Here is a 55,658-nt window from a genome sequence, read left to right as displayed (position 1 = left end):
GTCGATGCGCCGCACCATGGTCCCAGGCACCCCCCTTTGTTCCGCTCGGGTTCTCAGCTCACGCTCCCCGGCACGCTATCGAACTCTCATTCGAGAGCGGCCGTATTGCCGCCAACACCCCTCGTTCGGGTGACCATGCTCAAGGATTGACCGCCGTCGCCGAGGGGAGATCTTCAGCGGGAGGCGGGCCGATCGGGGAGACCGGTCCGAGGGGGATGACCCTGAGAGCTCGGGGCTCTGGGTCAGCACAGGGGAGGACAGGCCCCGGCGCCGCGAGGTGCCGGGGCCCTCTGCCGTCCGGGGGCCGCGCGCCACGGGGGCGCCGCCCGCGCCGCCGCGGATCCTCCGGGGCTGCGGGTGGCACGCGCGGGACACCGGGGCCGCATGACGTGGCGGCCGCGCACCGCCCGCCCGCCGCCGCGCGCTGCGGACGTACGCGCCCCGGCACGGGTCTCCGGGGTGCCCGGGGCGCCGCCCCGCGTACCCCTGTTCACCAGCCGGGCACATCGTCCGTCCCCTCTCCGGCCGGGACCGGGGCGGCCACTCGGCCAAGTCCTGGTACCGGCGCGGTCAAGAGCCCTCAGGTCATATGCCTCTCGCGACAGCGTCGCACGCAAATCGTCCCGGCGCTGCGATTCGGCACACTGAATCTTGGACTCCGGCGCGTCCCGGCCCCGCCTCGACCGCCGCTGTGGTAACGGCCGTTGACACTGGTGCCGGGGCGGGCCGGAGCCCGGTGCGCCGGTCTCAGCGCTTGGCGACGAAGACGTGCGAGGCCACGTCCGCCGCCAGCTCCGCGGCTTCGCCGCTGCTGCCGACGAGCACGCCGCCCGCCGACTCCGTCACGCTCACCACGGAGCCGGGCTGCACGCCCGCGCGCCGCAGCGTGTACATCAGCTGCGCGTCCGTCTGGATCGGCTCGCCGATGCGGCGCACCACGACCGTCTTGCCGTCCGTGCCCGGGTCGAGGTCGATGAGGGAGACCATCCCCTCGTCCAGGAACGGGTCGGCGCCGTCCTTCTCGCCGAGCTCCTCAAGACCCGGGATCGGATTGCCGTACGGCGACTCGGTGGGGTGGCGCAGGAGCTCCAGGACGCGGCGCTCCACCGCCTCGCTCATCACGTGCTCCCAGCGGCAGGCCTCGGCGTGCACCTGCTCCCACTCCAGGCCGATCACGTCGACCAGGAGGCACTCGGCGAGACGGTGCTTGCGCATGACGCGGGTGGCCAGACGGCGGCCCTCCTCGGTCAGCTCCAGGTGCCGGTCGCTCGCGACGGCCACCAGGCCGTCGCGCTCCATCCGCGCCACGGTCTGGCTCACCGTCGGGCCGCTCTGGTCGAGCCGCTCGGCGATGCGGGCGCGCATGGGGACGACACCCTCCTCCTCCAGTTCGAGGATGGTGCGCAGGTACATCTCAGTGGTGTCAATAAGCCCCGACATGGGTTGCCCCTCAGAATTCGCTCGTGCGCTGGCCCTGCCCTCAATTCTGACCCATACCACCGACAAGCGGGCCGCGCCGGGTGAGAGAGGCGCTTGAGCCCGTATTGACAGGGCGCTGGTTCAGACCGCACCGTGATCCGCGACACGACGGGACGCGGCGGGACGAAGGGGTTTCGCGGATGACCAACGGTACGCGGGACGGCGGCGCGGGCGGACCCGGAGGTGCCGGGCTCGCCGGACGGTACCTGGACGCCGCGATCGGCCTCCTGGAACGGGTGCGCGACGAGGAGGCCGCCGCGATCACCGCCGCGGCCGACGTCATCGCCGACGCCGTCGCCGCCGACGGGCGGCTCTTCGCCTTCGGCGCCGGGCACTCCTCGCTGGCCGCGCAGGACGTCGTCTACCGCGCGGGCGGGCTCGCCCTGATGAACCTGCTGTCCGTACCGGGCGCCGTCGGCGTGGACGTCATGCCCGCGACCCTCGGCTCCGCCCTGGAGCGGGTCGACGGCCTCGCGGGGGCCGTCCTCGACTCCAGCCCGGTGCGGCCCGGGGACGTCCTCGTGATCATCTCCCTGTCCGGGCGGAACTCGCTGCCCGTCGAGATGGCCGTGAACGCCCGCGCGCTCGGCCTCAAGGTCATCGGCGTGACATCGGTGGCGTACGCGGAGAAGACGAAGTCGCGGCACTCCTCCGGCACCTTCCTGAAGGACCACTGCGACGTCGTGCTCGACACGAAGATCGCCGTCGGTGACGCGGAGCTGACCCTCGACTCCGTCGAGGCGCCCTTCGGCCCGGCCTCCACGATGGTCGCGAGCGCCCTGATGCAGGCCATGATGGCCACGGCGGCCGCGGGGCTCGCGGAGCGCGGGATCCAGCCGCCGCTGCTCCGCTCGGGGAACGTGGACGGCGGCCACGACTGGAACGGCCGCGTCTTCCAGGAGTACGGCGACCGGATCTTCTACCGCCACTGACCCCCCGGGCCGTCGCCGCCCCCGAGGGCGGCCCCTAGTCCCCGAGGGCCGCCGCGAGGTCGAGGGCGGCGGCGATGCGGACCGCCACGCTCTCCGCGTACGCCGCGTCCGCGCGCTCGAACTGGGTGCGCGCGCCGCCCCGCAGAAACGTCACGACGCCCAGCGTGCGGCCCCGGCTGCGCAGCACCGCGCACAGGGCGTGCACGGAGGAGTCGGGCCACTGGCGGGCCGCCGCCCACTCGCGGGCCCGCTCGGGCGCCGCGAGCCCCGCGCTGGCGCGCACGGACCCCATCCGCTCCACGGACTGCGTCGCCGGATGCCCCTCCGGATAGCGCACGGGCAGCCCGGCCTTGTCGGCGGGCAGACAGGGCCCGGGCGACCCGGCCGGTGTCGCCGCGGCCCGGACGAGGCGCACCGCGGGCTCGGCGGCGGTCAGGAGGTCGATCAGGGCGTGGTCGGCGAACCCGGCGAGGGCGAAGTCGAGCTGGACGGTGGCGGCCTCCATGGGGTCCTCGCACTCGGCGGCGGCCCGCGCGGAGCGGTGCAGCTGCTGCGAGCGGAAGCGCAGCTTCGCGGCCTCCTGCTCGGCCCGCTTGGCGTCCGTGACGTCCAGGAAGAGCCAGCCGACGCCCAGCGGCACCGGCTCCTCGGCCAGCGGCGAGCCGAGCCGCAGGAAGCCGCTGCGCCAGCACCGGCGCTCGGCCTCGCCGCCCTCGCCGCGGGCCGTCACCCACATCTCGGCGGGCGCGGGCGGCGCGCCCTCGGCCAGCACGTGTGTGAGAGCGCTCTCCAGCTCCTCGACGCCCTGGAGCAGCACCTCGCCGAGGGGCCGTCCGAGCAGCGCGGTGCGGCCGAGGCCGAGCAGCCGCGCGGCGTGTTCGTTGACGACGGCGGGCCTGAGGTCGGCGTCGACGAGGACGACGCCCCAGGAGGCGTGCTCGAACAGGGCCTCGCTGAGGGCGATGGACCGCTCCAGGTCGATCTGCGCGTGCACCTCGCTGAAGGCGCAGTACACCCCGGCGGGCTTGCCGTCGCCGCCGCGCACGGCCGCGGACTGGGTGCGTACGAGGACGCGGCCGCCGCCCTTGGTGAGCAGCGCGAACTCGTGCACCTGGCGGCCGGGGGCGTGCATGGCGGCGAGGAGCCGCTCCTCGACCTCCTCGGCGTCGGCGGGCCGCACGGCCCATCCGGCGAACCCGCGCCGCCCGACGGCCTCCGCGGTGGACCAGCCGAGGATCCGCTCCGCCTCGCGGTTCCAGTGCGTCACGACCCCGTCGGAGTCGAAGGCGCACAGGGCGGCGTCCATCCCGTCGAGGAGCGCCGCGAGCAGCTCGGCCCCGCCGGGCTCGGGCTCTTCCGGGCCCAGTTCGTCCGTCGTCCCGCTCTGTCGGGAAGCACTCACCTGGAACCCCCTGCAGGCCGCGTTCTCTTCCGCATGAGCTGAGTGTGCTGCACGTCAGATCATTCAACTCGAACGTGACGCGGACCACAGGAGGTTCCCGGAAGTTGAGGCAAATCGTTGTGAGTCCCGGCACGCGGAAAAACAGTTGAACGCGCCCGGCCCGGTTCCTAGGGTGAGTGTTACTTCGGAGAGGAGGTGGTTCGGCAGATGTATGGAAACCGGACGGAAGAGGTGGCTGCGGGCTAGCGGCCCGCCACCACGCTCAGTGCGGTGCCGGACCAGCGCGTGAGACAGGCGCGCAGCCGGCCAATCCACAGCAGTCACCCGACCCGCGAGCCGCCGGTACGTCCGGCCGGCTCCTCCCGTCCCCAGGGGCGAGGAGGACCAGGCTCGCGGGTTGCTGTGTTTCCGGGGGCCTTCGGCTCAGCCCTTGCTGACCGCCGTCAGGATCTCCGGAAGGCGCGCGGCCGTGCGGGGCGCCGCGAGCCGCGGGCCGAGGACGGTGACGGCGGCGCCGTAGCCCGCGCCGACGGGCAGCAGCAGCCAGGACCAGGAGCCCTGTCCCGAGGCGTGCAGCCAGATGGTGAGGGCGATGACGGGCGCGCACAGGGCGGCGGCGCAGAGCATGCCGCCGAGGATGGAGATCCAGGCGAGGCCCCCCTGGCCGGGCACCGCGTTCTTGTGGCCCTCCTGCGGGATGGAGTACGGGAAGCGGGCCGATGCCCAGGCGCCGGTGGCCAGCATGGCGCCGAGCAGCGCGAAGGAGAGCCCGAGAGCTTCGGGCAGGCTGTGCCAGGCGTCGAGCAGCGCCGCGGTCAGGACGGTCACGAGGGCCGCGTAGGGGAGCGTGACCACGAGGAGCGCGTAGGCGCGGGCCCGCAGTTCGTCGTAGGCGTCGCGCGTCGAGGAGATGGTCATCGCCACCATCCAGAAGGCGGACGTGTCCTGGCCGAACTGGTTGTACATCTGGATGCCGAGCATGCCCGCCGCGAAGCAGGCGATGTAGATGGATCCGGTGCCCTGGAGGGCGTTGAAGAGGGGCACGATCAGGCCGATGGCGAGCGAGGTGACCCAGGCGGCCTTGGTCTTCGGGTCGCGCCACACATAGCGCAGGGTGCGTTCCATGACGGTTCCGGTGCGGCCGGACGGGAACAGTCCCGCCAGGTTGCCGCCGCGCCGGGTGCGGGCCGGTTCGGCCGCGGCGAGCGTGGAGCCGTCGGGCGTGGTCATCAGACGGGTCAGGCTGCGCTGCCACAGCCGCAGCAGGAGCACCAGGGCCACCACGGACAGGGCCAGTTGGGCGGCCGCGACTCCGTAGCGGGCCTCGCCGATCGCCCGTACGGCGGACAGGGCGGAGGCGGGCGGGATCCAGCCGACGACGTCCGCCGCCGGGTCCAGCTCGCCGAGGCCCGCGTCGGAGGAGCCGATGCGCTGGACCCCGAAGTTGACGAACTGCGCGCCGACGGCGATGACGAGGCCGCTGAGGACGGCGAGGTCGCGGCCCTTGCGGCTGGTGAGCAGGCGGACGTTGGCGGCGGCGACGGCGCGGGCGAGCGCGACGCACAGCAGCAGCACGAGGGGGACGGCCGCCACGCCCACCGCGACGGCGGCGCCGCCCCGCGCCACCGCGATCACCGCGCCGAGCGCCAGGCACAGCGTGAACAGCGGGCCGATGCCCACGAGCGAGGAGACGAGCAGGGCCCGCACCAGCGGCCGCGGGCGCAGCGGCAGCATCACCAGGCGGGTGGGGTCGAGGGTTTCGTCGCCGCTGGGGAAGAACAGCGGGAGCACGGCCCAGCCGAGCGCGAGGACCGCGACGAGCAGGACCGAGACCGTGGCGGCGTGCGGGTCGCCGCGCAGCAGGACCAGGCCGAGCAGCTGGAGCGCGGCGACGAGCAGGGCGAGCACCGCGGAGGCGGCGTAGGCGGCGCGGCGGCCGGAGGACTGGCGCAGGCCGTTGCGCAGGAGCGACAGCTTCAGGCGTATGAAGACGGGGATCAGGCCGGTCTCGACGGGGGCGAGGGGCGCGGTGCCGGGCGCGGTGGCGGTCATCGGGCGCCGCCGCCGAGCCAGTCGAGGTCGGAGCCGGTGTCGCGGCCGCCTGCGCCGACGAGTTCGAGGAACGCCTGCTGGAGCGAGGGGGCCTCGCCGCGGACCTCGGCGAGCGGGCCCTGGGCGCGGATGCGGCCCGCCGCCATGACGGCGACCCAGTCGCACAGGGACTCCACCAGCTCCATGACGTGGCTGGAGAAGACGACGGTCGCGCCGGACGCGGTGTACCGCTCCAGGACGCCTCGGATGATCTGCGCCGACACCGGGTCGACGCCCTCGAACGGCTCGTCGAGGAAGAGCACTTCGGGGTTGTGCAGGAGCGCCGCGGCCAGGCCGATCTTCTTGCGCATGCCGGTGGAGTAGTCGACGACGAGCTTGTGCTGGGAGCCCGAGAGGTCGAGGACGTCCAGGAGCTGGGTCGCGCGCTTGTCGACCTCGGGGCCCGCGAGGCCGCGCAGCCGCCCGGTGTACGCGAGGAGTTCGCGTCCGGACAGCCGCTCGAACAGGCGCAGGCCTTCGGGCAGGACGCCGATGCGGGCCTTGACCTCGGCCGGGTCCCGCCACACGTCGTGGCCGACGACCTCGACGGTGCCCCGGTCGGGGCGGAGGAGGCCGGTGACCATGGAGAGGGTGGTGGTCTTGCCCGCGCCGTTCGGGCCGACGAGGCCGATGAACTTTCCTGCCGGGAGGGTGAGGTCGACCCCGGCCACGGCCACTTGCGGGCCGAAGGCCTTCCACAGATCGGTCACCTGTACCGCAGTTCCGGTCACGCTGGCCCCTCGTTGTCGTCGCCGTCGTCCGTGGTGTGCACGATACGTCGGCGGCGCGGGGCCCGGCCGTCACCTCCGGCGGGCCTCCCGGCCGCAGGCGTAGGCCAGGGGGGAGATGATTTCCTCGGCGTCCGGGAGCCAGCGGTTGGCCGCGGTGGGGCGGCAGGCCCACTGCACGGCTCCGGAGGCGCCGAAACGCGTGGGCGGCGCGGCCACGTACGCCCCTTCACCGAGGGTGACGAGGTCGAGGGTCGCGGGCGGCCAGCCGAGCTTGCGGACGAGGTCGGGAACCTTCGCCGCGGCGCCGGGCAGGACGAAGAACTGCATGCGCCGGTCGGGCGTGCACGTGACCGGGCCGAGCGTCAGCTCCATGCGCTCCATGCGGGCGAGGGCGAGGAACCCGGCGGTCTCGGGGACGTCGACGGCGTCGAACGTACGGCCGGTCGGCAGCAGGATCGAGGCGTTCGGCTGCTTCGCCCAGAGGCGGCGCGCGACGGTCGCACTGCCCGTGGCCTGCGTCGGCCAGTCGTCGCGCACGGCGTGTGCGCCGGGCGCGGGGCACGCCGCGTCGCCGCACGAGCAGCGCCACGTACCGTCGACGGACTCGAGCCAGGCGCCGGGGAAGACGTCCCAGTGCCGTTCCTCCGCGTACCGTACGGCTGAATCCTGCAGGGCCTCTCCGCGCTGCTTCGGGATCTGCGCGGCTGACGTGACTCCGATGGTCTCTTCCACGGAGTCCTCAACTTCCGCTCGTCAGCTCCGGTTACGGCCCGTCATGTGCGCGGGGGAGGAGCATCGTTCCCGCTACGGGGCGCATGGGTGCACGAGTGGGGGCGCGCATGGGCAAGGGGGGCCGAGCGCGGGTAGCCACGTCCAGGGGCAGTCGGAGTTCACCCGAGTTCACCCGGCTCGCTGACGTGTGACGCGTTGTGCCATGTTGCGATGTATTGCGATGCGTTGTAGCAGGGTGTGGTGTGTTTGTGGGTGTTTGTGGTGCATCTTCCGGTTGTTTCCCGGGCATTGATCATCTGGGCGGCTCGGACGGACCAGTCCGGGACCGTTCCTCATTCGTCATCCGACCCGAAGTACCAGATGGTCCACGGTGCACACAGGGGGTACGCCATGGCCGCCAGGCCACTCGTCGCGCGGCAGCCCAACGAAAGGCTGCAAGCACTCATTCAGGAAGCCGGCTGCTCGAACGCCGGTCTGGCCCGCCGCGTCAACATGTGCGGGGCGGAGCACGGTCTCGATCTTCGTTACGACAAGACGTCGGTGGCGCGCTGGCTGCGCGGGCAGCAGCCGCGCGGTCGCGCCCCGGGCATCATCGCGGAGGCGCTCGGCCGCAAGCTGGGGCGCACGGTCACGATCGACGAGATCGGCATGGCGAACGGCAAGAACCTCGCCTCCGGGGTGGGACTGCAGTTCTCGCCCACCGTTCTCGGCGCGATCGAGCAGGTCTGCGAGCTGTGGCGCAGCGACGTGGGGCGCAGGGACTTCCTGTCCGGCTCCTCCGTGGCCGCGTCCGCGCTCGTCGAGCCGAGCCGTGACTGGCTGATCTCCTCGCCGGACCCGCAGGTGGGCCGCACGGCGGGGCCGCGCGTCGGCCTCTCGGACGTGGCGGCGGTCAAGGCCATGACCGAGGCACTGACGCAACTGGACCACCAGTACGGCAGTGGACACGTGCGACCGGTCGTCGTGCACTATCTGAACTCCGTCGTCTCCGGGCTGCTCGCGGGCTCGTACCGGGAAGCGGTGGGGCGCGAACTGTTCGCGGCCGTCGCGCGGTTGACGGAGCTCGCCGGGTACATGGCGGTGGACACGGGCCAGCCCGGCCTCGCCCAGCGGTACTACATCCAGGCCCTGCGCCTGGCCCAGGCCGCGGGCGACCGCGGGTACGGCGGCTATGTCCTGGCGGCCTCGATGAGCCACCTCGCCGCCCAGCTCGGCAACCCCCGCGAGATCGCCCAGCTCGCACGGGCGGCGCAGGAGGGGGCGCGCGGGCGCGTCACCCCGCGCGCGGAGTCCATGTTCTACGCCGCCGAGGCCCGGGGACACGCGCTGCTCGGCGACGCCCGGTCGACCCAGGCCGTCGCGGGCCGCGCGGTCGAGGCGATGGAGCGGGCCGTCGGCGGCGAGCAGTCCGGCGACGACCCGGTCTGGATCCGCCACTTCGACCAGGCCTATCTGGCCGACGAACTGGCGCACTGCCACCGCGATCTGGGCCAGGCGGACGGCGCGGCCAGGCGCGCGGAGGAGGCCCTCGCCGGGCATCCGGAGACCCGGGCGCGGCGGCGTGCGATCGGCCTCGTGCTGCTCGCCACCGCCCAGGTGCAGCGGCGCGACGTGGAACAGGCCTGCCACACGGGCCTGAAGGCCGTGGAGCTCCTCGGCACCCTGCGCTCCAACCGCGGCGCGGAGTATCTGGAGGACTTCCAGCAGCGCCTGGAGCCGTACCGGGAGGAGCCGGTGGTGCGGGAGTTCGGCGCGCGCGTCGAGCTGCAGGCCGCGTGAGGCGGGCGGGAGGCGCGTCCGGGGCGGCCGGTCGCACGCGGTGCGGCCGCGGCGCCCCTTGAACAGCGTCTCCCGCGCAACTTCCGTTACTCCCGCGGCGTCTGTGACAAGGGCGTCATCAGAGTGCTCTGAGCTGCGTGGCAGACGGCCACGGGGACCCGGTAGCGTGAGCCGACGTTCCGAAGGTCCCCCATAAGTAGGAGTCCCGGTGACGCAGCAGAGCGGTCAGGGCGCCGCGTCCTCCGACCCGCGGCAGCCCGCGGAGCGGCACGCCCACGAGGGCATCGTGCTGCCCGCGGACGGTGGCGAACCCCTGATGCCCGGCGGCCACCAGGCGGCCCCGCCGGTCGGCAGCCCCTGGGGCGAGCCGTGGGGTCCGGAACCCACCCAGCCACCGGCGGGCCCCGGCCAGGCCTGGGGCGAGAGCGAGGCCTGGGCCGACCGGGGCGACGCCGGGGCCGCGCCGCGCCCCGCGGGCGGGATGCCGCTGCCCCCCGAGGGCACGCCCCTGCCGCCCAGCACGCCGCCGCAGCAGTCGTACGGCGGCCCGGCGGGCGCGGGCGCGCTGCCGCCGGAGCAGCACGGGGCCCCGGGGTACGGGCAGCCGCTGCCACCCCTGGGACAGGACAGGACCGGCTACGGCGAGACGTTTGCGCCCGCCGCGCAGAGCCAGCCGCTGCCGCCGGGCGCCGTGCCGGGCCGGCCGCTGCCGCCGCCCGGCCCCGCGCAGGGCCACCCCCACGTGCCGCCCCACGCCGGCCAGGACTACGGCCTGCCGCCCGCGGACCGGTCCCACGCGCTGCCGCCCGTGGACCAGGGCCCCACGCCGCCGCCCCTCGGCCAGACCCCTGCGCCGCCGTCCATGGGCCACGGTCAGCCGCTGCCGCCCGCGGGCCCCGTGCCGCCCGTCCCGGCCGCCGAGCACACCCAGGTCCTTCGGCCCACCGGCGCGGGGCAGCCGCTGCCGGGCGGGCCCGACGCGCAGGCGACGCAGTACATACCCCCGGTCGGGCCCGGCGCGCTGCCGCCCGAGATGCCCGCGGGGGGCGCGGGGCACGCGATGCCCGCGGGGGACTCCACGCAGTTCCTCGGCCGTGCCGACTCCACACAGTTCCTCGGTCAGGCCGCGGACGTCGTACCCGAAGAGCCCGCCTTCCACGGCGACAACGCGCCCACCCAGTTCATCGCCCCCGTCACCGACGAAGGGCCGCCCGCTCCGGCCGCGGCCGCCGGGGGGTACGGCGAGCGGCAGCCGCCCGCCGAGTTCGACAGCCTCTTCCGCCAGGAGTCGGAGGGCGCCTCCTCCACCCAGCAGATGCCCCTCGTCCCGGCCGCCGCGGCGGCGCCGGACCCGGTGCCGGAACCCGCCTCGCGCCGGAAGGGGCGTACGGGATCCAAGACCCCGCTGCTCGTCGCCGTCGGCGTGGCCATCGCCGTGGTCGGCGTCGGCGCGGGCGCGATGCTCGCCGGTGGCGGCGGGGACGCGAAGGCGGAGAACTCCGACAGCAAGGAGCCGCTGGCCGCGACCTCGTCGGAGGCCTCGGACGACAAGGAGAGCGCGAAGCCGTCCCCGTCGGCCGACCCCGTCAAGCGGCAGGCCGTCGCCCTGGACAAGCTCCTCGCGGACAGCAACGACAGCCGCGAGTCGGTGATCAGGGCCGTGCGCAACGTGGGCACGTGCAAGAACCTGCGGCAGTCCGCGGCCGACCTGCGCGACGCGGCCAAGCAGCGCAACGGCCTCGTCGGCCGCCTGTCGGGCCTGACCGTCGACAAGCTGCCCTCGAACGGTCGGCTGACCGCCGCGCTCAACCGCGCCTGGAAGGCCTCCGCGTCGGCCGACGACCACTACGCCGCCTGGGCCGACCAGGTCGGCGGCAAGAAGGGCTGCCACAAGGGCCGCGCCCGCACGACCCCGCAGACGGCGGCGGGCAACCGCGCGAGCGGCGAGGCCACCAAGGCCAAGCGGCAGGCGGCGGCGCTGTGGAACGCGATCGCGGACAAACACGGCCTGACCAAGCGGAACCCCACGCAGCTCTAGCCGGGGCGCGGCGCGTGGGTCAGCGGACGGACTCCAGGGTCTTCTGCACGTTCACGAACGACCTGCGCGTCACCACCAGGCGGCCGTCGCGCACCACCTGGAAGGTCACGTCCGCGTTCACCAGACGCGGGTACTCGCCCGCCGCGAGCATGTCGTCGAAGCGCCAGCTCAGCATCGGCGTGAGCCCGCCGGTGTCCACGCGCAGGCCCTGGTCGAGGGTCTTGCGCAGGGCCCCGGACGTCACCTCGCCGCCGTTCAGCGACTCGACGGCCTGCCGCAGCACGGTGTACGCGATCCAGGTGGTCTGCACGCCCGCGTCCGAGGGGTCCACGCGGGTGTCGTCGAAGGCGTGCTCGCGGATCACCTCGCGCATCGGCTCCCAGCGCTTGTCGCGCTCGGCCGGGTACCAGCCGGTGACGTACGCGCCCTCGTACGGGCCGTCGGCGCCGCCGGTGCGGTCCAGGAGGGTCTGGTCGACGCTGCCGAGTACCGAGGCGGTGCGCACCTTCGGATAGCCCTCCTCGACGCGCCGGAACGAGTCGAAGAACGTGTCCGTGCGCGCGCCGAGCGCCGCCGCCACGCAGCCCTTCTTGCCGCCGCGCGCGGAGCGTTCGAGGGCCTGCCGCGCCTGCCAGGTGTAGTCCGAGGCGTCCTCGGGCGCCCGGATGTCGGCGGAGGCGGCGCGGTCGCCCTCGGCGAGGCCGGAGTCGAGGAGCTTGGAGAGGTTGTCGCCCGTGGTGGTGTCGGGCCGCACCAGGGACACGCGGTCGCAGACCCCGGCGAGCTGGCGTCCGTTGCCCGCGAGCAGCGCGGGCTGGCCGCCGTTGACGGGGTAGGACAGCGGGCTGGAGAACTCGTCGTCGGTGAGGCCGTAGCCGCCGATGTACGGGATGCCCGCGACCTCCAGGGGGGACATGAAGGACCGGCCGTGCTGGCTGTACGAGCCGACGACCGCGACCGCCTTCTCCTCGGCGGCCCGGCGGGCGCAGCCCGCGGCCTCCACCGGGTCGTTGTGGTCGTTGCAGGTGATGACCTTGAGCTGGTGGCCGTCGAGGCCGCCGCTCGCGTTGACCCAGCGGGCGAACGCCTTGGCCATCGCGGGCATGCCGGGTTTGTTGGTGGCCCGGGTGCCGTCCGGCGCCCAGGTCATGACGGTGATGGGGGCATCCCCGGAACCCCCCGTGGTACCGGGGATGACCCCACAGCCGGCCGTCAGGGACGCGCACGCCGCCAGCGCCGCCGCGCTGAGCACGGCTGTGCGCGCTCGGTGCGCGGTCTCGGCGGGGCGGGGGAGGAAGACGCGTCGCAAGGCGGCCATGGACCCGCACGATTCCGCTAGGGGAACAACCAGGGAGTGACGCCCACCCAACGGTCGGTGACGAACACGTGAACGGGTGGGGCCCGGGAAGCGGGGAACGTGTGGGAACGTACGATCGATGACCGTGCAAGGTTCGGAGAAGTCTTCCCGTCGCGGCCGTCGGTCAAGGACCATAGGCGCCATGCCAACGAACGACATGCCGTGGTGGCGCTGGCGCTGCAATGTGCGCTCCGCGCTCCACATGCTCTCGGACCAGGAGTTCCAGCGGGAGTGCTGGCTCGCCGGTCGCGACGAGTACGGGGACGTGACGGACGCCGTGTACCGCCTTGTCGAGGATACGTGGCTGGACAACTGGTCCGCGGAGAAATACGTCGGGACGATCTTCCGCGACTCCCAGGAGGCGGCCCTCGTCGACTCGGCCGTGCTGCGGGTCCTGCGGATCATGCACGAGGTGGGCCCCGACGCCGCGGTCGCCGCGTATCTGGACCACCCCGGGTGGCCGGAGGCGGTGCGGGCGGCGCGGGACGCGCACGTACGGCTCGCGACCGGTGACGACGACGACCCGGACAGCGCGCCGCGCACCCTGGAGGTCCTGCGCATCCTCACGCGGTCGGCCTGAGCGGCCGCGGTACGGGGCCGGGGGGCCCGTCCGGATATGGGACCCTGGGCGGATGAACGAGCAGTCCGCCGCCGTGAGCGACCAGCGCACCGACCGCACGACCGACCGCGCCGAGCAGTACGTCCTCACGCTCTCCTGCCCGGACAAACAGGGCATCGTGCACGCCGTGTCGAGCTATCTGTTCATGACCGGCTGCAACATCGAGGACAGCCAGCAGTTCGGCGACCACGACACCGGACTGTTCTTCATGCGGGTCCACTTCTCGGCGGAGTCGCCCGTCACCGTGGACAAGCTGCGCGCGAGCTTCGCCGCGATCGGCGACTCGTTCCACATGGACTGGCAGATCCACCGGGCCGAGGACCGGATGCGGGTCGTCCTGATGGTCTCCAAGTTCGGCCACTGCCTGAACGACCTGCTCTTCCGCTCCCGCATCGGCGCCCTGCCGGTGGAGATCGCGGCCGTCGTCTCCAACCACACGGACTTCGCCGAGCTGTCCGCCTCGTACGGGATTCCGTTCCACCACATCCCGGTCACCAAGGACACCAAGGCCGACGCGGAGGCGCGCCTCCTTCAGCTCGTCCGGGACCTGGACGTCGAGCTCGTCGTGCTCGCCCGCTATATGCAGGTGATCTCTGACGACCTCTGCAAGCAGCTCAGCGGGCGGATCATCAACATCCACCACTCGTTCCTGCCGAGCTTCAAGGGCGCGCGGCCGTACCACCAGGCGCACGCGCGCGGCGTGAAGCTGATCGGTGCCACCGCGCACTACGTGACCGCGGACCTCGACGAGGGGCCGATCATCGAGCAGGAGGTCGAGCGGGTGGGGCACGAGGTGACTCCCGCGCAGCTCGTCGCCATCGGGCGGGACGTCGAGTGCCAGGCCCTCGCCCGGGCGGTCAAGTGGCACGCGGAGCACCGCATCCTCCTGAACGGCCACCGCACGGTCGTCTTCGCCTGACCTCCGCCGCTACATGCGGCTCAAGGACGCAGCGGCGAACAGGACGTCCCGGATGGCTTCGCGGTCGCCCACCTGGCCCGCTGCTGCCTCCTCGGGGGACACGTGGCCCGCGGCGAGCCGGCAGAACTCCACGCCGTCCAGGGCCACGTGCGCGACCTCCAGGTCGGCGGAGCCGCTGGCCCCGGGCGAGTCGAGCGGGATCAGCCACTCGCCGCCTCCGACGCCCTCGACCTCAAGACGCAGGCTGCGCCCCGGCGCCCCCGCGGCGACGAGCTCCCGCGCGGGCCCCGCACGCCCGGCCCGGCGCCGCTCGGCCAGCGTCGCGGGCAGCAGCCGCGCCGCCAGGTCGATCATGTGGTGCAGATGCCGGGGCGCGGGCGGCTCGTACGGGTAGTCGACGGCCTGCGCGATGTCCTCCGCGTGGATCCAGCACTCGAAGGCCCGCTCCAGCATGGAGTCGCGCAGCGGCAGCTCGATCCGCTGGGCCGGGCCGCCGGGCGCGTCCGGCGCGATCCCGTACGTCACCGCGAGCCGCCCGGATCCGCCGCCCGCGAACGACACCGTCCGGATCAGCTCGTGCGTCTGGTCCCGCCAGGGCCCGCGCACCGCCCGCGTGGGCGGGAACTGCGACGCGCGCCAGTACGCCTCCGTGCGCTCCCCCGGGTCGAGGCTCGGCGGCGCCCCGGCGCCCAGCGGGTCGTCGAGGCCGAGCGCGGTGCCGACCAGGCCGTCGACGGCGAGGAGGTGGGCGATCACTCCCGCGACGGTGGTCTTGCGGGTCACGGGGTGGTCGTCGTCGAACCAGCGCAGCCGCACCGGGGCGTGCCACTCGGAGTCCCCGATGTCCTGGAGCAGCGCGTCGAGCCGGGCGGTCTCCGCGTCGTACGGAGCGGCCCACTCCGGCAGCGGGATGCGGGGCGGGCGCCGTCCGAGGCAGCTCGCCAGGACGCGGGTGCGCAGGCCGGGGTCGAGGTCGAGGCTCTCCTCGGGGTGGAGCAGCCCGACGGCGTCCCGCAGCCGCAGTGCCTCCTCCGCGCACGGCCCGCAGTCGCCGAGGTGCTCCTCGACGGCCATCGACTCGGCGGCGGAACAGGCGGAGAGCGCCCACGCCCCGAGGAGGGACTTCAGTACGCGGTGGTCGAGCACGAGGGGCTCGGGCGCGAACCCGGCGGGCCCGGCGTCGGGCAGGGGAGCGCCGGTGTCCTCCACGGAGGCGCGCGGGGCCGGTATGCGCGGCTTGCCGACGCCGCCGCCGTCCCGCCCGGCGCCCGCGGCCCCGCCGCCCGCGGGGAACTCCTCGTCGGGCCCGCGGCCCGTGCCCTCGTCCCCGCTGCCGTACGGATCGGGGCGGCCCGGCCAGTTCACAGCGCTCTCCCGTACCCGTGCGCGCCGTGGTCCTGATCGGAGGGGCCGTCGCCGAAGGCGGTCGCGGTGGCGTCGTGGGCGGTGGAGAGCAGTTGTAGGCCGAGGCGGAGCCTGCGGCGGGCCTCGTCCTCGGTGACGCCGAGGTCGGCGGCGGTCTGGCGGTAGTCGCGCCGCTGGAAGTAGGCCAGTTCGAGCGCGGCGCGCAGCGGGGCGGGCATGGCCGTGACGATGTAGTCGGCGCGGGCGGCGGCGGAGGCGCGGCGCACCTTGCGCTCCAGGTCCTCCGTGGTGCCCGCGCCGCCCCGGGCGAGCGCGGCGGACTCGGTCTGGCGCAGCCTGCGCACGGCCTGCTGGTGGGCGAGCGTGGCGATCCAGGAGCGCAGCGGGCCCTGCTTGGGGTCGTACGCGTCGGGGTTCTCCCACACGTGCGTGAACACGTCGCGCGTGATGCGGTCGGCCGCCGCGACGTCGCCGAGCACGCGGTGCGCGAGGCCGTGCACGAGCGAGGCGAAGCGGTCGTACAGCTCTCCGAGTGCCGCCGCTTCCCCGTGGGAGAGCCGCTGTTGCATGCGGCGGTCCCAACGACGCGGCGCGTCCTTCGGCATGCGGCCCCCTCGTGCACTCGCCGTGCTCACCTTCACCGTTGAATCGAATGTAGTCGGCGTCCCCGAGGACGCACCTGTCTTTCCCCGTGCTTTCCCGCTCTTTGCGGCAACGCGGGGCTTCGGGGCGCCGCGGATGATATTGACCGGCTCGTCCGCAACGCCCGCTTCCCGTGCCCGCGCGGGCCTGGTGTTTCATGGAACGACGGTGGGGCAGCCGCGAAGCAGGGAAGCGGAGGGGTTCTGGTGGGTTCGGTGGACGAGAGGCGTGGCGCGTGACGCTGAAGGTTGCCGTCGGCGAGCAGCAGGGCTGGGCCGTGCTGCGGGTCTCGGGTGAGATGGACCTCCTGACGTCGCCGGTGCTGCGCCAGCGGGTGCACGAGGCGGTGGCCGAGGGCCGCCGCAGCCTGGTCCTCGACCTGTCCGACGTGCTGTTCTGCGACTCCAGTGGCGTGGGCGTACTGATCGCCACGCGCCGCCTCATGCGCTCGTGCCGGGGCCGTCTGCGGCTGATCCTGCCCGCCCGGGGGGCGGTGGAGGGCTCGCACGTCAACCGGGTCCTCGCGGCCCTCGGCGTACGGCGCCTGTTCGAGGTGTACCCGGACGCGGAGCGGGCCGTGGACGACGCGGCGGAACCCCTGTCGGCGTAGGGCCCGCGGCAGAAGCGGAACCCCGTCTCCCCGCCAAGATCGGCTTGCTGGTACAACCTTTCCGAGCGGATGCCGCCGTCGGCGCCACCGCCGGGCCCGGGGCGCGTCCGCGACACGCTCTTGTCGCGGAATTCCCGCGGTCTTGGCACAAGCGTCGCTTTTCCGCCTCCCGGCGGCCGACGGCGTCGTACGCTCGCTGGACAGATACCTGAAGGACGTCCGGGGCGGCCCACGGCCGCGCCGGAAGACTCCACCGCATGAGAAGTGAGGCGGCCCCAACACCATGGACAGTGCCGAGTACGAGCGTAGGATCGCGGCCCGTTTCGCCACCTTCGACCAGGACGGCAACGGCTACATCTCCCGTGAGGACTTCAGCACGGCGGCCGCGGCGCTGCTCGCCGAGTTCGGGGTGACCGCGCGGTCCGAGAAGGGCCAGGCCCTGTACATCGGCGCCGAGGCGTTCTGGCAGGGCATGGCGGGCATCGCCGACCGCGACGGGGACCAGCGGATCACCCGGGACGAGTTCGTGGGCGGAGCCGTGAAGCGGCTGCGGGACAACCCGGCGCGGTTCGCGGAGATCGCGCGGCCGTTCCTGCACGCGGCGTTGTCCTTGGCGGACGGCGACGGGGCCGTACAGGGGGCGGACGTGGAGCGGGCCCTGCGGGCCCTGGGCGTGCAGCGGGAGATCGCGGCCCTGGCCGCGCAGGGCCTCGGGCCGGTGACCGAGGAGCAGGTCCTGGCGGCCTTCGCGTCGTACTTCACCGTCCCTGAGTAGCGGGTTCCCGTGCCGCCGCTTCGCGGCGGATTTCTCCCACCCGCCCACCCGTGACTCCCGGCTCCGCAGGCCGGGCCCCGGCGCGGAGCGCTGTCCCGCCGTCTTCAGCCGGCGTACCGCTCCCGCAATCGGTACTTGAGCACTTTGCGCAGGGCGTCGTTGCGCGGCAGTTCGTCCACGAGTTCCAGCTGTTCGGGGAGCTTGTGGACGGACAGGCCCGCGGTGCGCAGGTGTGCGGTCGCCTCCGCGAGGGTCAGGGCGGGGGCGCCGGGGGCGCGTTCCACGACGGCGCAGACGCGTTCGCCGCGGGTGGGGTCGGGCAGGCCGATCACCGCCACGTCGGCCACGGCGGGGTGGCCGTGCAGCAGGTCCTCGATCTCCTTGGCGGAGATGTTCTCGCCCTTGCGGATGATGACGTCCTTGGCGCGGCCGGTGAGCACCAGGTGCCCGGAGGCCAGGACGTGGCCGAGGTCGCCGGTGCGCAGGAAGCCGTCGGCGTCGAAGGCCTCGCGGGTCGCCGCCGCGTCGAGGTAGCCGCGGCAGACGGCCTCGCCGCGCAGCCGCACCTCGCCGTCCTCGCCGGCGGGCAGCTGCCGGCCCGCGGGGTCGGTGACGCGGATCTCCATGCCCGCGGGCGGGCGGCCCTCCGTGGTGGCGAGGTGCTCGGGGCTGTCGTCGGGGGAGCCCATCGTGATCATGGGGACCTCGGTCATGCCGTAGCCGTGGGTGAGCTCACAGCCCAGCTCGCGGACCACGGCGTGGTACAGCTCGGGCGGCTTCGGGGCGCCGCCGCCCGCGAGCAGCCTGAGGGTGGGGACGAGGGGCCGGTCGGGGTCCTTGCGCTGCTCGGCGAGGAACATCGAGTAGAAGGCGGTGGAGCCGCCCGCGACGGTCACCCCGTGGCGCCGGTAGCCGTCCAGGGCCTCCGGCAGCGCGAAGCGCTCGAACATCACGGCGGGGAAGCCGTACAGGAGCAGCATCACCGTGTAGTCGGGCCCCGCGATGTGCGCGAAGGGGAAGGCCATGGAGCCGACGTCGCGCGGGGAGAGCTTCAGGGCGTGGGCGAGGCACGCGCCGCCCGCGATCAGCGAACGGTCCGTGTGCAGCACGCCCTTGGGGTCGGAGGTCGTGCCGGAGGTCCAGTAGATCCAGCGCACGGCCGTGCCGTCGCGCGGCGGCGCGGGCAGCGTGCCGGGGTCGCCGTCGGGCAGTTCGTCGTACGCGGTGAAGACGCCGCGCGCGCCGAGGCGGCGGGCCAGCCCCGTGTGGTCGTAGCCCCGCCACACCCCGGGCACCGCGAAGAACTCGGCCTTGGACTCGCGCAGCGCGAAGCCGACTTCGCGGTCGCGGTAGAACGGGATGACGGGGGACTGGACGGCGCCGAGCCGGGCCAGGGCGAAGGAGAGCACGGCGGTCTCGATGCGCGTGGGCAGCTGCCAGGCGACGACGGTGCCGGGCCCGACCCCCCGCTCGTACAGGCCCGCCGCGACCCGCTCGCAGCGCTCCCGCAGGCCGCCGAAGGTGAGGGTCCGGTCGTCGCCGGGGTCGTCGGCCGCCTGGACGAGCGCGGGGGCGCCGGGGGTGAGCGCGGCGCGCCGCTCGATCAGCTCCCACAGGGTGCGGCTGGCGGCGAGCGCGTGGGCGGTGTCGGTCACGGGGTGCCCCCTCGGACGGCCGGACGACGGAACGGCCCGACGGCGCCCGTTGCTGACGCTTCGTCAGATCGTGCGCAGAGCGTAGGGCGCCACGCCTTGTTGGTCCAGGGGCGCGGGGCTAGCCTGCCGCCTGACGGCCCATCAGAAACTGTCGAGGCGGGTGACCCCGGTGGACCTCTCGTACACCACGCAGGAGGAGGACTTCCGCGCCCGGCTGCGGGACTGGCTCGCCGACGTGCTGCCCAAGCTGCCCGAGCGGCCGGACCCGCTCGACTGGCCCGGGCGGCGCGCGTACGACACCGGCTGGCAGCGGACGCTGTACGACGCCGGGTACGCGGACGTCCACTGGGAGGCGTCGCCCACGTTGCGGATGATCTTCCTGGAGGAGAGCGAGCGCGCCGGGGCGCCGTACGTGGGCGCGAACTTCGTCGGGCTGCTGCACGCCGGGCCCACCATCGCCGCCGAGGGCACCCCCGAGCAGCGGGCCCGCTGGCTGGAGCCGATCCTGCGCGGCGACGAGGTCTGGTGTCAGGGCTTCAGCGAACCGGACGCGGGATCGGACCTGGCGTCGCTGCGCACCCGCGCGCGGCGCGACGGCGATCACTACGTGGTGAGCGGCTCCAAGGTCTGGACCTCGCACGCCGAGGTCGCCGACTGGTGCGAACTCCTCGTGCGGACCGACCCCGAAGCGCCGAAGCACCGGGGCATCAGCTGGCTCGCCCTGCCGATGGACGCGCCGGGGATCACGGTGCGGCCGCTGCGGACGCTCGCCGGGTCCACGGAGTTCGCGGAGGTCTTCCTCGACGAGGTGCGCGTGCCCGTCGCCAACCGGGTCGGCGCCGAGGACGACGGCTGGCGCGTCACCATGGTGACGCTGTCCTTCGAACGCGGCACCGCCTTCGTCGGCGAGGTGGTCGCCTGCCGCCGCGTGCTCGGCGAGCTCGCCCGCGAGGCCCGCGCGAACGGCCGCTGGGACGACCCGGTGCTGCGCCGCCGACTCGGGCGCCTGAGCGCCGAGTTCCAGGCCCTGTGGCGCCTCACGCAGTGGAACGTGAGCGAGGCCCAGCGCACCGGCGGCGTGCCCGGCGTGGGCGGTTCGGTGTTCAAGCTGCGCTATTCGCACGCACGTCAGGAGCTGTACGACGCCGCCGCCGAGGTCCTCGGGGACGGGGCCCTCGACCTGGGGCGACCCTGGACCCGGGAGCGGCTCTCCTCGCTGTCGTACACCATCGCCGCGGGCACCTCGCAGATCCAGCGGAACATCGTGGCCGAGCGGATCCTCGGACTGCCGAAGGGGCGGTGACGGCCCAAGTGGACTTCCAACCCGGCGACGACCAGGGGGCGTTGCGCGACGGCTTCCGCGCGCTGCTCGAACGCCGCTTCGGCCGGGAGGCGCTGCGGGCCGCCGTGGCCGCGCCCGGCCTCGACCGAGGGCTCTGGCGGGCCCTCGGCGAGGCCGGGTTCTTCGCCCTGTGCGTCCCGGAGGCGCGCGGCGGGCTCGGCCTCGGCGCCGCCGAGGCGGTGCTCCTCTTCGAGCAGGCCGGGCGGGCGCTGCTGCCCGGGCCCCTGGCGGCGACGTTCCTCGCGGCGGGCGACGTCGAGGGCGCGGCGGCCGGCGAGGTGGTCGTGACCGCCGTGGACGGCACGCTCGTTCCCTGGCTCGACGCGGCCGACGTCGTCCTGGGGGACGCCACCGGCGCCGAGGCCCTGCGCTCCGTGGACCCGCTGACGCCCCTGCACCGCGTCCCGGGCGGGCGCGCCGGAGCGCCGGGCGACGCCTCGCTGCTGCTCGCCGCCGAACAGCTCGGGTCGGCCTGCCGCACCCGCGACCTGGCCGTCCAATACGCCCGCGAGCGGGAGCAGTTCGGGCAGCCCGTCGGCGCCTTCCAGGCGGTCAAGCACCTGTGCGCCGAGCTGCTCGTGCGCACCGAGGTGACGCGTGCCGCCGTGTACGCCGCCGCCGTCACGGGCGATCCGGGCGAGGTGGCCGGGGCCAAACTCCTCGCCGACGACGCCGCCGCGCGCAACGCCCGCGACTGCCTCCAGGTGTACGGCGGCATGGGGTTCACCTGGGAGGCGGACGTGCACCTGCATCTGAAGCGGGCCTGGGTGCGGGCCGGACTCGGCACGACGGCGGCCCGCGCGGAGGAGGAGCTGGCCGCCGCGCTGTGACGCGGCGTGCGGCCGCCGTGCCCCGGCCTCCGCATCGCTCGTTGGGGTCGCTTCGTCACGCAGTGCTGGCGGGCGGCTTGATCGACTTGAGAAACTCGGAAACGGCGGGAAGGCTACTGAGCGTCGATATCGGGTTGTGTCCTACGCGTGACTCGTCGCGACGCGGAGTCGGCGCCCGGCTCCGGTACCTTGTGTCAGATGCGAGTGGTCCTGAGGCCGAGCCGTGCCGGTGTTGCCCCCGAGGCAGCTCCGCGCCTGGTGACGCGCTCCGCTCGCCGCACAGGACGCGGCCGAGCGCCCGCCTGTTCGACCCCCTGCGGCGCGCGTCGCACAGTATGCCGCACGCGTACTCCTTCGCGCTGGAATATGCCCGAAGCGCTTGTTGGGGTGACTGTACGTCAACCATGCTGTCTCCTCAGGGGCTCACGTTCCGTGACCCCGGGGCGTCACGAGGCGTTGTGTCCGCCGGTTCGGATGGTGTGAGCGGTGCAGGTGCTTCAAGTTCAGCTGGAAGTCGGGCCGGACCCCGCGGAAGTGGGGCGGGCCCGCAGATGGGCGCGGTCACGGCTCGCCGGGTCCGGCATAGCGGCGGACGAGCCGCTGGCCGAGACGCTCATCCTGCTGATCTCGGAGCTCGTCACCAACGCCGTGGTGCACACCGGCTGTCCGGCCGTCCTGCGCATGCGGCTCCCCGGTGTGCCCGCCAGTGAGCCCGGCACGGTGCGCGTCGAGGTCACGGACCGCAGCGCGCGGCCGCCGCGGCCGCGGCACGCGGAAGGTGACGAGACCAACGGGCGCGGGCTCGAACTCGTGGACGGGCTCGCGGATCGGTGGGGCTGGCAGCCGGAGGGGGGCGGCAAGCGGATCTGGTGCGAGGTCGATCGGTGCGACGCCGCCGCCGCTTCCGCTTCGCGGGGGCTCGCGTATGAAGAGGTTGCTCTCGGGGTGCGCTGACCTTCCCTCGCGGTGCGCCTCACTGTGTCCATCAGCGCGCTCCGCGCGCGGGCGCCCCTTCCCGAACCGGGGGCTGCCGCCCCCGTGCCCCCGCTTCTCTTGGCGCTTCGCGCCTCGCCCTCGAACGCCGGACGGGCTTGACGGTGCCGCTGACGGCTGGGTGGCGTCGCTTGTCGGATGCTCGTCGTGCCCCCGGTGTGCTGGCGCGTGCGCCGTCGCGTGCCACGGTGCGCGGCCGTGCGCGGGCGGTGCAAAAGCGGCATAATTCATAAATCCCCGGACGGGTGTTGACGTACCGTATTCGGTTGATCACGCTGGTGGGCAGCGATTCGCCGCGAGGGGACGTCGAGGGACGGTGGAGCCTGTGGCCCGGTCCTCGGCGAGGTGCGGTTCGCGATTCGGCGTCGCGCTCCTTTCAGGGCAGAAGGGGGGCGGGGCTCGTACGCCGGAGCCGGATGGCGGCGCGCGGTCACGCGCTCGGGGCGGAGCGCCGACGCGCCGCCACCCGAACTCCGCACGGGTCAGAAGACGGCCACCGGGGCCACCGGGGTGCCCGTCGCGCCCGTGAACGGCTCGGGCATCGCCGCGAGCAGGAAGCTGTGGCGCCGCTCTTCTCCACAGGCTGTGGACAACTCTTCGAGATTCCAGTTCTGGCCCTGGAGCATGCCCATCTCCACCAGGTGGAGGGCGTGCACCGGCAGCCACAGGTTCTCGATCTCCGGCGGGAAGATCTCGAAGGTGAGCGTGTCGTTGGCGACGGCCGCCACGTCCCGCGCGTGGAACCACTCCGGGGTGCGGCAGGAGAGCCCGGGCGACGGCAGCGCGTACGCGTGCTTGTCGCCCGCCAGATAGAGCTGGACCTGGCCCGTGCGGACGAGGACGACGTCCCCGGCGCGCACCGTGACGCCGCCGAACTCCTCGGCCAGGGACAGGTCTTCGGGAGTCACCGCGTGGTCGCCGGGCAGCCGGTCCAGGCCGTGGGCGCGCGCCACGTCGAGCAGGACGCCGCGCGAGAGGAGGTGCGGGACCTTCTCGATGCCGCTGAAGCGGGCGCCCTCGTGGGCCGTGACGCTGTCGGCGGGGCGGCCGTTGTAGAGCAGGCCCGAGTGCGAGACGTGCGGGAGGGCGTCCCAGTGGGTGGCCGCCTGGAGGCCCATGGTGACCGCGTCGTCGCTGGTCGCGACCGTGCCGGGGCCGAAGAGGCACTGGTTGATCTGCACCATCGTGTGCAGCGGGTTGACCCGGCCGGGGATCAGGCCCGCCTGGACGCCGTCGTGGCGCAGCGGCAGCGCGAGCGGGACGCGGCGGCCCGTGCGCACCTCGGCGGCGGCCTCGCGCACCACCGCGTCGGTGATCAGGTTCAGGGTGCCCAGTTCGTCGTCGGCGCCCCAACGGCCCCAGTTGTTGACCCGCTCGGCGAGTTTGTGGAACTCGGGCGGCATGGCCGGCAGGTCCGGTCCGCGCAGCGGAGCCGACATGGGTCCTCCCCGGGGCTTGTCTCACCGTGTCTGACGGGTCATAGAATCTAACGGTCCGTCAGAAACCGCGGGAAGGGGCCGGTGTGGGGAACTTCTTGGCAGGCAAGGTGGTCGCCGTGACGGGCGCCGGGCGCGGCATCGGCAGGGCCGTCGCCCTCGCCGCGGCGGCCGAGGGCGCCAAGGTCGTCGTCAATGACTACGGGGTGTCGGTCGAGGGCGGCGAGCCCACGAGCGAGATAGCCGACGCCGTGGTCAAGGAGATCGAGGCGGCCGGGGGCGAGGCGGTGGCCGTCGCCGACGACATCTCCACCATGGCGGGCGGGCAGCGCGTCGTCGACGTGGCCCGCGCCGCGTACGGGCGGCTCGACGGGGCCGTGTGCGTCGCCGGGATCCTGCGCGAGCGGATGCTGTTCAACATGACCGAGCGGGAGTGGGACCCGGTCCTCGCCACGCATCTCAAGGGCACCTTCACCGTCTTCCGGGCCGCGTCCGCCGTGATGCGCGCCCAGCGCTCCGGCACCCTCGTCGGCTTCACCAGCGGCAACCACCAGGGCTCCGTGGCGCAGGCCAACTACAGTGCGGCCAAGGGCGGGATCATCTCGCTGGTGCGCAGCGCCGCGCTCGGTCTGCACAAGTACGGCGTGACCGCCAACGCGGTGGCGCCCGTGGCGCGCACCCGGATGTCCGCGAACGTACCGATGGAGCTGACGGAGATCGGCGAGCCGGAGGACGTCGCGGCGTTCGTGGTGTATCTGCTCAGCGACCGGGCTCGGGACGAGCGGATCACCGGGCAGGTGTACACCGTCGCCGGGCCCAAGATCGCGGTGTGGGCGCAGCCGCGCGAGCTGCGGGCCGCGTACGCCGAGGGCGGCTGGACGCCCCAGCGGATCGCGGACCTGCTGCCGGGCACGGTGGGTGCCGACCCGATGCCGCTCCTGGAGCGGGTGGAGGCGATGGCGCGGGCGGCGGCGGAGGGTGCGCGGCCCAACGCGGGCCCGGGCGCCCCGCCCGGAGGCCCGGCCGGCGGGTCCGCGTCGGGCCCCACCGCCTAGGCCCGGCCGTGGACTTCGCATTCGGGCCCGCGGACGAGGAGTTCAGGGCCGCGGCCCGGGAGTGGCTCGACGGGCATCTGGGAGGCGGTTTCGCGGCGGCCGCGGGGCGCGGCGGGCCCGGCGGCGAGCACGAGGACCCGGGCCTGCGCCGGGCCTGGGAGCGGGAGCTGGGGCGCGGCGGGTGGATCGGCATCGGCTGGGACACGGCGCCGGGCGCGTACGGCAACCGTACGGCCTCGCTCACCCAGCAGGTCGTGTGGGCCGAGGAGTACGCGGGCGTGCGGGCGCCCGGCCGCTGTGGGCACATCGGCGAGAAGCTGCTCGCGCCGACGCTGCTCGCGTACGGGAGCGAGGAGCAGCAGGACGAGTTCCTGCCGGACATCGCCCGTGGGCAGGCCCTGTGGTGCCAGGGGTACAGCGAGCCGGGCGCGGGCTCCGACCTCGCGGGCGTCCGCACGGTCGCCGAGCGCGACGGGGACGCGTACCGGATCAGCGGCCAGAAGACCTGGACCTCGCTCGCGCACGAGGCCGACTGGTGCTTCGTGCTCGCGCGCACCGGTGGCGGCGGGGCGCGGCGGCACGAGGGCCTGTCGTTCCTGCTCGTGCCGATGGACCAGCCGGGGCGGATCGAGGTGCGGCCCATCCGGCAGCTCACCGGGACGGCCGAGTTCAACGAGGTCTTCTTCGACGGGGCCCGCGCGCGTGCCGCACACGTCGTCGGGGGCGAGGGCGCGGGGTGGCGCGTCGCGATGGGGCTGCTCGGCTTCGAGCGCGGCGTGTCGACGCTCGCCCAGCAGATCGGCTTCGCGGCGGAGCTGGCGGCCGTCGTCCGGGACGCGGTGCGCGGCGGCGCGGTGCGCGATCCGGTGCTGCGGGAGCAACTGACGGCGCTCTGGGCCGAGTTGCTGGTCATGCGGTGGAACGCGCTGCGGACCCTCGGCGGCGGCGACCCGGGCGCGCCCAGCGTCGCGAAGCTCCTGTGGGGCGGCTGGCACCGGCGGCTCGGGGAGCTCGCGGTGCGGGTGCGCGGGGCGCTCGGCGCGGCGGGGCCCGGCGACTGGTCGGCCGGGGCGCCCTACGAACTCGACGCGGCACAGCGGCTCTTCCTCTTCTCGCGCGCCGACACGATCTACGGCGGCTCCGACGAGATCCAGCGGAACATCATCGCCGAGCGCGTGCTCGGTCTGCCGAGAGAGGCCCGGGGGCCTCGGTGAGGGGTGTGCGATGAGGGGCGTGGTGTTCGACGGGCGGAGCGTGCAGGTCGTCGACGACCTCCAGGTCCGGGACCCGGGTCCCGGCGAGGTCCTGGTGGCCGTCGCGGCGGCCGGGCTCTGCCACAGCGACCTGTCGGTGCTCGACGGGACGATCCCGTTCCCGGTGCCGGTGGTGCTCGGGCACGAGGGCGCGGGCGTGGTGGAGGCCGTGGGGCCCGGCGTCACGCACGTCGTCCCCGGTGACCACGTGGCCCTGTCGACGATCGCGAACTGCGGGGCCTGCGCCGAGTGCCACCGGGGGCGGCCCACCATGTGCCGCAAGGCGATCGGGACGCCCCGGCAGCCGTTCACGCGGGGCGGGACGCCGCTGTACCAGTTCGCGGCGAACTCGTCCTTCGCCGAGCGGACCCTCGTCAAGGCCGTGCAGGCCGTGCGGATCCCCAAGGAGATCCCCCTGACGTCCGCCGCGCTCATCGGCTGCGCGGTGGTCACCGGCGTCGGCGCGGTCCTCAACCGGGCCCGGGTCGCGTACGGGGACTCCGTCGTCGTCATCGGCGCGGGAGGCATCGGGCTCAACGTGCTCCAGGGCGCGCGGATCGCGGGCGCGCGACCGATCGTGGCCGTCGACGCGAACCCGGACAAGGAGGAGGCGGCGCGGCGGTTCGGCGCCACGCACTTCCTGCCGTCGGCGGAGGGCATGGCGGAGATCCTGCCGACCGGCGCGGACCACGCCTTCGAGTGCGTGGGCCGGGTCGAGCTCGTCCGGCAGGCCGTGGACCTCCTGGACCGGCACGGGCAGGCGGTGCTCCTCGGGATGCCGTCCGCCACCGCCGAGGCGTCGTTCGTCGTCTCCTCGCTGTTCCTGGACAAGTCCATCCTCGGCTGCCGCTACGGATCGTCCCGTCCCCAGCGGGACTTCGCGCTGTACGCGGAGCTCCATCTGGCGGGCCGGCTGCTCCTGGACGAGCTGGTGACGCGCACGTACGCGGTGGAGGACTTCCCCCGCGCCCGCGCGGACGCGGAGGCGGGGCGGGTGGCGCGGGGGGTGGTGGTGTTCTGACGCGTCCGCTCCCCGGGCGGCGCGGACCGCCCCCTCCCGGCCGACAGGCCCGACCACCCCTCTCAGAGAGCGGACCCCGCCATGGCAGACCCCCGGATCCACCGCACCACCAGCCACCACGTCACCTGGATCACCCTGGACCGCCCCGAGGTGCGCAACGCGCTCGCTCCGGTCGACCGGGACCAGCTCATCGGCCTGCTGGGGGAGGCCTCCCGGGACCCGGGCACGCGGGCCGTCGTGATCACCGGGGGAGGTGGGGCCTTCTGCTCGGGGGCCGACCTGCGGGGCGTGGCCGCCGGGGGCGAGCGGGTCGTGGGGGACATCGCGCGGACCCTGCGCGAGGGGGCGCAGCGGCTGATCACCGGGGTGCTCGACTGCGAGAAGCCCGTGATCGCCGCCGTGAACGGCACCGCCGCGGGGCTCGGCGCCCATCTGGCCCTGGCCTGCGACCTGGTGCTCGCCGCCGAATCGGCCGCGTTCATCGAGGTGTTCGTCCGCAGGGGGCTCGTCCCGGACGGCGGCGGGGCCTATCTGCTGCCGCGGCTGGTCGGCCCGCAGCGCGCGAAGGAGCTGATGTTCTTCGGGGACGCGCTCGCCGCGGCCGACGCCGAGCGCCTCGGGCTCGTCAACCGGGTCGTGCCGGACGGCGACCTGGAGAAGACCGCCCGCGCCTGGGCGGAGCGGCTTGCCGCCGGGCCCACCCGGGCCCTCGCCCTCACCAAGCAGCTCGTCAATGCGTCGCTGGACTCCGGGCGTGCGGACGCGCTCGCCGCGGAGGCTGCCGCGCAGGAGATCAACATGGGCTCCCGGGACGCGCGGGAGGGCGTCGCCAGCTTCGCGGAGCGCCGGACCCCCACGTACGAGGGGCGCTAGGGCCTCGGGTGGCTGCGGCCCCGTCGTGGCTGGTCGCGCCCATGCGGCGGAGCCGCACATGGACACGGCCCCGCGCCCCTTCGGGGCGCTCCCCGCCCGGGGCGCGGGCGGGCCGTTCCGGCCCTTCCAATCTGACGGGGTGTCAGCTTCAATGGGGAACGTGATGGGACACGCGGGAATGGCGGCCACGGTCGTTCGTTATCTCAGGTCGGTGGGTGCTCCTACGGCGGCGGGCGACGTCGCGCCACGGCCCCGGCTGCGGGCCGTCCGCGAGGACGAGCGCGCGCCGCTCGACGCGGCCGAGTTCCGCCGCGTCCTCGGCGCCTTCGCGACCGGCGTGACCGTGGTGACGGCCCCCGGCGACGCCCCCCTGGGCCCCGCGGGCTTCGCCTGCCAGTCCTTCTCCTCGCTCTCCCTGGACCCGCCCCTGGTCTGCTTCATGGTGGGCCGTACGTCCACGACGTGGCCGCGCATCGCCCGCGCGGGCGTCTTCTGCGTCAACGTCCTGGGCGCGGACCAGGCGGACCTGTGCCGGGCGTTCGCGGTCAGCGGCGCCGACAAGTTCGCGGGGGTCTCCTACGACGCCGCGCCCGTGACGGGCGCCCCGCGCCTGGCGGGCGCCGTGGCGTGGATCGACTGCGCCGTGCACGCGGTGCACACCGGCGGCGACCACCTCATCGTGGTCGGCCGGGTGGAGGCCCTGGACGCCACGGACGGGGAGGCGGCCCCGCTGCTCTTCCACCGGGGCCGCCTGTCCTGAAGGCGCCCGCTCAGGCCGCGAGTTCCGCCCCCCGGCCGGTGCCCCGCCGGATCACCAGGGACATCAGGGCCGCGGCCGCGCACAGCCCGCCGGACGCGTACCAGACCACGTCGTAGGAGCCGAAGACGTCCCGGGCCACGCCGCCGAGGAAGGCCACGAGCGCCGCCCCGACCTGGTGCGAGGCGAGCACCCAGCCGAAGACGATCGCGCTGTCGGCCCCGTAGTGCTCCCGGCACAGGGCGAGCGTGGGCGGCACCGTGGCCACCCAGTCGAGCCCGTAGAAGACGATGAAGAACACCATCGGCACGTGCACGCTGGGCGCGAGCAGGATCGGCAGGAACACCAGCGAGACGCCGCGCAGCGCGTAGTAGACGGCGAGCAGGCGCCGGGCCTCGAAGCGGTCGGTGAGCCAGCCGGAGGCGATCGTGCCCACGACGTCGAAGACGCCGATCACGGCGAGCAGCGACGCCGCGGCGGTGACCGGCATGCCGTGGTCGTGCGCGGACGGCACGAAGTGCGTGCGGACGAGCCCGTTGGTGGACGCCCCACAGATCGCGAAGGTCCCCGCGAGCAGCCAGAACGGGCCGGTGCGCGCCGCGTCGAGCAGCACCCGCACGGTCCGCACGGCGGCACCCCGCGTGGGCTCCGGCTTGGGCGTGAACTCGCCCCCGTACGGGGCGAGTCCGACGTCCGCGGGGTGGTCGCGCAGGAGCAGCCAGACGAACGGCACCACGACGAGCGCGGCCAGCGCGACCGTCACGGACGCGGGCCGCCACCCGTGCTCGGCCACGATCCACGCGCACAGCGGCAGGAACACCAGCTGGCCGGAGGCGCCCGCCGCCGTCAGGACGCCGGTGACCAGGCCGCGCCGCTCGACGAACCAGCGGTTGGTGACGGTCGCGGAGAAGGCGAGCGCCATGGACCCGGTGCCGAGGCCGACCAGGAGGCCCCAGTAGAGCAGCAGCTGCCAGCTCGCGGTCATCCACACGCTGAGCAGCGCGCCCGCCGCGACCAGGCCGAGCGCGGTCACGACGACCTTGCGGATGCCGAAGCGGTCCATGAGCGCGGCGGCGAACGGCGCGGTGAGCCCGTACAGCGCCATGTCGACGGAGACGGCGAGGCCGATCTCGCCCCGGGACCAGTCGAACTCCTCGTGCAGGGGGTCGATGAGCAGGCCGGGCAGGGAGTTGAAGGCGGCGCCGCCGATGATCGTCACGAAGGTGACGGCGGCGACGAACCAGGCGCGGTGGACGCGGGGCGTCCGCCGCCGCGGGCCCCCTGGGGACTCGGCGCCGCCCGCCCGTGCGGAGGTCTCGGTTGTCTGGGTCACGTCAGCCAGCATCCGGTTCGGGACCGGGGCGATCGAGTGGCCGGGGGGACAGCGTTCGCTAGGATCGGGCCATGGCCGAGCAGCGGGTGCGCGGGGGCGGGCGGGGGCGGCGGGCTCCGGCCCCACACCGCGTCGCCGTCCTCGTCATGGACGGTGTCATCCCCTTCGAGCTGGGCATTCCCCAGCGCATCTTCGGCCGCGCGCGCGATGCCGAAGGGCGGCGCCTGTACGAGGTCGTGACCTGTTCCGTACGGCCGCCGGGGCCGGTCCGCACGGACGCGGACTTCGCCGTCCTCGTCGAGCACGGACCCGAGGCGCTCGCCGCCGCCGACACCGTCGTGGTGCCCGCGTCGCACGAGCTGGGCCCCGTGTACGAGGAGGGCCGTCTGACCGATGACCTCGCCGCCGCCTTCGCGCGGGTGCGCCCCGGCACCCGGATGGTGTCGATCTGCACGGGCGGCTACGTCCTGGCGGCGGCGGGCCTCCTGGACGGCCGCCCGGCGACCACGCACTGGGCGCACGCGGTCCACTTCCAGCGGCTCTTCCCGCGCATCGAGGTCGACGCGGACGTGTTGTTCATCGACGACGGGGACGTGCTCACGTCCGCCGGGGTCGCCGCGGGCCTCGACCTGTGTCTGCACGTGGTGCGCCGCGACCACGGCTCGGCCGTCGCCAACGAGGTGGCCCGCTCCACGGTCGTACCGCCGCACCGCGACGGCGGGCAGGCGCAGTACGTCCAGCGCCCGGTGCCCGAGCCGCGCCTTGCGACGACGACCACCGCGCGGGCCTGGGCGCTCGGCCGCCTGCACGAGCCGCTCCAGCTGCGCGACCTCGCCGAGCAGGAGGCCATGTCGGTGCGCACCTTCACCCGCCGCTTCCGCGAGGAGGTCGGCGTCAGCCCCGGTCAGTGGCTGACCCGGCAGCGGGTGGAGCGGGCCCGCCACCTCCTGGAGTCCACGGCCCTGTCCGTCGACCGGGTCGCCCGCGAGTGCGGCTTCGGCACGGCCCAGTCCATGCGCCAGCACCTCCAGTCGGTCCTGGGCGTGACGCCGACCGCGTACCGCCGTACGTTCCGCGGCGCGGACGGGCGCTGACCCGCCCGGCGACGGTCAGCCGCAGCGCACGAGGGCGTCCAGGGCCACCGCCCCCTGCCCGCGGCCGAGGACCATCAGGGGGTTGATGTCCAGCTCCGCGAGCCGCCCCTCCAGTTCGAGGGCCATGCGCTGGACGCGCAGGACGACCTCGACCAGGGCGTCCAGGTCGGACGGCGGCGCCCCGCGCACCCCGTCCAGGAGGGCCCGGCCGCGCAGCTCGTCGAGCATCGCGCGGGCCTGGTCCTCGCCGAAGGGCGGCACGCGGACCGAGGTGTCGTGCAGGACCTCCACGAGCACCCCGCCGAGCCCCACGGTCACGGTGGGCCCGAACAGCGGGTCCTGGCTGACGCCGACGACCATCTCGACGCCGCGCTCCACCATCTGGCAGACCAGGACGCCGTCGAGGTCGATGTCCTCGTAGCGGGCGATGTCGGTGAGGTCGCGGTAGGCGTCGCGGACCTGGCTGGCGGAGGTGAGGCCGATCCGGACGAGGCCGAGTTCGGTCTTGTGGGCGATCCGCGCGCCGGAGGCCTTCATGACGACGGGATAGCCGACCTGCCCGGCGGCGCGGACGGCCGCGGCCGCGCTGGTGACGAGCTGTTCGCGCGGTACGCGGATGCCGTACGCGCGCAGGAGCTGCTTCGCGGCGTGCTCGCTGAGCTGCCGGCCGGGGCGCATCAGGGCCTCGGCCTTGCGGTAGGAGGGCGACGCGGTGCGCGGGGCCTCGTCGAAGGGGGAGCGGTAGGCGGCGGTGAAGTGGTGGTGGTCCACGTAGGCGCGGACGGCCGTGACGCAGTTGGCGAAGGTGCGGAAGGTGGCCACGCGCGAGGAGCCGAGCAGGGTCGTGCGGTAGGCCTCCTCGGTGCCCACGGGGGAGCCCCACACCACACAGATCAGCTTGTCCGTCGTCTCGGCCGCGGCGACCAGGTCCTCGGCCAGCTTGTCGCTCATCGGCGGGAAGGGGCCCGTGATGGGGCAGATCAGGACGCCGATCGCGGGATCGGCCAGGATCGCGTCGATGATCTTGCGGCCGCGCCAGTCGCCGACGGGGTGGCCGCCGTTGTCGATGGGGTTGGAGACGTTCAGATCGTGCGGGATCCACTGGTGGAGCTCGGTCTGCCGGGTCTCCGGGAGCGTCGGCAGGCGCAGGCCCGCCGCCGTCGCCAGGTCGGCGAAGTGCGCGCCGGTGCCGCCGGAGATCGAGTAGACGGCCACGCCGTCGGCCCTGGGCGGCCGGGCCCGCGCCAACAGGGCGGCGGTGTCCTGGAGTTCGTCGAGCCCGTCGACGCGGATCACGCCGAACTGCCGCATCGCCGCGTCCACGACGGTGTCGGCGCCGGTCAGCTTGCCGGTGTGCGACGCGGCCGTGCGGGCGCCGGTCTCGGTGCGGCCGACCTTGACGGCGACGACCGGGACACCGCGCCGGGCGGCCCGGTCGGCGGCGAGCAGGAAGGCGCGGCCGTCCTTGAGGCCCTCCACGTACGCGGCGATGGCGCCGACGTCCGGCTGCTCGGCGAAGTACGAGAGGAAGTCGGCGGTCTCCAGGTCGGCCTCGTTGCCGGTGGGCGCCCAGTGGGAGAGGCGGATGCCCAGCTCCTGGAGGGTGAAGACGGGGCGGCCCTGGTGGCCGGACTGGGTGATGAGGGCGATGGCGGGGCCTCGCAGGTCCTCGCGGAACTCCTCGAAGGCGTTGAGGTTGGTGTTCGGGCCGAGCAGCCGCAGGCCCGAGCGGCCGACGGCGGCGGCGAGCCGGTCCTGCGCGGCGGCGCCCGCCGCGCCGGTCTCGGCGAAGCCGGAGGCGAAGACCACCGCGAACCGCGCCTTGGCCTCGGCGAGTTCCTCCACGACGGGCAGCGGATCGCGCACCAGGACGACGGCCACGTCCACGGGGCCCGGCAGTTCGGCGACCGAGCGGGCGCAGGGGATGCCGAAGACGGCGGGCCTGCTGGGGTGCACGGGGTGGAGCCGGGCGCCGACGCGCTCGGCCCAGGCGACGAGCCGGCGGGTGATGCCGGTGTGCGGCCGCCCCTCGGCGTCCGACGCGCCGATGACGGCGACGGACTCCGGGCGGAAGAACCGGTCGAGGTCGGGGACGTCGGCGTACAGCGGGCGCCCGCTGACGTCCAGGTCGCCCGGGGTGGCGGTACGGCCGTGGACGGTGGCGGCGGGGAGGCTGCCGCAGGCGACGGCGCGTGCGCGGCGGGGGTCGGGGGTGAAGGTGCCGTACGTCGATCCAAGCATCGGTACGCCCGCTCCTGTGTGACGGCGACGACTGGGCCGGCCGGGCCCCGGGGTGCGGGGCCGCGGGCGGCTGCGACAGTGCCGGAACTCGAAACTGACGCTTAGTCAGATTACTGAACTGACGGCCTGTCAGGAATGGGGCTGCGAGCAAAGTCCGGCGGGGCACCTGAGGCCGCTGCGCAAGCAGCGCACAGCGCCCTCCCACGGAACCGCATAACGCGCCGCCTGCCAAGACCGCCTCGGCCGGCCGGCCGGACGGCGCGGCCCGTCCGGCGCGGGGCTCACGCCCCCGACCGGGCCACGGCGCGGGCGATCCGGCCCGCGTCCCTGGCCAGTTCGCGCAGCGTGCCGCTGATGGGGGTGGTGAAGCCGGTGAAGTACAGGTCCGGGGCCTCGGGGGCGGTGCGCGGGCCGAGGACCCGGGGGCGGCCGTGCGGGTCGAGGACGCCGAGGTGGCCGAGGAGGGGCTCCAGGGCGCGGCGGTAGCCGGTGGCGGCGATGACGGCGTCGGGGCCGACGCGGCTGCCGTCGGCGAGGAGCACCTTGCCGCCCTCGAAGGACTCGACGGCGGCGACCGGTTCGACCCGGCCCGAGCGCACCGCGTCGATCAGGCCGACGTCCTGCACCGGGATGGCGCCCTCGCGGACGCGCGAGTACAGGCCGGTGGCGGGGCGCGGCAGGCCGTGCGCGGACAGGTCGGGCACGCTGACGCGGGCGATCGCGCGGCCGAGCCGGTCGACGACCGGCACGGGCAGCCTGCGGCACAGGATGCCGGAACGCTGGGCGGGCCAGCCCGCGGTGGAGCGGCGCATGATGTGCGGAGCGGTGCGCACGGCGATCCGGACCCGGGCGGCGCCGCCCTCCGCGAGGTCGACGGCGATCTCCGCGCCCGTGTTGCCGATGCCGACGACGAGGACGTCCTGGCCCGTGTAGGGGCTGGGCTCGCGGTAGGCACTGGCGTGCCGGAGGTCGCCGGGGAAGGTGTCGGCGCCCGGCCAGTCGGGCACGTGCGGGGTGTGGTTGTGGCCGGTGGCGACGATCACCGCGCGGCCGGTCAGCTCGCGCCCCCCGGTGGCCCGCAGGAGCCAGCCCCCGTCGTCGGCGGTGCGCTCCAGGCGGGTCACCTCGACGCCGGTGACGACGTCCAGTTCGTGGTGCTCCGCGTACTTCTCCAGATAGCGCACCACGTTGTCCCGGGAGGCCCAGCGGCCGAACGAGCGCGGCATCGCGAGGCCCGGAAGGCCGGACAGGCGGCGCGTGGTGTGCAGATGGAGGCGGTCGTAGTGGCCGCGCCAGGACGCGCCGACGCGGTCGGACTTCTCCAGGACGACGGCGCGTACGCCGCGTGCGCGCAGCGCGGCCGCGACGGCGAGACCGCCGGGGCCGCCGCCGACGACGTACACGGGGCGGACCGGTCCTGGTCTGTCCGGGAGGGGCCGGTCGGTGCTGGGGGGAGGTGGGTTCGAGTCGGCCATGACGGGAGAGTAACCACGCCGTCACTTGATGGGTGACGGACAAGTCCGAAACCGGTTGCGAATTGATCACGTACGACGGCCTCTTGCGCGCGCCCTGACCGATGCGCTGAACTGACATGCCGTCAGGTATTGCTCGCCGCCCCTGCTGATCAGGAGAGACCGCCGCATGGACACCACCCGCCCCCAGGGCGCCGCACGGCCCGGCACGCCCCGCACCGGCCGCGTCCCCGGGCGGGCGGGGAGCCGGTGGCGCGGGGCCGAGAAGGGCCGGTTCGAGCGGGACGCGGGGCCCGTACGGTGACGGCCGACGGACGACCCCGCTTCGACCTCCCCGAAGTTGACGCCTTCACCCGGACCTACTGGGACGCCGCCGGCGAGGGCCGACTGCTGCTCCGCCGCTGCCACGCGCCCGGCTGCGGGCTCGCCCACCACTACCCGCGCGAGTTCTGCCCCCACTGCTGGAGCGAGGACGTCACCTGGGAGAGCGCCCGCGGGGACGCCACGCTCTACACCTGGTCCGTCGTCCACCGCAACGACCTGCCGCCCTTCGCCTCCCGCGTCCCGTACGTCGCCGCGGTCGTCGACCTCGTGGAGGGGCCGCGCATGATGACGGAGCTGGTGGGCTGCGCGGAGGGCGAGCCGCGCGTGGGGATGCCGCTGCGGGTCACGTTCCGCCGGCTCGGGGAGGGCCTGGTGGCACCGGTGTTCGAGCCGGTGGGGGCCCGCGATGGGACCATGCCGCATGACCACAGCTCCCGCAGGACGCTGGCGACTGACGGCTGACCCCGCCGAGTTCCTCGACCGCGCCCGCGCCCATCTGCACGCCGAGCCCGCGCTCAACACCGTGTTGCTCACCGTCGCCGACACCCTGCGCACCCGGGGCCCGCACGCGTACGGGGAAGGGGAGCCCCCGCCCCTCTTCGGCTGTCTGGACGGGGACGGCGCCGTGCGCGGGGCCTTCCTGCGCACCGCGCCCCGCCGGGTCGCCGTCAGCCCCCGCACGGCGGACGCGCCCGGGGCGCTCGACGCCCTCGCCGGGGAGCTTGCCGCCCTGGTGCCCGGGCTGCCCGGGGTGATGTCGGACCACGCGGCCGCAGAGGCGTTCGCGCGGGCCTGGCAGCGGCACACCGGGGACGCCGTCGCCGAGGACCTGCGTCAGCGGCTGTACCGGCTCGGCGCGCTCACCCCGCCCGTGCCCGCGCCGCCGGGGGCCGCGCGCGTGGCGGCCCCGGGCGACCGGGAGTTGCTGGCGCGCTGGCACCGGGCGTTCGCGGCCGACCTGGGCCAGCCCTCCCTGATGGACCCGTACCGGTGGGCGGACGCCCGGCTCGCGTACGGGGGCGTCACGCTCTGGGAGCTGCCCGACGGCACCCCCGTGTCCATGGCGGGCGCGACCGTCCCCGTCGCGGGGCAGATCCGCGTCGCGCCGGTCTACACCCCCGCCGAGCACCGCGCCCGCGGGTACGCGGCCGCCGTCACCGCCGACGTCACCCGGGCCGCCCTCGCGGCGGGCGCCGGTGAGGTGCTGCTCTTCACCGACCTCGCCAACCCCACGAGCAACGGCCTGTACCGGCGGCTCGGCTACCGCCCGGTCCGGGACTACGCGCAGTTCACCTTCACGCGGGCGCGGTGAGCTGCTTCACATAGCGGTGGCAGGGGACGCGGATGGGTCCCGTGGCGCTGGCGGCGAGGTACTCGAAGAGGCCCTCGTCGCGCCAGCCCTGGCGTTCGTAGAAGCGGCGGGCGCGGGCGTTGCCGTCGACGACCGCGAGCCACGCGCGCCGGTGGCCCTTGGCGGCGACCACGCGCTCGGCCTCGGCGAGCAGCGCGACGGCCACGCCCGTGCCCCGGTGCGCGGCGGAGACGTAGACCTGCTCGACCTCGTCGTCGACCACCATCACGAAACCGGCGACCACCCCGGCAACCAGCGCGACCACCGTGTCGTCGACGCGGCTCGGGGCACGCAGCACGAACGACTGGGGCGTGCGGACCGTGAGGAGCGCCTCGGGGACGTGCCCCAGGTGGCCGTCGCTCCAGCCCGCGTGCCAGATCCGGGCGACCGCCGCGGCGTCCTCCGCGCGCGCGGGGCGCAGGACGAGCCCGGCGTCCTCTCCGGTCAAGCCTTCCTCTTCGGTCACGGCCACAGCAACTCCCTCAGCCAGGCCCCCTGTTGGTCCGCCGCCCGGTACCGCAGGCGCACGTGCCGCCGTCGGGCGTCCCCTTGGAAGAACTCCACCTCATCGGGGGCCAGTACGTACAGCGTCCAGCTCGGCGCGTCGGCGTCCGGTCGCTCGGCCGCACGCTCCCAGGCGGCCTCCGAGGCCTCCGTCAACTCGGCGCGCGAGGCGAGGACTTCGCTCTGGTGTCCGACGAGCGCCGCGGCGAGCGCCCCCGTGCTCCGCGCGTGCAGGTCCGCGAGGGCCTCGGCGTGCGGGGCGACGGCGACCGGGCCGCGCAGCCGGATCTGGCGGGCCTGGGCGGGCCAGTAGAAGTGCAGGGCCGCGTGCGGACGCTGGGCGAGCTGGCGGCCCTTGCGGCTGATGTCGTGCGAGGCGAAGTGCCAGCCCGCCGCGTCGGCGTCGTGCAGCATGACGGTGCGCGCGTCCGCGCGGCCCGCCCCGTCCGCCGTCGCCAGGGTCATGGTGTGCGGCTCGGGCTGGCCCGCGGCCACCGCCTCGGCGAACCAGCGGTGGAAGAGCCCGAGCGGCGCGGGTGGCGTGGCCGCCGGGTCGAAGGTGGGCAGGTCGGTGTCCCACACCTTCTGGGATCTGAGCAGGTCGCGAAAGCGGTCCGTCGTCGTCATGGCTCGATTGTGCGCTCCCCTGTCCGCTGACACGGCCCCGCGCCCCTTCGGGGCGCTTCCGTGCGGGGTGCTCCCGTTCCGTCTCAGTCGCGGGCGAGCACCACCGTGCCCGATGAGCAGAACCAGCCGCCCGTGCCGGAGGCCACCGCCAGTTCCGGGAGGCTGCCGTCCGCGCGGTGGACCTGGCGGCCCTCGCCCGCGTCGCCGCGCAGCTGCCGTACCGCCTCCACGAGCAGGAACAGGCCCCGCATGCCGGGGTGCTGGGCGGAGAGCCCGCCGCCGTCCGTGTTGGTCGGCAGCTCGCCGTCCCGCAGCAGCCGGCCCTTCTCCACGAAGGCGCCGCCCTCGCCCTTGGCGCAGAACCCCAGGTCCTCAAGCGTCACCAGGGTCATGTAGGTGAAGGCGTCGTAGATCTGCGCCACGTCGATGTCCGCGGGCCGCACCCCGGCCCGCTCGAACGCGAGGCGCCCGCTCACGGCCGCGGGGGAGACGGTGAAGTCCCGCCACTCGGACATGGTGGTGTGCGACACGTGCTCGCCGGTGCCGAGGACCCAGACGGGCCGGGGCGCGCAGTCGCGCACGAGGTCCTCGGCCGCGAGCAGGACCGCGCAGCCCCCGTCGGAGCGCAGACAGCAGTGCAGCTTGGTGAACGGGTCGGCGATCACGGGCCCGCCGAGCACGTCGTCGACCGTGATCGGCTCCCGGAACATCGCCTCCGGGTTCGTCGCCGCGTTGGCCCGCGCCTGCACCGCCACGGACGCCAGCTGTTCGAGCGTGGTGCCGTACTCGTGCAGATGGCGCCGGGCTGCCATCGCGTACTTGGCGATCAGCGAGTGCCCGTACGGGACCTCGAACTGGAGCGGGCCGCGCGCCCCGAAGGACAGGTCGCCGGTGCGGCGGCCCGCCCTGACGTCCGCGCGTGCCGTGGAGCCGTACACGAGCAGGACCGCGTTCGCGTGTCCCGCGGCGATCGCGTCCGCCGCGTGCGCGGCCATCACCTCCCAGGTGGCGCCGCCCACGGCGGTGGAGTCCACCCAGCGCGGGCGCAGGCCCAGGTACTCCGCGACCTCGACGGGCGCGAGGGTGCCGAGGCCCGCGGAGGCGAGCCCGTCCACGGCGTCCCTGCCGAGCCCGGCGTCGGCGAGTGCCCGGCGCGCGGCCTGGGCGTGCAGGGCGTGGGGCGTGACGTCGTCCAGGCGGCCGCAGTCGGCGAGGGCGACCCCTACGACGGCGACCTTCCTGGTACCTGTGCGCGAGGGGCTCGACATGAATCTGACGGTATATCAGATCTGCGGCGGGCGGGAGGGCGTCCTTTCGCGGGGCTTCCGGGCGTCGCGGGCCTGGGCATCTGCCCCGCGCGGTCCTAGCATGTCGGCCCGTCGCCGTACATGACGGTTCGTCAGATACGGGTGTGCCGCCCGGGGAGGAGCCCGCCGATGGACGCCGCCTGCACCGTGGAGCAGGACGAGATCCGCCGCGCCGTGCGTGAGGTGCTCACCAAGCGCCGGGCCGCCGAGGGCCTCCGCGCCGCCGTGCGCACCCCCGCCGGGTACGACGCCGCGCTCTGGGAGGCCCTCGCCGGGCGGCTCGGGCTTCCCGGGCTCGCGCTGCCCGAGGAGTACGGGGGCGTCGGGTGCGGGCCCGTCGAACTCGCCCTCGCCGGGGAGGAGCTGGGCCGGGCCCTCGCTCCCTCCCCGCTGTTCGCCACGGCCGCGCTTGCCGCGCCGCTGCTGCTCCGCCTCGGTACCGCGCGCCAGCGCGCGGCGCTCCTGCCCCGCATCGCCTCGGGCGGTCTTACGGCCGCCCTCGCGGTGCCCGGGGCCGCGCTCGGCACCGCGCTCGGCCTCACCGGCGGCAACGGTGGCGACTGGGCGGGCGGCGGGCGCGCGGGCGGCGTCCAGGCCACCGCCGCCACCGGGGCCTGGCGCCTCTACGGCCAGGCCGACCAGGTCCTCGACGGACACAGCGCGGGACTGCTGCTCGTCGCCGCGCACACGGGCGGCTTCGCCCGCTCGCGGACCCTGCTGTTCCTCGTACGGGACGACGCCCCCGGGCTCGTCCGCACCCGGCGGACCACCCTGGACGAGACGCGCGCTCAGGCCCGCGTCGAACTGCGCGACGTGCGGGCGGAGTTGCTCGGCGACGGCGAGGGCGCCGAGGTGCTCCCGGCCCTCGCGGACGTGGGGGAGCGGGCCGCCGCCGTGCTCGCCGCCGAGGCCGTCGGCGCCGCGGACGAGGCCCTCGCGCGCACCCTCGGCCACGTCCGGGAGCGCGAGCAGTTCGGCCGCCCGATCGGGTCGTTCCAGGCGGTGAAGCACCGCCTCGCGGACGTGTACGTGCGGGTGTGCGCGGCGCGGTCGGCGGCGTACTACGCGGCCTGGGCGGCGGGCCCGCGGGACCGCGAGGACGCGGCCCCCGCCGAGCCCGGCGCGGGCCTCGCGCTCGCCTGCGCCCTCGACGCGCTGCGGACGGCGGCGGCCGAGGCCGTCCAGCTGCACGGCGGCACCGGCTTCACCTGGGAACACGACGCGCACCTGTTCTTCAAACGGGCGTCGGGCGACGAGCTGCTCTTCGGCCCCGCGCACCGGCTGCGGGCGCACGCCGCCGAAAGCGCCGGACTGTTCGCGCTCCACCCCGACGCCGGACGGGCGCCCGTTCGGGTGGAGCGGGCCGCCGCGGCCGAGGAGGCGGCGGTCTGATGGCCGGGCCCGGCGTCCGGCTCGTACGGAAGGTGTCGGCGACCCGCGCCTTCGCCCGGATCGCCCCGCACGTGGTGCCCGCCGCCGACCGCGCGGTGCACCGGCTCACACGGGGAAGGGTGCTGCTCAGCGCGCGCATGCTGCCCGGACTCGTGCTCACGGCGCGGGGCGCGCGGAGCGGCCTTGCGCGGCGGACGCCGCTGGCCTGTCTGCCGCGGCGGGACGGGAGTTGGCTCCTGGTCGGCTCCAACTTCGGCCGGGCCGCGCATCCCGCGTGGACCGCGAACCTGCTGGCCCACCCGGACGCCGAGATCAGCTGGCGCGGCCGGGACGTACCGGTGCGGGCCCGGCTGCTCACGGGCGACGAGCGGGCCCGTGCGTGGTCCGCGGCCCTGGAGTTCTGGCCGCCGTACGCGGCGTACCAGGAACGGGTGGACCGGGAGATACGGGTCTTCCGCCTGGAACGGCGGGACGGGGACCGGCCCGGCGCCTGAGGGTGAACCGGGGAGCGGACCGGCCCGGCGCCTGAGGGCGAACCGGGAAGCGGCCGCAAAAGAGGAGAGAAGGGGGGAACGGAAAGAAAGGGGCGCAGCCCCGTCGGGCGCGGCCCGGGGGCCGCGCCGGGGTGACAGGACTGTTCGGGGCTGCCGCCGCTACTTCGTGGGCTTCTTGCCGGTGACGCCCATGTGGACCAACGCGGCGAGGTTCGGCTTCAGTTCGGCTTGTTTGACGCCCCAGGTCTGGAAGCCGCGCTGGTGGGAGGCGACCGCGGCGAGCATCGCGACCAGCGAACCGGCAAGGGCCGCAGGGCTCACGTCCTTGTCGACCTTGCCCTTGGACTGGAGCTCCTTGACGGTGTCCGCAAGGGAGTTGTTCACCGAGTTCAGGATCTTCATCCGGATCTTGTAGAAGCGCTTGTCGCCCTCGGCGGCGCCCAGGTCGACGACCCGGAGGATCGCGTCGTTCTTCCGCCAGAAGTCGAGGAAGCCGTCGACGAGGTCCTGCGACGTCTGCCAGCCCGCCTTGCCGACCCAGGAGCGGCCCTCCAGGAGGTGGGTCAACTCCGCGCCCTCGGTGGCCATTTGCTCGGCGATCTCCAGGACGGCGCCTTCGACGTCCGGGAAGTACTGGTAGAACGTCGCCGGTGAAGTGCCCGCCTTCCGGGCGACGTCGATGACCTTCACGTCGCGGTAGGGCGAGGAGCTGAGCATCTCGCTCAGGCAGTCGAGCAGTTTCTGACGTGTCGCCTGACCACGTCGACCGGCCACTCGGCCGTCGACGGTTCGTACCTGTCCTGTCATGCCGTCAGCTTACCGAGGGGTGATCGGAGCGCGATTCGACCGAGTGCAAATGGGGTTGGAGCGGTGGCACAGGGGCGCTGGAGGGGGACCGGAGTGCGCCGGAGGGCGCCCGGGGGCGGTGGTGCGCGCCGTCCGAAAAGAATTGGCCATGTGTTCGATTTTGCGGGCTGCGCGGTGCCGGACCGGGGGTTAGCTTGACTGTGACGGAGGCCATAGGAAGGCCTTCCCCGTGCGCCGACAAGCGACAGCCGACGAACAACAGCCGACGGGCAACAGCCGACGGGCAAGGGCTGTCGACGGGCGAGAGCTGAGGAAACGGTTCCATGGACTTCGCGGAAGGCGTCCCCTGCTGGGTGGACGCGATGCTGCCCGACGTGGAGGGCGGCAAGCGCTTCTACGGTGAGCTCTTCGGGTGGACCTTCGACTCCGGCGCGGGCCCCGAGCACGGGCGCTACGCCCAGGCGCTGCTCGACGGCGAACCCGTCGCCGCGCTCGCCCCCAAGCCGGACGGCCGCATGCCGACCACCTGGACGGTCTATCTGGCGACGCCCGACGCCGCCACGGCCGCCGCCCGGGTCACGGCCGCGGGCGGACAGGTGATCACGGAGCCGGTCCCGGTGGGCGCCTACGGCACGATGGGGCTCGTGACCGACCCCGAGGGCGCGGTCTTCGGCCTCTGGCAGGCCGGGGAGCACCGGGGCTTCGGCGCGCTGCGGAAGCCGGGCGCCTACTGCTGGACCGAGGTGCACGTACGCGACAAGAGCGTCGTGGACCCCTTCTACGAGGCCGTCTTCGGCTACGGCGGCCACGACGTCGAGATCGGCGGCGAGGAGTTCCGCACCTGGTCGCCCGAGGGCGCCGAGGCCGGGCCCGACACCGCGGTGGGGGGCCGTGCCGTGATGTCCGGCGCGGTGCCCGCCGAGATGCCCGCGCACTTCCTCAGCTACTTCGCCGTGGCCGACTGCGACGCGACCGCCGCCGCGGCGCGCCACCTCGGCGGACGGGTGCGGACCGAGCCGTACGACATCCCGTACGGAAGGGTGGCCGTCCTCGTCGACAACCAAGGGGCGGCATTCGGCATCCTCCAGGACTGAAGTCCCCCATCAGGTCCCGTTATGCGGCTTTTGTGCGGAAACATCCCGATGTTGCCCCGGGTTCGCAACCATCGCCCGGGACAGGAAGAATCAGGGTGCGTGCCGCCCGAGCGGCTCGGTGGTGAGACGCTGCACGAGGCCGCCCTTCGACGGTGGCCGGGTACGGGGAGGTGGCAGGCAAGTGGTGGACCAGCTGACGCAGCACGATCCGCGGCGGATCGGCCCGTTCGAGGTCCTGGGGCGGCTCGGCGCCGGCGGCATGGGGCTCGTGTATCTCGCGCGCTCCGCGTCCGGGCGCCGCGTGGCGATCAAGACGGTGCGGACGGAGCTCGCCGAGGACCAGCTGTTCCGGGTCCGCTTCACGCGCGAGGTGGAGGCCGCACGCGCCGTCTCCGGCTTCTACACGGCCGCGGTCGTGGACGCCGACCCGCGCGCCGCGGTGCCCTGGCTCGCCACGGCGTACGTGCCCGCGCCCTCGCTCGAGGAGATAGTGAACGAGCACGGGCCGCTGCCCACCCAGGCCGTGCGCTGGCTCGCCGCCGGGGTCGCCGAGGCCCTGGAGTCCATCCACGGCGCGGGCCTCGTGCACCGCGACCTGAAGCCGTCCAACGTCCTCGTCGTCGAGGACGGCCCGCGCGTCATCGACTTCGGCATCGCGTCCGGCGTCTCCAACACCCGTCTGACCATGACGAACGTCGCGGTCGGTACCCCCGCCTACATGTCGCCCGAGCAGGCGAAGGACTCCCGCAGCGTCACCGGCGCCAGCGACGTCTTCTCGCTCGGCTCCACCCTCGTCTTCGCCGCCACCGGGCACGCGCCGTTCCACGGCGCCAACCCCGTCGAGACCGTCTTCATGCTCCTGCGCGAGGGCCCCGACCTGGAGGGCCTGCCCGACGAGCTGCGGCCGCTCATCGAGTCCTGCATGCAGATGGAGGCCGCCCTGCGGCCCACCCCGAACGACCTGCAGGCCCAGCTCGCCCCGCACCTCTTCGCCTCCGAGAGCTCCGACGACAGCGGCACCGCGTCCGCCTGGCTGCCCGAGCGGGCCGTGGCCCTCATCGAGGCCCGGCGGGGCGGGCGCCCGCCCGCGCGCGCCGCCGCCGGCACCGGCTCCGCCGGGCGCAACAGCCGCGCCGGGGCCGCGTCCGCGCCCGTGTCCCTGCCGCCCCCGCCGCGGCAGGCGCCCGCCATGCCCGCGCACGCCCCCTCCCAGGCGGCGCCCTCCACGCCCTCGCACGCGGCCTCCCACGCCCCCTTCCACGGGGGCGCGCCGGACTTCCACGGGGGTGCGCGTGGGGGTGCGTCCGGCCTCCACGGGGGCGTGCCCGACGCCGGGCCCGTGCGGCTCGCGGGCGCCCAGGTGCCGATCGGGCCCGGGCCCCGGGTCGCCGAGGCCCGCGCCGCCGTCGTGCCGCCGCCCTCCGGGCTCGCCGGGTCCTGGTCGCGCTCCGGTACGCCCGCCCCGGCGCAGCCGCGCGCCAACGGCACCGCGCCCGCCGCCGCGCCCACCGGAGCCGGGGCCGCCGCGGGCGGCTCCTGGCGGCCCTGGCGGTTCCGCATGTCCAACGACGTGTGGGGCACCCCCGCCGTCGCCGGGAACCTCGTGTACGTCACCTCCTTCGAGGTCCACGCCCTCGACGTGGGCACCGGGCGGCGCAGCTTCAAGACCCGCGACGTCGCCTGGTCCATGGCCGTGGCCGACGGCCGCATCCACGCCTCCGACGGCCCCACCCTCTACGCCCTCGACGGCTCCGACGGCTCCGACCTGTGGCGCCTGTCGACCGACGCCTGGGTGTACGCCCTCCAGGCCGACCGGGGCACCGTCGTCACCGCCACGCGCGGCGGCGGCGTCCAGGGCTGGGAGGCCGCCAACGGCGAGAAGCTCTGGGAGATCACCGGCGCCCAGACCGAGTTCGAGACACCTGAGGCCGCGCCCGTCATCCGCGACGGCACGGTGTACGTCTGGAAGGACGCCCGGCTCCGCGCCGTCGACGCCCGCAGCGGCATCGAGCGCTGGTCCTACCCCATCGGCGACGCCGCGTCCTGCGGCGGCGTGCCCGTCCGCGTGACCCAGGCCGCCGACGGCTTCGTGTACGTGGCTGCGGGCACCCGCGTCCTCGCCCTGGACGTCGCGGCCGGGCACGTCCGCTGGCACTTCGAGGCGCCCGCCGCGTTCCTCTCCCCGCCCGCCTTCGCGCCCGGGCCCGCCGTCACCGGCGGCGGCGTCTACCTCGCCGACTACCTGGGCACGGTCTACGCCCTCGACGCCACGGACGGCCGCGACCGCTGGCGCATCGCGACCGAGTCCCGCTCCTCCGTCGAGCCCGTCCTGGTCGCGGACGGCCACGTGCACGTCGGCAGCGGCAAGGGCCTCTACACCCTCGACGCCGTCACCGGCACGCCCAAGTGGCGCTTCCAGGCGGGCGGCGAGGTCGTCGGCTCGCCCGTGGTCGCCGACCGCCGCATCCACTTCGGCGCCACCGACCACCTCCTCTACACCCTCAAGGCCGACGACGGCCGCCTCCGCTGGAAGCTCGCCACCGGTGGCGAGATCACGGGGGCGCCCGTGGTGCGGGACGGGGTGGTGTACGCGTGCAGCAAGGACCGCTGCGTGTACGCGCTCGACGCGGAACGAGGCACAGCCACAGCCCGCTGACCCCCGGCCCGAAGCCTCGCGCTGCGCCCGCCCGGCGCGGTCCCACCCACCCGCCCCCACCTCGGCGGGGCCGAAGCCCGCCCGGCGCCGCCTCGTACAGGCCCTGGGCCGCGAGTGCCTGGCAGTTCCCACGCATGCCTGCGCCAGTAGCGGCGGTGACTCAACGCTCTTCAGCAGCTCCTCAGCCAGGCTCGAAGGCGCGGTGCATGACGAACGCGACGACCGTGCCGCCCTGCTGGCTCGGACCGGCCCACCATTCGTCGGCCAGTCCGTCGACGAGGAGCAGTCCGCGGCCGTGGGCTTCGGTGGCTTCGGGCGTGCGCAAGCGGATGTGGGCGGGGCAGCCGGGGTTGTGCACCTCGACGCGCAGCGCTTCGCTCACGCGGTACCAGCGGACGCGCACGTGCCAGGGCTCGTCGGCCTTCCCGTAGAGGATGGCGTTGGTGACCAGCTCCGAGATCATGAGTAAGCAGTCGTCCACGGAGCATGCGAGCTGGTGCGGGTCGGTGAACTTGCGGAACCAGCGGCGTGCGTGGCCCACCGACTCCGGGACGGGGTAGAGGGTCATGCCGCCGAGGGGTTCGGGGGCGGGGCCGTCGTGAAAGGTGCCGTAGGTGCGCGTCATTGCGCTTCCCCTTCCGGTAAATGGCCTTAGCCACTTACCGGATAGTGGCATTGGCCACTTTGGGCGGCAAGCGCTTCGGCGGAAGCCGCGCCCATGACTCACCCCAACGGGTAACCCTGCTCGAACGCCCAGCGCCCTGGCGGGTACACGGCCTCGGCGAACTCCAGCGGCCGGTCCTGCAGGTCGTACACGACGTGATGGACGACGAGGACGGCGGCGGGCAGTTCAAGCCTCAGCTCAGCGGCTTCTTCCTCACTGGCCAGCCGGGCGCAGACCCGGTCCTCGCCGTAGCTGCCGCGGCGTCCGGTCGCTTCCTCGACGTACAGGACCGTGCCCTGGCGGATCCGCTCGGGTTCCAGGAGCCCGGGCGCGCGGCGCCCCAACTCGGCCGGGAACCACGACGTGGACACCTCGACGGGCTGCTCCCCGGAGTTGGTCACCCTGCGTCGCTGGATCGCCCTGCGGCCCCTGCCCAGTTGGAGTGCTTCCGCCACGTGCTCGGGCGCCTCGGCGTACCCGGCGGACGCGATGACCGCGTACTCGCCCGGACCGTAGATCCGCCCGGTCTGCCGGGCTCGCCCGTACCGCTCGCGGGCGCGCCGGTGCACCTGCTGATCGCGTACGTACGTCCCCGAGCCCTGCCGCTTCTCGACCAGCCCTTGATGCCGCAGCGCCTCCAGCGCGCGGGCCGACGTCGGCCGGGACACGTTCCAGTCCGCGGCCAACTGCCTCTCGGAGGGCACCTCGTCACCGGGCTGCAGATCGCCGCGCAGGATCTGATCGCGGATGTACTGCGCGATCTGCAGATACTTGGGCAGAGCTTCAGCGATCTCGGGCACGCGACATCCCCTCGTCAACTGGCTAATACCACGGGCCACTATAGGTGGGCAGGACCGAGCGGTCCCTCTACGCTGCCCTCGTGAAGCGACTCATCGTGGCAGCAGGAGGCGGCGGTGACGCGGTGGCCGCAGCGATGCTGCACGCGGCTCTGTACGCGGCCGATGACGAACCGGCCCTGATCCTCACCTACTCCTGGGACCGCCTGATCGTCGACCCGGTCCCGGGCCCACGCGCCCCGGCCGACTTCACCGGCCTGCGCCAACTCACGCCGCACGTCTGGGCAGTCCCCGGCACCGCGACCCCGAAGCCGCCGCACGCGGCGACCCTGCCCCGCCTGGCCGCCGAACTCCCGCACGCCTTCGCCCTCGTCGACCCCTACGCCGGAGCGACAGGCATCACCCGCCAACTCGACGAACTCACTGCCCATTTCACCCCGCATACCATCGACCTCTTGGACGTCGGCGGCGACATCCTGGCTCACGGCGACGAACCCACCCTGCGCAGCCCCCTGGCCGACGCCCTCACCCTCGCCGCCTGCATCCGCGCCGATGCGGCCGCCGACATCCGCCTCCTGGTCGCAGGCCCGGGCCTGGACGGCGAACTGTCCGCAGACACCCTCCGCCCCCGCCTCGGCCCCCTGACCGCCACGCTCACCCCCGAGCACGTACGGGCCATCACGCCGATCCTCAACTGGCACCCGTCCGAAGCGACAGCCCTCCTCGCCGCCACGGCCCTGGGCGCCCGGGGCCTGTGCGAGGTCCGTGACGCCGGACTCCCCGTCCCTCTCACCGCCGAAGGCCCCACGGTCCACCGAGTCGACCTGGCCACCGCGTTCTCCGGCAACCGCCTCGCCCGGGCCATCGCCGCCACCACCACCCTCGACGAGGCGGAGGAGCACTGCCGCACCGTCTGCGGCACCTCCGAGATCGACTACGAACGAACCAAGGCCCAACGACTGAGCCGGCAACAGCCTGCCGTTGCCGCCCCGCGTGACCTACTGGCTCAGATCAACGGTTTCGAACAAGCCGCCCGTACCCGAGGAGCCACACACGCAACCGTCCGCCGCCTCACCGAGGCGCTGGGTCTCACCGGTGAAGCACTCCAGCACCTCGCCCGACTCAACGCCACGCGCGCCAGTCCCCTCCCTGCAACGGTGTGGAAGCTGCAAGACGAGTGAGTTGCAGCAAGCGCAGGCAGAGCTATCGGCGGAGGGAGTGGGCGGCGTACTGGGCGGTGGGGCCCAGTTCCTCCTCGATGCGGATGAGTTGGTTGTACTTGGCGGTGCGGTCGGAGCGGGAGAGGGACCCGGTCTTGATCTGGCCGCACCCCGTCGCCACCGCCAGATCCGCGATCGTCGTGTCCTCCGTCTCTCCCGAGCGGTGGGACATGACGACGGTGTAGCCCGCCCGGTGGGCGGCGGAGACGGTGGCCAGGGACTCGGTGAGGGTGCCGATCTGGTTGACCTTCACGAGGACGGAGTTGGCGACGCCGGTGGCGATGCCCTCGCGCAGGAGGGTCTCGTTGGTGCAGAAGACGTCGTCGCCGGTGAGCTGGCAGCGCGCCCCGACGCGCGCGGTCAGGTCCCGCCACCCCTCCAGGTCGTCCTCGGCCATCGGGTCCTCGATCGACACGACGGGGTAGGAGTCGATCAACTTGACCAGGTGGTCCGCGTGTTCGGCGGGGGTGCGCCGCACGCCCTCCCCGGCGTAGTCGTAGACGCCGTCGCGGAAGAACTCGGAGGAGGCCGGGTCCATGACGAGGCCGATGTCCGTGCCCGGCCGGTACCCGGTGCGCTCGACGGCGGCGACGACGAAGTCGAGGGCCTCCTCGGCGGTGCGCAGGGCCGGGGCGAAGCCGCCCTCGTCGCCCACGCCCGTGGAGTGCCCGGCGGCGAGGAGGTCGCGGCGCAGGGTGTGGAAGATCTCGGACCCCATGCGCACGGCCTCGGCGAAGCTCTCCGCGCCGATCGGAGCGATCATGAACTCCTGGAAGTCCAGGGGGTTGTCGGCGTGCGCGCCGCCGTTGACGATGTTCATCATCGGTACGGGCAGGAGGCGGGCGTCGGAGCCGCCGAGGTAGCGGTAGAGCGGCAGGCGGTGGGCGGCTGCCGCGGCCTTGGCGGTGGCCAGGGAGACCCCGAGGAGCGCGTTGGCGCCGAGCCGGGACTTGGCGGGGGTGCCGTCCGTGGCGACGAGGGCGGTGTCGAGGCCGGCCTGGTCCTCTGCCTCGCGGCCGAGGACGGCGGCGGCGAGCTCCGTGTTGACGTGGCGTACCGCCTGGTCGACGCCCTTGCCGTGCCAGCGGGCCGGGTCGCCGTCGCGCAGCTCGACGGCCTCGCGGGCGCCGGTGGAGGCGCCGGAGGGGACCGCGGCCCGGCCGAGGGATCCGTCCGCGAGCTCCACGTCCACTTCGACGGTGGGGTTGCCCCTGCTGTCGAGGACGCGGCGGCCGGTGACGGAGGTGATGGCGGTCATGGGAGTCCTCCCGTTGTCGCATGCGTGGCCGGGGTTCGGCTGCGGCGACGGTGGCGCGGACCCGGCGCACCGCACTCTACAGCAGTGCTGTGCAGTTGTGCTGTTCAGTTTACCTGTTCAGCACCGCTGCTCAGCTGAGCTGAGCAGGGTGACTGTTCAGATGAGCTGCGCAGACCTGCCGCTCAGCCACGCCGGTCAGGCTCGCGCTCCAGCCGCGCCGGTCAGGCTCGCGCTCCAGCCGCGCCGGTCAGGCCCGCTCCCCAGCGCCCCGCGCAGCCCTGCTGAACAGCACCGCTGCGTTAAAGTTCGGTATGCCCCTTCCGGAATCCGCCGCCGTCGCCGCAGAACTGCGTACCGCGATGGGAAAGCTCACGCGGCGCGTGAAGCTCGAGGACCAGATGCCGCACGGCCAGGTGGCCGTCCTCGGTGCCCTCGACCGCAGCGGTGCGATGACGACCAGTGAGCTGGCGGCCGATCAGCGGGTGCGCCCGCAGTCCATGGCCCGGGCCGTGGGGCTGCTCATGGAACAGGGGCTGATCACGCGCAGGGCGCATCCGACCGACGGGCGCAAGAGCCTGGTCGAGCTGTCCGCCGCGGGGCGGGAGCTCCTTGAGGAGGAGCGGGGGCGCAGGGCGGACTGGCTCGCCCGGGCGATCGAGGCGGAGCTGACGCCGGAGGAGCGGAAGCTGCTGGCCCGGGGGATCGGCCTCGTGGAGAGGCTCGCGGCCCACTAGGACCTGCCCGCGGACCTACCGCAGGCGGTGCCCCCCGCCCCCGCTCCCGCCCCGGGCCCGGGCGGCGAAGAGCGCCGCCTGTCGCGCGGGCGGCGCGTTGCCCAGGGCGATGAGGTGCGGCGCCTGCGCGAGGGCCGGCGCGCGGGCCGCCTCCTTCGTGGCCCACAGGGCCCGGACCGTGCCCTGGACGGACTCGGTGGGGTAGGAGGCGATGGTCGCCGCCGCCCGGAGCGCCGCGGGCAGGAGCCCGTCGCCGGGGCACAGCTCGGAGACGAGCCCCACCTCGTAGGCCCGCCGCGCGGACATCCGCTCGGCCGTCCCCATCAGGGCCGTCCGCGCCACCTCCCCGAACGGCATCCGCTGGGCCATGTGCACGGTCTCGTACGCGCTGACCATCCCGTACGTCGTGTGCGGATCGAAGAACGTCGCGTGCTCGGCGGCGAGGGCGAACTCCGCCTCGCCGAGCAGGTAGAACGCCCCGCCGCAGGCCATGCCGTTGACGGCGGCGAGCACCGGTTTCCACAGGTCGTTGGCCTTGGGTCCGACCGTGAGGAGCGGGTCGTCGAGGGAGTACGGCGAGGAGGGCTGGGGCACCTCGGCCGACCGGTCGACGCCGGTGCAGAACGCCCGGTCGCCCGCGCCGGTGAGGACCACGGCCCGCACCGCGTCGTCGTGGCGGAACTCCCGCCAGGCCGCGGTGAGTCCGGCGGCCAGGGGCAGGTCGATCGCGTTGTGCCGCTCGGGCCGGTCCAGGGTCAGGACGGCCACACCGGTCTCCTCGTCCCGCTCGACCCGGAGCCCGGCGCCCGTCACGGCCGCTCCAGGACCCAGCGCGGCACGACGACGCCGCCCTGGTCGGCGAAGACCACCTGGACCCGGGCCCCGACGCGGGGGCGGCCGGGCGCCACGGAGTCCAGGGAGGCCCCCGCCCGCGCGACGAGGTTGCCGACGAGCCGGATGCGCGGGGCCTCGGCCAGCTCCACGACGACCGGGTGGTACGGGGCGAGGGCGGCGTAGGCGGGCAGGAGCGGCGGGTGCGGGACGACGTACGACCAGATCCGGCCCTTGCCGCTCATCCGGCGCCAGTCGGTGGCGAAGGACCCGCAGTGCGGACAGCAGGGGCGCGGCGGGAAGCGGAGCGCGCCGCAGCCGTCCGCCGCGCAGGCCTGTACGCGCAGCTCGCCGCGGGCCGCGTACTCCCAGAAGGGGGCGCCGTCGTCGTCGACGACGGGGGTCAGCAGTTCGTTCATGGCTCGATCAGCTCCTCCGTGGGCCGCGCGAACGCGCGGCGGCCGAGCTTCAGTTCCGTAGCAGGACCGCCGACGTCGGTACGCCCTCGCCCGCCGTGACCAGGCACGTCTCCGCTCCGGGCACCTGTGCCGTGCCCGCGCCGCGCAGCTGCCGCACGCCTTCGGTGATCAGGTTGAAGCCGTGTACGTACGCCTCGCTGAGGCCGCCGCCCGCCGTGTTGAGGGGGAGGCGGCCGCCGATCTCCAGGGCGCCGCCCTCGGTGAACGCGCCGCCCTCGCCCCGGTCGCAGAAGCCGTAGCCCTCCAGGGAGAGCGGGATGAGGGGCGTGAACGCGTCGTAGATCTGGGCGACGTCGACGTCCTCGGGGCCGAAGTCCGCGTGTTTCCACAGGTGTCGGGCGGCGGTCCAGGCGGGCCCGGAGAGCGGGTCGTCGTTCCAGTAGTTGACCATGCCGTGGTGCTGGGCGGGCAGTCCCTGGGCGACGGAGTGGACGTACACGGGCCGGTGGCGGCAGTCGCGGGCGCGGGCGGCGGAGACGAGGACGCAGGCCAGCGCGCCGTCGGTCTCCAGGCAGTTGTCGAAGAGGCAGAGCGGCTCGCTGATCCAGCGGGAGGTCATATACATGTCACGTGTGAGCGGACGCTCGTACATGATCGCGGCCGGATTCTGGTTGGCTCGATTCCTGCAGGCCAGGGCCACGTTGAAGAGGTGGTCGCGGCTCGCGCCGTACTCGTGCATATAGCGGCGGGTGAGCATCGCTATCTCGTCGACAGGACGAAGCAGCCCGAAGGGCCGGGTCCACTGGGCGGGGGTGGGGAGCTGGACGGCGGTGTTCTTCCACGGCCTCGGGCCGCTGCCGCGCTTGCGGGAGCGCCAGGCGACGCCGACCGTGGCCTGGCCCGTGGTGATCGCGGCGGCGAGGTGGGCGAGCGTGGCGCAGGAACCGCCGCCGCCGTAGCCCGCCTTGCTGAAGAAGGTCACGTCCCCGGCGCCGATGGCCTTGGCCACCTCCACCTCGTCGGTCTCCTCCATGGTGTACGAGGCGAAGGCGTCGACCTCGGCGGGGGCGATGCCCGCGTCGGCGAGCGCGGCGAGGATCGCGCGGCAGGCCAAGGCCTTCTCGCTCTCGGGGAGTTGCCGGGCGAAGGCGGTCTGCCCGATGCCGGCGATCGCCGTGGCGTCCTTGAGCGAGGCGGTCCCCCCGGGCCTTCTGGCGCGCCCCGCGGGCCGTGTGGCCCTGTCCGCCGCCGCGGGTCCTGTTGAACCATCGGTTGCCCGTGGTTTTCTGGGGGAAGTCATCCGGGTACCTCCACACGCCGAGCGGTGCACCACGCTGCTGACAGCGCGCCAGGCTACAGCTAATCTGACGGATAGTCAGCTACGTGGCGGAGGGGGATGGGTGAGGATGCGCGGTGACCTGGAGTGGGGCAGTGTCCCGGGCCTGGTCCGGGCGGCGGTGCGGCGCTTCGGTGACCGGGAGGCGGTCGTCGAGGGCCGTACGCGGGTGACGTACGAGGAGCTCGGCGAGCGCGTCGAGCGGGCCGCCGCCGCGTGTCTGGCGCGCGGGGTGCGGGCCGGGGACCGCGTCGCCGTCTGGGCGCCGAACACCCTCGACTGGATCGTGTCGGCCCTCGGCGCGGTCAGCGCGGGCGCCGTGCTCGTGCCGATCAACACCCGCTTCAAGGGCACGGAGGCGGCGTACGTCCTGCGCCGTTCGCGCGCCCGGCTGCTCTTCGTCACCGGCACGTTCCTCGGCACGTCGTACGTCGCGGCGCTCCGGCGCGCGGCCGGTGACGGGTCCGGCGACGGACCGCTGCCCGGCCTGCCGCACCTGGAGGAGGTGGTCGTGCTCGCCGACGACGCCCCCGCCGACTTCCGCACCTGGAAGGACTTCCTCGCGGGCGGCGACGCGGTGCCGGACGCCGAGGTGCGGGCCCGCGCGGACGCGGTCGAGGGCACCTGGCCCTCGGACATCGTCTACACCTCGGGCACGACGGGCCGCCCCAAGGGCGCGGTGATCACCCACGCGCAGACGCTGCGCTGCTACGAGATCTGGAGCGACCTCGCGGGACTCCGCGAGGGCGACCGCTACTTGATCGTGAACCCCTTCTTCCACACCTTCGGCTACAAGGCCGGGATCATCGCCTGTCTGATGCGGGGCGCCACGATGGTCCCGCAGCCGGTGTTCGACGTGGACACCGTCCTCGCGAACGTCGTCGGCGAGGGCGTCACGGTGCTGCCCGGACCGCCCACCCTGCACCAGGCGCTCCTGGACCACCCGGCCCGGGACACCCACGACCTGTCCGCGCTCCGGCTCGTGGTGACGGGCGCCGCGGTCGTGCCGCTGCGCCTGGTGGAGCGGCTCCGCACCGAGCTGGGCATCTCCACGGTCCTCACCGCGTACGGGCTCTCCGAGGCCAGCGGCATCGTCACGATGTGCCGCAGGGGCGACCCGGAGGAGGTCGTCGCGACCACGTCCGGCCGCGCGATACCCGGCACCGAGGTGCGAGTCGTGTCGGTGGCGGGGGAGACGCTGCCGCCGGGCAGCCCCGGCGAGGTGCTGGTCCGGGGCCACCACGTGATGAGCGGCTACTACGAGGACCCGTCCGAGACCAAGAAGGTCCTGACCGGCGACGGCTGGCTGCGGACCGGCGACGTGGGCGTCCTCGACGAGGACGGCAACCTCCGCATCACGGACCGGATCAAGGACATGTTCATCGTCGGCGGCTTCAACGCCTACCCCGCCGAGATAGAGCAGCTCCTCGGTGTCCACCCCGACGTGTCCGACGTCGCCGTGATCGGGGTCGCTGACGCGCGCCTGGGCGAGGTCGGCAAGGCGTACGTGGTGCGCCGCCCCGGCACGACGCTCACCGCCGACGACGTGATCGCCTGGTCGCGGCGCGAGATGGCGAACTACAAGGTCCCGCGCGAGGTGGAGTTCGTGCCGGACCTGCCCCGCAACGCGAGCGGCAAGGTCCTGAAGGGCGAGCTGCGCCGGCGCGGCGTGAGCGGCTAGCCGAGCCGTGGCCGGGGCGCGGCCGGGCGGCTCAGCCGTCGGTCGCGGCCCGCTCGGCCGCGCTGCGCTCCACGCAGAACTCGTTGCCCTCGATGTCGGCCAGGGTCACCCAGCCTCTGCCGTCGGGCCTGCGGTGGTCTGCGACGAGTGTGGCCCCCAGCTTCAGGACCCGCTCCACCTCCTCGTCGCGGGACCGCTCCTGCGGTTGGAGGTCGAGGTGCACGCGGTTCTTCACGGTCTTGGCGTCCGGTACGGCGACGAAGAGCAGGTCCGTCCCCTCGGGCGTCCTGACCAGGGCCTCCGGGTCCCCGGGGGCGTCGTCCTCGGCGAGCGACCCGCCGAGCACCCCGGCCCAGAAGGTGCCGAGCGCGTGGGCGTCGCGACAGTCGAACGTGATGTGGCGCACCAGTGTCGTCATGCGGCGGACTATGCGACACGCGGCCGGGCCTGTCCACCGATTTCCGGCCCGGGCGCCGGGGTCCGAACGGCTCCGGAACCCGTACGACTCCGTGCCTCGAACGGCTCCGGGGCCGAGCGGGCGGCTCGGCCCCGGGTGCGCTCAGCTCCTCGGCGGGGTCGGCATCTGGCCGTCACCGGGCGGTGCCGGGAAGTGCCCGTCGCCCTGCGGGGTGACCGGAGTGTGGCCGTCCCCGAGCGGCGCTGCCGGGGCGTGGCTGTCGGCGAAGGCCGTCGTCGAGGCTCCCGCGGAGGCCGCGGCGACCACGGCCAGGGTGACGAGGATCTTTCTGGTGCGAGTCATTCCAACTCCTTGGAGGGGGACAGACTTTCCACAACTGACTCTAGCCGTACATAAGCCCTATATTCGAACAAATGCCGTTGAATCTTGCCGAGTTGGCGCAATCAGGCCACTCCGGAAACGCCTCGGCCGCGGCGGCTCCCCCTCCGCGCCGCCGCGGCCGATCCCCGTCAGGATGAAAGTCTCAGGCGTCCTTCCCAGGCGGCGCCGGCATGTGGCCGTCACCCTTGGTGGTCGCTCCGCCCTTGGGAGGGACGGGCATGTGACCATCGCCGGTCGGGACTATCGGTCCGTCCTCAGGCGGTGCGGGCATGTGCCCGTCCCCCATGGGCTTGAGGACTTTCTTCTTCTTGCTGTCGCTCATGTGTGACTCCAGCTTGGTGCGGGGCTCCGGGACTAGACCGCCCGCTCGGCAACTCCCCCGAGGGTCGCCGAGCGGGCGGTCCAGGGCCGCTCACGATAGCTGTGGGGCCCACGCGACCCGTCTGCCCCCCGACGCGACGGATCGTTGAAATAAGAGTGGCAGCCCGTCATAAACGTTCGATGAACGTGCTCGAAGACGGCCCTGTGCGGTGCGGA

53 protein-coding genes (1 of these 53 running past the window's edge) are annotated in these 55,658 nt (G+C 74.2%); 26 read left to right on the top strand and 27 right to left on the bottom strand.

What is annotated here, in order from left to right:
* Positions 1 to 18: the 5' portion of an alpha/beta fold hydrolase gene (locus MQV74_RS19060; protein WP_242719284.1), read on the bottom strand. 849 nt of this gene lie to the left of the window's left edge; the window shows 18 of its 867 coding nt (coding positions 1-18); it begins with the start codon at positions 16 to 18; its stop codon lies off the left edge, out of view.
* A gap of 729 nt (positions 19 to 747) precedes the next feature.
* Entirely contained in the window at positions 748 to 1,440 is a 693-nt protein-coding gene (locus tag MQV74_RS19055; RefSeq protein WP_030361523.1) for a metal-dependent transcriptional regulator, read from the bottom strand.
* Between the two features lie 179 nt (positions 1,441 to 1,619).
* Between MQV74_RS19055 and MQV74_RS19050 the strand changes: the two genes are divergently transcribed.
* Entirely contained in the window at positions 1,620 to 2,411 is a 792-nt protein-coding gene (locus MQV74_RS19050; RefSeq protein WP_242719277.1) for an SIS domain-containing protein, read from the top strand.
* Positions 2,412 to 2,445: 34 nt separating this feature from the next.
* Here MQV74_RS19050 and MQV74_RS19045 read toward each other — a convergent pair whose 3' ends face one another.
* The 4 genes from MQV74_RS19045 to MQV74_RS19030 form a co-directional block, all read right to left on the bottom strand.
* On the bottom strand, positions 2,446 to 3,813 hold the full coding sequence (locus MQV74_RS19045; RefSeq protein WP_242719275.1) for a PAS domain-containing protein: 1,368 nt from the start codon (positions 3,811 to 3,813) through the stop codon (positions 2,446 to 2,448).
* A 423-nt stretch (positions 3,814 to 4,236) separates the two neighbouring features.
* Entirely contained in the window at positions 4,237 to 5,865 is a 1,629-nt protein-coding gene (locus MQV74_RS19040) for a transporter (protein WP_242719267.1), read from the bottom strand.
* Complete coding sequence (locus tag MQV74_RS19035) at positions 5,862 to 6,635, bottom strand: ABC transporter ATP-binding protein (protein WP_242719265.1); 774 nt, start codon at positions 6,633 to 6,635, stop codon at positions 5,862 to 5,864. Before MQV74_RS19035 ends, MQV74_RS19040 begins: the two co-directional genes overlap by 4 nt.
* Before the next feature lie 69 nt (positions 6,636 to 6,704).
* Positions 6,705 to 7,367 carry a bifunctional DNA primase/polymerase gene (locus tag MQV74_RS19030; protein ID WP_138960338.1) on the bottom strand — a complete coding sequence of 221 codons (663 nt, stop codon included), beginning with the start codon at positions 7,365 to 7,367 and terminating at the stop codon, positions 6,705 to 6,707.
* A gap of 390 nt (positions 7,368 to 7,757) precedes the next feature.
* On the opposite strand from MQV74_RS19030, the gene MQV74_RS19025 reads away from it, so the two are divergent.
* Both MQV74_RS19025 and MQV74_RS19020 read left to right on the top strand, forming a co-directional pair.
* Positions 7,758 to 9,146 (top strand): transcriptional regulator, encoded by a 1,389-nt coding sequence (locus tag MQV74_RS19025; RefSeq protein WP_242719263.1) that lies wholly within the window; start codon positions 7,758 to 7,760, stop codon positions 9,144 to 9,146.
* A 208-nt stretch (positions 9,147 to 9,354) separates the two neighbouring features.
* Positions 9,355 to 11,184 (top strand): hypothetical protein, encoded by a 1,830-nt coding sequence (locus MQV74_RS19020; protein ID WP_242719262.1) that lies wholly within the window; start codon positions 9,355 to 9,357, stop codon positions 11,182 to 11,184.
* A 19-nt stretch (positions 11,185 to 11,203) separates the two neighbouring features.
* On the opposite strand, the gene MQV74_RS19015 is transcribed toward MQV74_RS19020, so the two are convergent.
* Positions 11,204 to 12,334 carry an ABC transporter substrate-binding protein gene (locus MQV74_RS19015; protein WP_374120645.1) on the bottom strand — a complete coding sequence of 377 codons (1,131 nt, stop codon included), beginning with the start codon at positions 12,332 to 12,334 and terminating at the stop codon, positions 11,204 to 11,206.
* A 286-nt stretch (positions 12,335 to 12,620) separates the two neighbouring features.
* Here MQV74_RS19015 and MQV74_RS19010 point away from each other — a divergent pair, with 286 nt between their 5' ends.
* Both MQV74_RS19010 and purU read left to right on the top strand, forming a co-directional pair.
* On the top strand, positions 12,621 to 13,121 hold the full coding sequence (locus tag MQV74_RS19010) for an SCO4402 family protein (RefSeq protein ID WP_242719258.1): 501 nt from the start codon (positions 12,621 to 12,623) through the stop codon (positions 13,119 to 13,121).
* Positions 13,122 to 13,173: 52 nt separating this feature from the next.
* The gene (gene purU / locus MQV74_RS19005) at positions 13,174 to 14,079 is read left to right on the top strand and encodes a formyltetrahydrofolate deformylase (RefSeq protein ID WP_242719256.1); all 906 of its coding nucleotides are present in this window, start codon (positions 13,174 to 13,176) and stop codon (positions 14,077 to 14,079) included.
* Between the two features lie 9 nt (positions 14,080 to 14,088).
* Here purU and MQV74_RS19000 read toward each other — a convergent pair whose 3' ends face one another.
* Entirely contained in the window at positions 14,089 to 15,444 is a 1,356-nt protein-coding gene (locus tag MQV74_RS19000; protein ID WP_374120644.1) for a zf-HC2 domain-containing protein, read from the bottom strand.
* Positions 15,441 to 16,049 (bottom strand): sigma-70 family RNA polymerase sigma factor, encoded by a 609-nt coding sequence (locus MQV74_RS18995; RefSeq protein WP_242719254.1) that lies wholly within the window; start codon positions 16,047 to 16,049, stop codon positions 15,441 to 15,443. The genes MQV74_RS19000 and MQV74_RS18995 overlap by 4 nt, the downstream gene beginning before the upstream one ends.
* 272 nt (positions 16,050 to 16,321) lie before the next feature.
* On the opposite strand from MQV74_RS18995, the gene MQV74_RS18990 reads away from it, so the two are divergent.
* Together MQV74_RS18990 and MQV74_RS18985 are read left to right on the top strand one after the other, a co-directional pair.
* Complete coding sequence (locus MQV74_RS18990; RefSeq protein WP_138960330.1) at positions 16,322 to 16,696, top strand: STAS domain-containing protein; 375 nt, start codon at positions 16,322 to 16,324, stop codon at positions 16,694 to 16,696.
* 283 nt (positions 16,697 to 16,979) lie between these two features.
* Complete coding sequence (locus tag MQV74_RS18985) at positions 16,980 to 17,471, top strand: EF-hand domain-containing protein (RefSeq protein WP_242719252.1); 492 nt, start codon at positions 16,980 to 16,982, stop codon at positions 17,469 to 17,471.
* Positions 17,472 to 17,575: 104 nt separating this feature from the next.
* On the opposite strand, the gene MQV74_RS18980 is transcribed toward MQV74_RS18985, so the two are convergent.
* Entirely contained in the window at positions 17,576 to 19,126 is a 1,551-nt protein-coding gene (locus MQV74_RS18980; RefSeq protein ID WP_242719250.1) for a class I adenylate-forming enzyme family protein, read from the bottom strand.
* A gap of 169 nt (positions 19,127 to 19,295) precedes the next feature.
* On the opposite strand from MQV74_RS18980, the gene MQV74_RS18975 reads away from it, so the two are divergent.
* From MQV74_RS18975 to MQV74_RS18965, 3 genes are all read left to right on the top strand, one after another.
* Positions 19,296 to 20,429 (top strand): acyl-CoA dehydrogenase family protein, encoded by a 1,134-nt coding sequence (locus MQV74_RS18975; protein ID WP_242728834.1) that lies wholly within the window; start codon positions 19,296 to 19,298, stop codon positions 20,427 to 20,429.
* A gap of 8 nt (positions 20,430 to 20,437) precedes the next feature.
* Entirely contained in the window at positions 20,438 to 21,298 is an 861-nt protein-coding gene (locus tag MQV74_RS18970; protein WP_242719248.1) for an acyl-CoA dehydrogenase family protein, read from the top strand.
* A gap of 486 nt (positions 21,299 to 21,784) precedes the next feature.
* Positions 21,785 to 22,252 (top strand): ATP-binding protein, encoded by a 468-nt coding sequence (locus tag MQV74_RS18965; RefSeq protein WP_242719246.1) that lies wholly within the window; start codon positions 21,785 to 21,787, stop codon positions 22,250 to 22,252.
* 521 nt (positions 22,253 to 22,773) lie between these two features.
* Here MQV74_RS18965 and MQV74_RS18960 read toward each other — a convergent pair.
* A complete protein-coding gene (locus tag MQV74_RS18960) occupies positions 22,774 to 23,730 on the bottom strand; it encodes a cyclase family protein (RefSeq protein ID WP_242719244.1) in 957 nt (318 codons plus the stop codon).
* Between the two features lie 83 nt (positions 23,731 to 23,813).
* On the opposite strand from MQV74_RS18960, the gene MQV74_RS18955 reads away from it, so the two are divergent.
* From MQV74_RS18955 to MQV74_RS18935, 5 genes are all read left to right on the top strand, one after another.
* Complete coding sequence (locus MQV74_RS18955; RefSeq protein ID WP_242719242.1) at positions 23,814 to 24,782, top strand: SDR family NAD(P)-dependent oxidoreductase; 969 nt, start codon at positions 23,814 to 23,816, stop codon at positions 24,780 to 24,782.
* An 8-nt stretch (positions 24,783 to 24,790) separates the two neighbouring features.
* On the top strand, positions 24,791 to 25,996 hold the full coding sequence (locus MQV74_RS18950; protein WP_242719240.1) for an acyl-CoA dehydrogenase family protein: 1,206 nt from the start codon (positions 24,791 to 24,793) through the stop codon (positions 25,994 to 25,996).
* A gap of 10 nt (positions 25,997 to 26,006) precedes the next feature.
* Complete coding sequence (locus MQV74_RS18945) at positions 26,007 to 27,056, top strand: Zn-dependent alcohol dehydrogenase (RefSeq protein ID WP_242719238.1); 1,050 nt, start codon at positions 26,007 to 26,009, stop codon at positions 27,054 to 27,056.
* Positions 27,057 to 27,137: 81 nt separating this feature from the next.
* The gene (locus MQV74_RS18940) at positions 27,138 to 27,929 is read left to right on the top strand and encodes an enoyl-CoA hydratase/isomerase family protein (RefSeq protein ID WP_242719236.1); all 792 of its coding nucleotides are present in this window, start codon (positions 27,138 to 27,140) and stop codon (positions 27,927 to 27,929) included.
* 151 nt (positions 27,930 to 28,080) lie between these two features.
* Positions 28,081 to 28,689, top strand: a complete 609-nt coding sequence (locus MQV74_RS18935) for a flavin reductase family protein (RefSeq protein ID WP_242719234.1) — start codon at positions 28,081 to 28,083, stop codon at positions 28,687 to 28,689.
* A 10-nt stretch (positions 28,690 to 28,699) separates the two neighbouring features.
* Here MQV74_RS18935 and MQV74_RS18930 read toward each other — a convergent pair whose 3' ends face one another.
* Positions 28,700 to 30,031: an MFS transporter gene (locus MQV74_RS18930; protein ID WP_242719232.1), complete on the bottom strand. Its 1,332-nt coding sequence runs from the start codon at positions 30,029 to 30,031 to the stop codon at positions 28,700 to 28,702.
* A 59-nt stretch (positions 30,032 to 30,090) separates the two neighbouring features.
* On the opposite strand from MQV74_RS18930, the gene MQV74_RS18925 reads away from it, so the two are divergent.
* The gene (locus MQV74_RS18925) at positions 30,091 to 31,113 is read left to right on the top strand and encodes a GlxA family transcriptional regulator (protein ID WP_242719230.1); all 1,023 of its coding nucleotides are present in this window, start codon (positions 30,091 to 30,093) and stop codon (positions 31,111 to 31,113) included.
* Between the two features lie 15 nt (positions 31,114 to 31,128).
* Here MQV74_RS18925 and MQV74_RS18920 read toward each other — a convergent pair whose 3' ends face one another.
* Positions 31,129 to 33,354: an acetate--CoA ligase family protein gene (locus MQV74_RS18920; RefSeq protein ID WP_242719228.1), complete on the bottom strand. Its 2,226-nt coding sequence runs from the start codon at positions 33,352 to 33,354 to the stop codon at positions 31,129 to 31,131.
* 281 nt (positions 33,355 to 33,635) lie between these two features.
* Entirely contained in the window at positions 33,636 to 34,829 is a 1,194-nt protein-coding gene (locus MQV74_RS18915; protein ID WP_242719226.1) for a flavin-containing monooxygenase, read from the bottom strand.
* 166 nt (positions 34,830 to 34,995) lie between these two features.
* Between MQV74_RS18915 and MQV74_RS40815 the strand changes: the two genes are divergently transcribed.
* The 3 genes from MQV74_RS40815 to MQV74_RS18905 are packed head-to-tail and all read left to right on the top strand — an operon-like array spanning position 34,996 to position 36,462.
* Positions 34,996 to 35,130 carry a hypothetical protein gene (locus MQV74_RS40815; protein ID WP_278194178.1) on the top strand — a complete coding sequence of 45 codons (135 nt, stop codon included), beginning with the start codon at positions 34,996 to 34,998 and terminating at the stop codon, positions 35,128 to 35,130.
* Positions 35,127 to 35,612 carry a Zn-ribbon domain-containing OB-fold protein gene (locus tag MQV74_RS18910; RefSeq protein WP_242719224.1) on the top strand — a complete coding sequence of 162 codons (486 nt, stop codon included), beginning with the start codon at positions 35,127 to 35,129 and terminating at the stop codon, positions 35,610 to 35,612. The genes MQV74_RS40815 and MQV74_RS18910 overlap by 4 nt, the downstream gene beginning before the upstream one ends.
* Positions 35,572 to 36,462, top strand: coding sequence for a GNAT family N-acetyltransferase (locus MQV74_RS18905; RefSeq protein ID WP_242719222.1), 891 nt, complete (start codon positions 35,572 to 35,574; stop codon positions 36,460 to 36,462). The genes MQV74_RS18910 and MQV74_RS18905 overlap by 41 nt, the downstream gene beginning before the upstream one ends.
* Here the strand turns inward: MQV74_RS18905 and MQV74_RS18900 are convergent.
* The 3 genes from MQV74_RS18900 to MQV74_RS18890 form a co-directional block, all read right to left on the bottom strand.
* Positions 36,446 to 36,967 (bottom strand): GNAT family N-acetyltransferase, encoded by a 522-nt coding sequence (locus MQV74_RS18900; protein ID WP_242719220.1) that lies wholly within the window; start codon positions 36,965 to 36,967, stop codon positions 36,446 to 36,448. The genes MQV74_RS18905 and MQV74_RS18900 overlap by 17 nt on opposite strands.
* Entirely contained in the window at positions 36,964 to 37,632 is a 669-nt protein-coding gene (locus MQV74_RS18895; protein ID WP_242719218.1) for a pyridoxine/pyridoxamine 5'-phosphate oxidase, read from the bottom strand. The genes MQV74_RS18900 and MQV74_RS18895 overlap by 4 nt, the downstream gene beginning before the upstream one ends.
* 83 nt (positions 37,633 to 37,715) lie before the next feature.
* Complete coding sequence (locus tag MQV74_RS18890; RefSeq protein ID WP_242719216.1) at positions 37,716 to 38,900, bottom strand: thiolase C-terminal domain-containing protein; 1,185 nt, start codon at positions 38,898 to 38,900, stop codon at positions 37,716 to 37,718.
* Positions 38,901 to 39,068: 168 nt separating this feature from the next.
* Here MQV74_RS18890 and MQV74_RS18885 point away from each other — a divergent pair, with 168 nt between their 5' ends.
* The gene (locus MQV74_RS18885) at positions 39,069 to 40,331 is read left to right on the top strand and encodes an acyl-CoA dehydrogenase family protein (protein WP_242719214.1); all 1,263 of its coding nucleotides are present in this window, start codon (positions 39,069 to 39,071) and stop codon (positions 40,329 to 40,331) included.
* On the top strand, positions 40,331 to 40,825 hold the full coding sequence (locus tag MQV74_RS18880; RefSeq protein WP_242719212.1) for a nitroreductase/quinone reductase family protein: 495 nt from the start codon (positions 40,331 to 40,333) through the stop codon (positions 40,823 to 40,825). Before MQV74_RS18885 ends, MQV74_RS18880 begins: the two co-directional genes overlap by 1 nt.
* A gap of 159 nt (positions 40,826 to 40,984) precedes the next feature.
* On the opposite strand, the gene MQV74_RS18875 is transcribed toward MQV74_RS18880, so the two are convergent.
* The gene (locus MQV74_RS18875) at positions 40,985 to 41,632 is read right to left on the bottom strand and encodes a TetR family transcriptional regulator (RefSeq protein WP_138960308.1); all 648 of its coding nucleotides are present in this window, start codon (positions 41,630 to 41,632) and stop codon (positions 40,985 to 40,987) included.
* 323 nt (positions 41,633 to 41,955) lie between these two features.
* On the opposite strand from MQV74_RS18875, the gene MQV74_RS18870 reads away from it, so the two are divergent.
* Together MQV74_RS18870 and MQV74_RS18865 are read left to right on the top strand one after the other, a co-directional pair.
* On the top strand, positions 41,956 to 42,726 hold the full coding sequence (locus MQV74_RS18870) for a VOC family protein (protein ID WP_242719210.1): 771 nt from the start codon (positions 41,956 to 41,958) through the stop codon (positions 42,724 to 42,726).
* 181 nt (positions 42,727 to 42,907) lie between these two features.
* Entirely contained in the window at positions 42,908 to 45,382 is a 2,475-nt protein-coding gene (locus MQV74_RS18865) for an outer membrane protein assembly factor BamB family protein (protein ID WP_242719208.1), read from the top strand.
* A 181-nt stretch (positions 45,383 to 45,563) separates the two neighbouring features.
* Here MQV74_RS18865 and MQV74_RS18860 read toward each other — a convergent pair whose 3' ends face one another.
* Complete coding sequence (locus tag MQV74_RS18860) at positions 45,564 to 46,007, bottom strand: ATP-binding protein (RefSeq protein ID WP_242719205.1); 444 nt, start codon at positions 46,005 to 46,007, stop codon at positions 45,564 to 45,566.
* A 98-nt stretch (positions 46,008 to 46,105) separates the two neighbouring features.
* Complete coding sequence (locus MQV74_RS18855; protein WP_242719203.1) at positions 46,106 to 46,846, bottom strand: GntR family transcriptional regulator; 741 nt, start codon at positions 46,844 to 46,846, stop codon at positions 46,106 to 46,108.
* Positions 46,847 to 46,926: 80 nt separating this feature from the next.
* On the opposite strand from MQV74_RS18855, the gene MQV74_RS18850 reads away from it, so the two are divergent.
* Positions 46,927 to 48,024 carry a DUF1152 domain-containing protein gene (locus tag MQV74_RS18850; RefSeq protein ID WP_242719201.1) on the top strand — a complete coding sequence of 366 codons (1,098 nt, stop codon included), beginning with the start codon at positions 46,927 to 46,929 and terminating at the stop codon, positions 48,022 to 48,024.
* A 22-nt stretch (positions 48,025 to 48,046) separates the two neighbouring features.
* Here the strand turns inward: MQV74_RS18850 and eno are convergent, their stop codons facing one another.
* A complete protein-coding gene (eno, locus tag MQV74_RS18845) occupies positions 48,047 to 49,321 on the bottom strand; it encodes a phosphopyruvate hydratase (protein ID WP_242719199.1) in 1,275 nt (424 codons plus the stop codon).
* Between the two features lie 311 nt (positions 49,322 to 49,632).
* On the opposite strand from eno, the gene MQV74_RS18840 reads away from it, so the two are divergent.
* Positions 49,633 to 50,055 carry a MarR family winged helix-turn-helix transcriptional regulator gene (locus MQV74_RS18840; protein WP_242719197.1) on the top strand — a complete coding sequence of 141 codons (423 nt, stop codon included), beginning with the start codon at positions 49,633 to 49,635 and terminating at the stop codon, positions 50,053 to 50,055.
* Between the two features lie 15 nt (positions 50,056 to 50,070).
* Here the strand turns inward: MQV74_RS18840 and MQV74_RS18835 are convergent, their stop codons facing one another.
* The 3 genes from MQV74_RS18835 to MQV74_RS18825 are packed head-to-tail and all read right to left on the bottom strand — an operon-like array spanning position 50,071 to position 52,605.
* A complete protein-coding gene (locus MQV74_RS18835) occupies positions 50,071 to 50,868 on the bottom strand; it encodes an enoyl-CoA hydratase/isomerase family protein (RefSeq protein WP_242719195.1) in 798 nt (265 codons plus the stop codon).
* On the bottom strand, positions 50,865 to 51,296 hold the full coding sequence (locus tag MQV74_RS18830) for a Zn-ribbon domain-containing OB-fold protein (RefSeq protein ID WP_242728832.1): 432 nt from the start codon (positions 51,294 to 51,296) through the stop codon (positions 50,865 to 50,867). Before MQV74_RS18830 ends, MQV74_RS18835 begins: the two co-directional genes overlap by 4 nt.
* Before the next feature lie 58 nt (positions 51,297 to 51,354).
* The gene (locus tag MQV74_RS18825) at positions 51,355 to 52,605 is read right to left on the bottom strand and encodes a lipid-transfer protein (protein WP_242719193.1); all 1,251 of its coding nucleotides are present in this window, start codon (positions 52,603 to 52,605) and stop codon (positions 51,355 to 51,357) included.
* 106 nt (positions 52,606 to 52,711) lie between these two features.
* On the opposite strand from MQV74_RS18825, the gene MQV74_RS18820 reads away from it, so the two are divergent.
* Positions 52,712 to 54,322: a FadD3 family acyl-CoA ligase gene (locus MQV74_RS18820; RefSeq protein WP_242728829.1), complete on the top strand. Its 1,611-nt coding sequence runs from the start codon at positions 52,712 to 52,714 to the stop codon at positions 54,320 to 54,322.
* A gap of 31 nt (positions 54,323 to 54,353) precedes the next feature.
* Here MQV74_RS18820 and MQV74_RS18815 read toward each other — a convergent pair whose 3' ends face one another.
* From MQV74_RS18815 to MQV74_RS18805, 3 genes are all read right to left on the bottom strand, one after another.
* Positions 54,354 to 54,740, bottom strand: coding sequence for a VOC family protein (locus MQV74_RS18815; protein ID WP_242719191.1), 387 nt, complete (start codon positions 54,738 to 54,740; stop codon positions 54,354 to 54,356).
* A 141-nt stretch (positions 54,741 to 54,881) separates the two neighbouring features.
* A complete protein-coding gene (locus MQV74_RS18810; protein ID WP_242719189.1) occupies positions 54,882 to 55,082 on the bottom strand; it encodes a hypothetical protein in 201 nt (66 codons plus the stop codon).
* Between the two features lie 181 nt (positions 55,083 to 55,263).
* On the bottom strand, positions 55,264 to 55,443 hold the full coding sequence (locus tag MQV74_RS18805) for a hypothetical protein (RefSeq protein WP_242719187.1): 180 nt from the start codon (positions 55,441 to 55,443) through the stop codon (positions 55,264 to 55,266).
* Between the last annotated feature and the right edge of the window lie 215 nt (positions 55,444 to 55,658).

It is taken from the genome of Streptomyces sp. AN091965, from assembly GCF_022698285.1.
Lineage (GTDB): Bacteria > Actinomycetota > Actinomycetes > Streptomycetales > Streptomycetaceae > Streptomyces.
This window is presented reverse-complemented; position numbering and strand designations above follow the sequence as displayed.

Bases quoted from the DNA above. Each gene is read 5' to 3' on its own strand.
- MQV74_RS19055 (WP_030361523.1), bottom strand. From the start codon at position 1,440: ATGTCGGGGCTTATTGACACCACTGAGATGTACCTGCGCACCATCCTC.
- MQV74_RS19050 (WP_242719277.1), top strand. From the start codon at position 1,620: ATGACCAACGGTACGCGGGACGGCGGCGCGGGCGGACCCGGAGGTGCC.
- MQV74_RS19040 (WP_242719267.1), bottom strand. From the start codon at position 5,865: ATGACCGCCACCGCGCCCGGCACCGCGCCCCTCGCCCCCGTCGAGACC.
- MQV74_RS19025 (WP_242719263.1), top strand. From the start codon at position 7,758: ATGGCCGCCAGGCCACTCGTCGCGCGGCAGCCCAACGAAAGGCTGCAA.
- MQV74_RS19015 (WP_374120645.1), bottom strand. From the start codon at position 12,334: ATGACCTGGGCGCCGGACGGCACCCGGGCCACCAACAAACCCGGCATG.
- MQV74_RS19010 (WP_242719258.1), top strand. From the start codon at position 12,621: ATGACCGTGCAAGGTTCGGAGAAGTCTTCCCGTCGCGGCCGTCGGTCA.
- purU (WP_242719256.1), top strand. From the start codon at position 13,174: ATGAACGAGCAGTCCGCCGCCGTGAGCGACCAGCGCACCGACCGCACG.
- MQV74_RS18995 (WP_242719254.1), bottom strand. From the start codon at position 16,049: ATGCCGAAGGACGCGCCGCGTCGTTGGGACCGCCGCATGCAACAGCGG.
- MQV74_RS18985 (WP_242719252.1), top strand. From the start codon at position 16,980: ATGGACAGTGCCGAGTACGAGCGTAGGATCGCGGCCCGTTTCGCCACC.
- MQV74_RS18960 (WP_242719244.1), bottom strand. From the start codon at position 23,730: ATGTCGGCTCCGCTGCGCGGACCGGACCTGCCGGCCATGCCGCCCGAG.
- MQV74_RS18945 (WP_242719238.1), top strand. From the start codon at position 26,007: ATGAGGGGCGTGGTGTTCGACGGGCGGAGCGTGCAGGTCGTCGACGAC.
- MQV74_RS18940 (WP_242719236.1), top strand. From the start codon at position 27,138: ATGGCAGACCCCCGGATCCACCGCACCACCAGCCACCACGTCACCTGG.
- MQV74_RS18935 (WP_242719234.1), top strand. From the start codon at position 28,081: ATGGGGAACGTGATGGGACACGCGGGAATGGCGGCCACGGTCGTTCGT.
- MQV74_RS18930 (WP_242719232.1), bottom strand. From the start codon at position 30,031: ATGCTGGCTGACGTGACCCAGACAACCGAGACCTCCGCACGGGCGGGC.
- MQV74_RS18925 (WP_242719230.1), top strand. From the start codon at position 30,091: ATGGCCGAGCAGCGGGTGCGCGGGGGCGGGCGGGGGCGGCGGGCTCCG.
- MQV74_RS18920 (WP_242719228.1), bottom strand. From the start codon at position 33,354: ATGCTTGGATCGACGTACGGCACCTTCACCCCCGACCCCCGCCGCGCA.
- MQV74_RS18915 (WP_242719226.1), bottom strand. From the start codon at position 34,829: ATGGCCGACTCGAACCCACCTCCCCCCAGCACCGACCGGCCCCTCCCG.
- MQV74_RS40815 (WP_278194178.1), top strand. From the start codon at position 34,996: ATGGACACCACCCGCCCCCAGGGCGCCGCACGGCCCGGCACGCCCCGC.
- MQV74_RS18905 (WP_242719222.1), top strand. From the start codon at position 35,572: ATGACCACAGCTCCCGCAGGACGCTGGCGACTGACGGCTGACCCCGCC.
- MQV74_RS18895 (WP_242719218.1), bottom strand. From the start codon at position 37,632: ATGACGACGACGGACCGCTTTCGCGACCTGCTCAGATCCCAGAAGGTG.
- MQV74_RS18890 (WP_242719216.1), bottom strand. From the start codon at position 38,900: ATGTCGAGCCCCTCGCGCACAGGTACCAGGAAGGTCGCCGTCGTAGGG.
- MQV74_RS18885 (WP_242719214.1), top strand. From the start codon at position 39,069: ATGGACGCCGCCTGCACCGTGGAGCAGGACGAGATCCGCCGCGCCGTG.
- MQV74_RS18880 (WP_242719212.1), top strand. From the start codon at position 40,331: ATGGCCGGGCCCGGCGTCCGGCTCGTACGGAAGGTGTCGGCGACCCGC.
- MQV74_RS18875 (WP_138960308.1), bottom strand. From the start codon at position 41,632: ATGACAGGACAGGTACGAACCGTCGACGGCCGAGTGGCCGGTCGACGT.
- MQV74_RS18870 (WP_242719210.1), top strand. From the start codon at position 41,956: ATGGACTTCGCGGAAGGCGTCCCCTGCTGGGTGGACGCGATGCTGCCC.
- MQV74_RS18860 (WP_242719205.1), bottom strand. From the start codon at position 46,007: ATGACGCGCACCTACGGCACCTTTCACGACGGCCCCGCCCCCGAACCC.
- eno (WP_242719199.1), bottom strand. From the start codon at position 49,321: ATGACCGCCATCACCTCCGTCACCGGCCGCCGCGTCCTCGACAGCAGG.
- MQV74_RS18840 (WP_242719197.1), top strand. From the start codon at position 49,633: ATGCCCCTTCCGGAATCCGCCGCCGTCGCCGCAGAACTGCGTACCGCG.
- MQV74_RS18825 (WP_242719193.1), bottom strand. From the start codon at position 52,605: ATGACTTCCCCCAGAAAACCACGGGCAACCGATGGTTCAACAGGACCC.
- MQV74_RS18820 (WP_242728829.1), top strand. From the start codon at position 52,712: ATGCGCGGTGACCTGGAGTGGGGCAGTGTCCCGGGCCTGGTCCGGGCG.
- MQV74_RS18815 (WP_242719191.1), bottom strand. From the start codon at position 54,740: ATGACGACACTGGTGCGCCACATCACGTTCGACTGTCGCGACGCCCAC.
- MQV74_RS18810 (WP_242719189.1), bottom strand. From the start codon at position 55,082: ATGACTCGCACCAGAAAGATCCTCGTCACCCTGGCCGTGGTCGCCGCG.
- MQV74_RS18805 (WP_242719187.1), bottom strand. From the start codon at position 55,443: ATGAGCGACAGCAAGAAGAAGAAAGTCCTCAAGCCCATGGGGGACGGG.